At 30.2% G+C, this 57,671-nt stretch carries 52 protein-coding genes and 3 pseudogenes (1 of these 55 cut by a window edge); 51 read left to right on the forward strand and 4 right to left on the reverse strand.

What is annotated here, in order from left to right; translation table 11 throughout:
• Positions 1–459: 459 nt before the first annotated feature.
• From BQ7400_RS00260 to BQ7400_RS00435, 34 genes are all read left to right on the forward strand, one after another.
• Positions 460–1,455 (forward strand): ORF6N domain-containing protein, encoded by a 996-nt coding sequence (locus BQ7400_RS00260; RefSeq protein ID WP_072469066.1) that lies wholly within the window; start codon positions 460–462, stop codon positions 1,453–1,455.
• Between the two features lie 87 nt (positions 1,456–1,542).
• Positions 1,543–2,244: a replisome organizer gene (locus tag BQ7400_RS00265; protein WP_072469062.1), complete on the forward strand. Its 702-nt coding sequence runs from the start codon at positions 1,543–1,545 to the stop codon at positions 2,242–2,244.
• Between the two features lie 153 nt (positions 2,245–2,397).
• Positions 2,398–2,622 (forward strand): hypothetical protein, encoded by a 225-nt coding sequence (locus BQ7400_RS00270; RefSeq protein ID WP_072469067.1) that lies wholly within the window; start codon positions 2,398–2,400, stop codon positions 2,620–2,622.
• A 3-nt stretch (positions 2,623–2,625) separates the two neighbouring features.
• Positions 2,626–4,023 carry a recombinase family protein gene (locus BQ7400_RS00275; RefSeq protein WP_245759392.1) on the forward strand — a complete coding sequence of 466 codons (1,398 nt, stop codon included), beginning with the start codon at positions 2,626–2,628 and terminating at the stop codon, positions 4,021–4,023.
• Positions 3,996–4,397 (forward strand): DUF4368 domain-containing protein, encoded by a 402-nt coding sequence (locus tag BQ7400_RS10370; RefSeq protein WP_094230598.1) that lies wholly within the window; start codon positions 3,996–3,998, stop codon positions 4,395–4,397. The genes BQ7400_RS00275 and BQ7400_RS10370 overlap by 28 nt, the downstream gene beginning before the upstream one ends.
• Positions 4,398–4,403: 6 nt before the next feature.
• Positions 4,404–4,484 (forward strand): Maff2 family mobile element protein, encoded by an 81-nt coding sequence (locus BQ7400_RS00285; RefSeq protein WP_143434426.1) that lies wholly within the window; start codon positions 4,404–4,406, stop codon positions 4,482–4,484.
• 10 nt (positions 4,485–4,494) lie between these two features.
• On the forward strand, positions 4,495–5,358 hold the full coding sequence (locus BQ7400_RS00290) for a VirB6/TrbL-like conjugal transfer protein, CD1112 family (RefSeq protein ID WP_072469068.1): 864 nt from the start codon (positions 4,495–4,497) through the stop codon (positions 5,356–5,358).
• Between the two features lie 9 nt (positions 5,359–5,367).
• A complete protein-coding gene (locus BQ7400_RS00295; RefSeq protein ID WP_072469069.1) occupies positions 5,368–5,658 on the forward strand; it encodes a hypothetical protein in 291 nt (96 codons plus the stop codon).
• A gap of 1 nt (position 5,659) precedes the next feature.
• Positions 5,660–6,070 (forward strand): PrgI family protein, encoded by a 411-nt coding sequence (locus tag BQ7400_RS00300; RefSeq protein WP_072469070.1) that lies wholly within the window; start codon positions 5,660–5,662, stop codon positions 6,068–6,070.
• The gene (locus BQ7400_RS00305; RefSeq protein ID WP_083553223.1) at positions 5,961–8,384 is read left to right on the forward strand and encodes a VirB4-like conjugal transfer ATPase, CD1110 family; all 2,424 of its coding nucleotides are present in this window, start codon (positions 5,961–5,963) and stop codon (positions 8,382–8,384) included. Before BQ7400_RS00300 ends, BQ7400_RS00305 begins: the two co-directional genes overlap by 110 nt.
• Before the next feature lie 7 nt (positions 8,385–8,391).
• Positions 8,392–10,971, forward strand: coding sequence for a C40 family peptidase (locus tag BQ7400_RS00310; RefSeq protein ID WP_072469072.1), 2,580 nt, complete (start codon positions 8,392–8,394; stop codon positions 10,969–10,971).
• A gap of 14 nt (positions 10,972–10,985) precedes the next feature.
• A complete protein-coding gene (locus BQ7400_RS00315) occupies positions 10,986–11,225 on the forward strand; it encodes a hypothetical protein (protein ID WP_072469073.1) in 240 nt (79 codons plus the stop codon).
• Complete coding sequence (locus tag BQ7400_RS00320; protein WP_072469074.1) at positions 11,212–13,563, forward strand: leucine-rich repeat protein; 2,352 nt, start codon at positions 11,212–11,214, stop codon at positions 13,561–13,563. The genes BQ7400_RS00315 and BQ7400_RS00320 overlap by 14 nt, the downstream gene beginning before the upstream one ends.
• 14 nt (positions 13,564–13,577) lie before the next feature.
• The gene (locus BQ7400_RS00325) at positions 13,578–14,447 is read left to right on the forward strand and encodes a CD1107 family mobile element protein (protein ID WP_072469075.1); all 870 of its coding nucleotides are present in this window, start codon (positions 13,578–13,580) and stop codon (positions 14,445–14,447) included.
• A gap of 63 nt (positions 14,448–14,510) precedes the next feature.
• Positions 14,511–16,220 carry a DNA topoisomerase 3 gene (locus BQ7400_RS00330; RefSeq protein WP_072469076.1) on the forward strand — a complete coding sequence of 570 codons (1,710 nt, stop codon included), beginning with the start codon at positions 14,511–14,513 and terminating at the stop codon, positions 16,218–16,220.
• Positions 16,213–17,193: a DNA cytosine methyltransferase gene (locus BQ7400_RS00335; protein ID WP_072469077.1), complete on the forward strand. Its 981-nt coding sequence runs from the start codon at positions 16,213–16,215 to the stop codon at positions 17,191–17,193. The genes BQ7400_RS00330 and BQ7400_RS00335 overlap by 8 nt, the downstream gene beginning before the upstream one ends.
• A gap of 32 nt (positions 17,194–17,225) precedes the next feature.
• The gene (locus BQ7400_RS00340) at positions 17,226–18,260 is read left to right on the forward strand and encodes an ATP-binding protein (protein WP_072469078.1); all 1,035 of its coding nucleotides are present in this window, start codon (positions 17,226–17,228) and stop codon (positions 18,258–18,260) included.
• A gap of 4 nt (positions 18,261–18,264) precedes the next feature.
• Positions 18,265–20,508, forward strand: coding sequence for a S8 family peptidase (locus BQ7400_RS00345; protein ID WP_072469079.1), 2,244 nt, complete (start codon positions 18,265–18,267; stop codon positions 20,506–20,508).
• Positions 20,509–20,581: 73 nt separating this feature from the next.
• A complete protein-coding gene (locus BQ7400_RS00350; protein ID WP_072469080.1) occupies positions 20,582–28,225 on the forward strand; it encodes a helicase-related protein in 7,644 nt (2,547 codons plus the stop codon).
• A 43-nt stretch (positions 28,226–28,268) separates the two neighbouring features.
• Positions 28,269–28,925, forward strand: a complete 657-nt coding sequence (locus BQ7400_RS00355) for a DNA-binding protein (RefSeq protein ID WP_072469081.1) — start codon at positions 28,269–28,271, stop codon at positions 28,923–28,925.
• Positions 28,926–29,540: 615 nt separating this feature from the next.
• Positions 29,541–30,011 (forward strand): hypothetical protein, encoded by a 471-nt coding sequence (locus BQ7400_RS00365; RefSeq protein ID WP_072469082.1) that lies wholly within the window; start codon positions 29,541–29,543, stop codon positions 30,009–30,011.
• Positions 30,012–30,033: 22 nt separating this feature from the next.
• The gene (locus tag BQ7400_RS00370; protein WP_072469083.1) at positions 30,034–30,555 is read left to right on the forward strand and encodes a DUF2975 domain-containing protein; all 522 of its coding nucleotides are present in this window, start codon (positions 30,034–30,036) and stop codon (positions 30,553–30,555) included.
• Between the two features lie 2 nt (positions 30,556–30,557).
• Positions 30,558–30,782: a helix-turn-helix domain-containing protein gene (locus BQ7400_RS00375; protein ID WP_004827275.1), complete on the forward strand. Its 225-nt coding sequence runs from the start codon at positions 30,558–30,560 to the stop codon at positions 30,780–30,782.
• An 80-nt stretch (positions 30,783–30,862) separates the two neighbouring features.
• Positions 30,863–31,135 (forward strand): type II toxin-antitoxin system RelB/DinJ family antitoxin, encoded by a 273-nt coding sequence (locus BQ7400_RS00380; RefSeq protein WP_004812197.1) that lies wholly within the window; start codon positions 30,863–30,865, stop codon positions 31,133–31,135.
• Between the two features lie 916 nt (positions 31,136–32,051).
• Positions 32,052–32,735 (forward strand): response regulator transcription factor, encoded by a 684-nt coding sequence (locus tag BQ7400_RS00390; RefSeq protein ID WP_004816327.1) that lies wholly within the window; start codon positions 32,052–32,054, stop codon positions 32,733–32,735.
• Entirely contained in the window at positions 32,728–33,774 is a 1,047-nt protein-coding gene (locus BQ7400_RS00395; protein WP_072469623.1) for a sensor histidine kinase, read from the forward strand. Before BQ7400_RS00390 ends, BQ7400_RS00395 begins: the two co-directional genes overlap by 8 nt.
• Positions 33,775–33,993: 219 nt before the next feature.
• A complete protein-coding gene (locus BQ7400_RS00400) occupies positions 33,994–34,881 on the forward strand; it encodes an ABC transporter ATP-binding protein (RefSeq protein WP_012797171.1) in 888 nt (295 codons plus the stop codon).
• Between the two features lies 1 nt (position 34,882).
• On the forward strand, positions 34,883–36,157 hold the full coding sequence (locus BQ7400_RS00405; protein ID WP_072469084.1) for an ABC transporter permease: 1,275 nt from the start codon (positions 34,883–34,885) through the stop codon (positions 36,155–36,157).
• Positions 36,123–36,413 (forward strand): hypothetical protein, encoded by a 291-nt coding sequence (locus tag BQ7400_RS00410; protein WP_004818854.1) that lies wholly within the window; start codon positions 36,123–36,125, stop codon positions 36,411–36,413. The genes BQ7400_RS00405 and BQ7400_RS00410 overlap by 35 nt, the downstream gene beginning before the upstream one ends.
• Before the next feature lie 169 nt (positions 36,414–36,582).
• Complete coding sequence (locus BQ7400_RS00415; RefSeq protein ID WP_245759393.1) at positions 36,583–37,638, forward strand: ABC transporter permease; 1,056 nt, start codon at positions 36,583–36,585, stop codon at positions 37,636–37,638.
• A 93-nt stretch (positions 37,639–37,731) separates the two neighbouring features.
• Complete coding sequence (locus tag BQ7400_RS00420) at positions 37,732–38,886, forward strand: ISL3 family transposase (RefSeq protein WP_180371930.1); 1,155 nt, start codon at positions 37,732–37,734, stop codon at positions 38,884–38,886.
• Positions 38,887–39,200: 314 nt separating this feature from the next.
• Positions 39,201–39,611 (forward strand): ABC transporter transmembrane domain-containing protein, encoded by a 411-nt coding sequence (locus BQ7400_RS10735; protein WP_236587200.1) that lies wholly within the window; start codon positions 39,201–39,203, stop codon positions 39,609–39,611.
• 95 nt (positions 39,612–39,706) lie between these two features.
• Entirely contained in the window at positions 39,707–40,342 is a 636-nt protein-coding gene (locus BQ7400_RS10740) for an ATP-binding cassette domain-containing protein (protein ID WP_245759410.1), read from the forward strand.
• A gap of 27 nt (positions 40,343–40,369) precedes the next feature.
• Positions 40,370–40,891, forward strand: a complete 522-nt coding sequence (locus BQ7400_RS00435) for a VanZ family protein (RefSeq protein ID WP_004812176.1) — start codon at positions 40,370–40,372, stop codon at positions 40,889–40,891.
• A 146-nt stretch (positions 40,892–41,037) separates the two neighbouring features.
• Here the strand turns inward: BQ7400_RS00435 and BQ7400_RS00440 are convergent, their stop codons facing one another.
• Positions 41,038–42,369 carry a relaxase/mobilization nuclease domain-containing protein gene (locus BQ7400_RS00440; protein ID WP_072469087.1) on the reverse strand — a complete coding sequence of 444 codons (1,332 nt, stop codon included), beginning with the start codon at positions 42,367–42,369 and terminating at the stop codon, positions 41,038–41,040.
• Position 42,370: 1 nt separating this feature from the next.
• Positions 42,371–42,727 carry a plasmid mobilization protein gene (locus BQ7400_RS00445; protein ID WP_000370325.1) on the reverse strand — a complete coding sequence of 119 codons (357 nt, stop codon included), beginning with the start codon at positions 42,725–42,727 and terminating at the stop codon, positions 42,371–42,373.
• Positions 42,728–43,022: 295 nt separating this feature from the next.
• Between BQ7400_RS00445 and BQ7400_RS00450 the strand changes: the two genes are divergently transcribed.
• From BQ7400_RS00450 to BQ7400_RS00460, 3 genes are all read left to right on the forward strand, one after another.
• Positions 43,023–43,661, forward strand: coding sequence for a TetR/AcrR family transcriptional regulator (locus tag BQ7400_RS00450; RefSeq protein ID WP_019118521.1), 639 nt, complete (start codon positions 43,023–43,025; stop codon positions 43,659–43,661).
• An 88-nt stretch (positions 43,662–43,749) separates the two neighbouring features.
• Positions 43,750–45,450 carry an ABC transporter ATP-binding protein gene (locus tag BQ7400_RS00455; protein WP_072469088.1) on the forward strand — a complete coding sequence of 567 codons (1,701 nt, stop codon included), beginning with the start codon at positions 43,750–43,752 and terminating at the stop codon, positions 45,448–45,450.
• Between the two features lies 1 nt (position 45,451).
• Positions 45,452–46,729, forward strand: a complete 1,278-nt coding sequence (locus BQ7400_RS00460; protein ID WP_083553224.1) for an ATP-binding cassette domain-containing protein — start codon at positions 45,452–45,454, stop codon at positions 46,727–46,729.
• Here the strand turns inward: BQ7400_RS00460 and BQ7400_RS10535 are convergent.
• Positions 46,695–47,024, reverse strand: coding sequence for a transposase (locus tag BQ7400_RS10535; RefSeq protein ID WP_072469089.1), 330 nt, complete (start codon positions 47,022–47,024; stop codon positions 46,695–46,697). The genes BQ7400_RS00460 and BQ7400_RS10535 overlap by 35 nt on opposite strands.
• Positions 46,966–47,253 (reverse strand): transposase family protein, encoded by a 288-nt coding sequence (locus BQ7400_RS10900; RefSeq protein ID WP_072469090.1) that lies wholly within the window; start codon positions 47,251–47,253, stop codon positions 46,966–46,968. Before BQ7400_RS10900 ends, BQ7400_RS10535 begins: the two co-directional genes overlap by 59 nt.
• A gap of 124 nt (positions 47,254–47,377) precedes the next feature.
• Here BQ7400_RS10900 and BQ7400_RS00475 point away from each other — a divergent pair.
• The 14 genes and pseudogenes from BQ7400_RS00475 to arsB all read left to right on the forward strand — a co-directional run.
• Positions 47,378–47,920, forward strand: a pseudogene (locus BQ7400_RS00475) (ABC transporter ATP-binding protein); the annotation flags it as partial.
• A gap of 10 nt (positions 47,921–47,930) precedes the next feature.
• On the forward strand, positions 47,931–48,521 hold the full coding sequence (locus tag BQ7400_RS00480) for an MptD family putative ECF transporter S component (RefSeq protein WP_072469091.1): 591 nt from the start codon (positions 47,931–47,933) through the stop codon (positions 48,519–48,521).
• A complete protein-coding gene (locus tag BQ7400_RS00485; RefSeq protein WP_230582924.1) occupies positions 48,487–49,203 on the forward strand; it encodes an energy-coupling factor transporter transmembrane component T family protein in 717 nt (238 codons plus the stop codon). The genes BQ7400_RS00480 and BQ7400_RS00485 overlap by 35 nt, the downstream gene beginning before the upstream one ends.
• Positions 49,191–50,612 carry an ABC transporter ATP-binding protein gene (locus tag BQ7400_RS00490; protein ID WP_019118516.1) on the forward strand — a complete coding sequence of 474 codons (1,422 nt, stop codon included), beginning with the start codon at positions 49,191–49,193 and terminating at the stop codon, positions 50,610–50,612. Before BQ7400_RS00485 ends, BQ7400_RS00490 begins: the two co-directional genes overlap by 13 nt.
• Positions 50,613–50,832: 220 nt before the next feature.
• The gene (locus BQ7400_RS00495) at positions 50,833–51,243 is read left to right on the forward strand and encodes a sigma-70 RNA polymerase sigma factor region 4 domain-containing protein (protein WP_072469092.1); all 411 of its coding nucleotides are present in this window, start codon (positions 50,833–50,835) and stop codon (positions 51,241–51,243) included.
• A gap of 410 nt (positions 51,244–51,653) precedes the next feature.
• On the forward strand, positions 51,654–51,791 hold the full coding sequence (locus BQ7400_RS10540; RefSeq protein WP_180371932.1) for a hypothetical protein: 138 nt from the start codon (positions 51,654–51,656) through the stop codon (positions 51,789–51,791).
• A gap of 54 nt (positions 51,792–51,845) precedes the next feature.
• Positions 51,846–52,828: pseudogene (locus BQ7400_RS00500) on the forward strand (recombinase family protein).
• A pseudogene (locus BQ7400_RS00505) lies at positions 52,815–53,135 on the forward strand (23S rRNA (uracil(1939)-C(5))-methyltransferase RlmD); the annotation flags it as partial. The pseudogenes BQ7400_RS00500 and BQ7400_RS00505, both read left to right, overlap by 14 nt.
• Before the next feature lie 150 nt (positions 53,136–53,285).
• The gene (locus BQ7400_RS00510; protein ID WP_072469093.1) at positions 53,286–53,903 is read left to right on the forward strand and encodes a class I SAM-dependent methyltransferase; all 618 of its coding nucleotides are present in this window, start codon (positions 53,286–53,288) and stop codon (positions 53,901–53,903) included.
• 57 nt (positions 53,904–53,960) lie between these two features.
• The gene (locus BQ7400_RS00515; protein WP_072469094.1) at positions 53,961–54,467 is read left to right on the forward strand and encodes a hypothetical protein; all 507 of its coding nucleotides are present in this window, start codon (positions 53,961–53,963) and stop codon (positions 54,465–54,467) included.
• A 430-nt stretch (positions 54,468–54,897) separates the two neighbouring features.
• Positions 54,898–55,326, forward strand: a complete 429-nt coding sequence (locus BQ7400_RS00520; RefSeq protein WP_072469624.1) for a DUF5301 domain-containing protein — start codon at positions 54,898–54,900, stop codon at positions 55,324–55,326.
• 414 nt (positions 55,327–55,740) lie between these two features.
• Positions 55,741–56,112 (forward strand): SdpI family protein, encoded by a 372-nt coding sequence (locus tag BQ7400_RS00530; protein ID WP_072469095.1) that lies wholly within the window; start codon positions 55,741–55,743, stop codon positions 56,110–56,112.
• Between the two features lie 573 nt (positions 56,113–56,685).
• Complete coding sequence (locus BQ7400_RS00535; protein ID WP_072469096.1) at positions 56,686–56,997, forward strand: ArsR/SmtB family transcription factor; 312 nt, start codon at positions 56,686–56,688, stop codon at positions 56,995–56,997.
• 61 nt (positions 56,998–57,058) lie between these two features.
• Positions 57,059–57,671, forward strand: partial view of an ACR3 family arsenite efflux transporter gene (gene arsB / locus BQ7400_RS00540; RefSeq protein WP_072469097.1) — the 5' portion only. 461 nt of this gene lie beyond the right edge of the window; 613 of the gene's 1,074 nt are visible here — the first part of the coding sequence; it begins with the start codon at positions 57,059–57,061; its stop codon lies beyond the right edge, outside the window.

Below are 57,671 nucleotides of genomic sequence, written 5' to 3' on the forward strand. Positions count from 1 at the left end.
TAAAAAAGATATGACCAGAGAAATCTAAGGGAGTAACGAAAAGTTACACCCTTAAATAACCATAATAACTAGACTTCCGAAAAGCAGAAGTCCAGAATTTCGAAAATCGGAAATCAAGAATTTCGATTATCGAAAATCAAGAAAGGAGCAGATATGGCAACAAACAAAATATATTATTGGATAAAATTGAAAGAAGAATTTTTCACAGACAAAATAAACAGAGGACATTGTCCTTAATGAGTCCAACCCATGTCCGACAAGAGATAGAGATAGAGAAAGATATAGAGATAGATAAAGAGAGAGAGGGAGAGATAGAAAAGATTTAACATTTTTGGTATAATTATAGAAATTAGACTTTGAAAATATTATGGATAATTGGCTTAAGAGCTGTAAACTAAATGAAATAAAGAGAAAATGGCTACAAGTTGTAGCCCCAAAAATATATAGGAGGTGAATTTTGTGGCAGAACAAAACAAGGAAATTGTAGTTATAGATGAAACTACAATTAAAAGTAAGATTTACTATATAAGAAATCAAAAGGTTATGCTTGATTTTGAGCTTGCTGAAATCTATGGATATACAACGACAAGATTTAACGAGCAAGTAAAAAACAATTCGGAGAAATTTGATGATGATTTTATGTTTCAGTTGACGAAATCAGAGTTTGAAAACTTGATATCGAAAAAATCGACATCAAGTTGGGGCGGTCGTAGAAAACTACCTTATGCTTTTACAGAGCAGGGTATTTATATGCTTATGACTGTATTAAGAGGAGAACTTGCCGTTAGACAGAGCAAGGCTTTAATACGAATGTTTAAGCAGATGAAAGACTTCATCATTAAAAATCAAGATTTTATCAGCTCAAAGGAATTAGTTCAAATAGCAATTCAAACAAATCAAAACACAAATGATATTGCAAGGATAGATAGTAAGATTAACACATTGGCTACTAAAGAAGATTTAAAAAAGGTAATGGATAATTTTATAGACCCGGAAACATATAAACATTTCCTCTTGATGAATGGAGATAAGATAGAAGCTGATGTTGCCTATACAAAAATATATAAATCAGCAAAGAAAAGCATTTATGTAATAGATAACTATATAGGGCTTAAAACATTAGAACTTTTAAGAGCTGCAAGAGATAAGACTCAAATCGTAGTCTTTAGTGATAATGTCAAGAACAAGGATATGCTTACAAAAAATATCTTAGATGATTTTAGAAAAGACTATCCTAATATAGACCTGAAACTGAAGATAGCAGGTAAAAAATATCACGATAGATATATAGCAATAGACTTTGGAACAGAAAATGAAGCCTTTTATCTTTGCGGAGCTTCGTCAAAGGATGCGGGAAATAAAATATCAAGTATTACCAAGATAGAAGAATCTTCTAAAGATATGTACCATGATATGTTTAGTAAGATGTTAAATAATAAAGACTTAAAAATTTAATATATAATTATGTTAAATCATAGCAATACACAAGGCGGTAGAATTAAAAACTATCGTCTTTTTTTATTTGAAGAAAGGTAGGAGAGCATGGCAGATAAAAGAATGTTTTCACTAAAGATAGTGGATAGCGACTTATTTTTGGATATGCCACTAAGTAGTCAATGTCTGTATTTTCATTTATCAATGAGGGCAGATGATGATGGTTTTGTAAATAATCCTAAGAAAATCATCAAAATTATCGGGGCTAATGAAGATGACCTGAAAATACTTATTGCCAAAGGCTTTGTGATAGTCTTTGATCAGGGAATAATCGTCATTACTCATTGGAAGATAAATAACTATATTAGAAAAGACAGATATAAGCCAACAATGTATATAGAGCAGAAACAACAGCTTTATCAAACGGAAAATGGAGCATATATTTTAGAAGAAAAAGATGGTTGTCATCTGGTTAACCAAAGGTTGTCAAGTGGTCAACCCAGTATAGATAAGGGTAGATTAGATAAGGTTAGTATAGATAAGGGGAGAGAAGAACAGTCCACCCCCATCTTTTATGGAGAATTCAAAAATGTAAGGTTAAGCAAAGAAGAATATAAGAATCTTAAAGAAAAATTAAACTCACACACAGAAATAATGATAAATAAACTATCAAGATACATGGAAAGCAGTGGTAAGACCTATCAAAACCACTATGCGACAATCTTAAAATGGTATGAAGAAGATAAAGAAAAACTAACACAGAAAGGTTTAAATAAAAAAATGAACTATGATGTAGGAGAATCTTTATAGATAAAAAGAGGTGGAAAGCCATTATTAAAGACTTTAAGTCTAAAAAGGTATCAAAGTATGCCAGATATAATAAAAAGATAAATATGACACTTAAAAGGCGATTAGAAAATTAAAAATCTAATCGCCTTTTTTTATTGCATGAAAGGATAAGCTATGACAAAAAGACAAACAAAATACATTGTAAAAAGAAATTATGATAACAGAAGAACAGATACAGAAGCTTTTCTAAGACTAATAAAAAAATCAAGCAAATTAAGTAAGGACAATGAAATTGAGTATAACAAATATAATATTGATAGTAATAAAAAAGAGTGCTATAATAAAAATAGTTTTAGAGAAAGTTGTGTTATTTCTGAAAACTCAAACAAGGAGGAATAGGAAATGATACAAACAAATTCAAATCAATTTTCATTCAAAGCTGCAATTTATTGCAGACTATCTAAAGATGATGAGCAGAAAGGAGAGAGTGCCAGCATACAAAACCAAAAGGAACTTTTAGAAAACTATGTAAAATCAAGAGGTTGGAGTATTTACGATGTATATATAGATGATGGATATACTGGATTAAATACAAATAGACCATCATTTCAAAGACTAATTAGAGATATTGAAAATAAGAAAGTGGATATAGTCATCACTAAGGACTTATCAAGGCTTGGAAGAAACTATTTGCAGACTGGATACTATACAGAAAATTTCTTCCCAAAGAACAATGTCAGATATATAGCTTTAAATGATGGAGTAGATACCTTTCAAGAAAACAATGAAATAGTTCCTTTTAAAAATGTTTTAAACGAGTTTTATTCAAGAGATGTTTCCAAAAAGATGAAATCTGCCTATATGACAAGGGCAAGGCAAGGAAAATTTATTGGTTGTCTTGCTCCAATAGGATATAGGAAAGACAATGATGATCCACATAAATTAGTAATCGATGATGAAACTTCATGGATTGTTGAAAAAATTTTTGATCTTGCTTTTAGTGGTTATGGAGTACAAGCAATTAGGAGAAGACTTTTTGAAGAAAAAATACCTACACCTACCTGGTGGAATAGAAAAAAAGGACTTAGAAATAAAAAAACTAAGTTAGAAATGACCGTAGATGGTGGAGAGTATTGGTGGGACTGCACAACCCTAAAAGAAATTATTGAAAACCCAGTTTATATTGGTCATATTGCTAGTCAAAAAGTTAATTATAAATTCAAAGTAGGTTGGTTATCCGATAAACCTAAAGAGGAATGGATAATAGTAGAAAATACACACGAACCAATAATTTCTGAAGATATTTATAATATAGCAAATGAAAAATTAAAGAGCAGGAGAAGACCATTTAAAAATGGAGAAGAAAGCATATTTGCAGGCATTGTGAAATGTCCCGATTGTGGAAAATCTTTAAATCTTGGAAGAAACAAATCGAAAAAAAGAGAAAAGTTACTCACTTGTAACACTTATAGAAGATATGGAAAGTCATTATGTAGTCAACATAGAATTTATTACGATACTCTTTATGAGATAGTGCTTAAAGATATTAGGAAAAATGCAGAAATAGCATTAAAAGACGAAAAAGAAATTATAAAAGCACTTGAAAGATCACGAGAAATTGATAATGAAGAAGAACAAAAATTTATTATGGATAAGATTTACGAAGATCAGATAAGAGTAGAAGACTTAACTAAAAAGATTGAAAGACTATATGATGACTGGCTAGACAANGATCACGAGAAATTGATAATGAAGAAGAACAAAAATTTATTATGGATAAGATTTACGAAGATCAGATAAGAGTAGAAGACTTAACTAAAAAGATTGAAAGACTATATGATGACTGGCTAGACAATAAGATAAGTGAAAGTAACTTCCAAAAAATTCTTGAAAAATCACAAAACGAACAAGATTCTCTAAATCAAAGAATAGAAGATAATCAAAAATTAATTGTTAAAGAAAATCTTGAAGATATTAATGTCAAAAAATGGATTGAACTCATAAAAAAATATAGGGATATAAAGAAGCTGGACAAAGCAACCTTAAATGAACTCATCTCAAAAATCTATGTTCACGAAAAAGAAATAGTGAATGGAGAAATCACCCAAACAATTGATATTTACTACAATTTCATAGGAAATACAGACACACTACAAGTATTTTACAATCTCTAATTAGGCATAAAGCAGCTTATGGCTGGTGGGGGAATTGTACTAATCGGTATTAAATTAATTCCACTACTTGCAAATGCTTTAAAATAGGAGAAAGTCTATGTTTGGTATCTTTGACAAGCTAACTGAATTTTTTAAGGATATGCTACTCGGAGGTATCAAAGCAAATCTTGAGTCCATGTTCTTAGATATAAATGACAAGGTAGGAGTTATTGCAACTGATGTTGGGAAGACACCAATGGGTTGGAATGGAGAAGTGTATAACTTCATAAAAAACATTAATGATAATGTGATCGTTCCAATAGCAGGTCTTATCATAACAGCAGTTTTATGTATTGAACTCATAAATATGGTTATGCAAAAGAATAATATGCACGATACAGATACTTTTGAGTTTTTCAAATACATTATAAAGATGTTTATAGCAGTCTACCTTGCAAGCCATGCCTTTGAATTTTCAATGGCAGTCTTTGATGTGGCACAAAATCTTGTAAACAAAGCGGCAGGGGTAATCACTACTTCTGCCACTGTTTCAGGAGATCAGATAGTTGCAATGGTTGATACACTAAAAGAAAAAGATGTTGGTGCATTAATAATGATATTAGTTGAAACAAGCCTAGTGAGGATTGCAATTCAATGTATATCTTTAACTATTACCTTAATAGTATATGGGCGTATGTTTGAAATATATGTCTACTCATCAGTATCATCCATACCATTTGCGACTATGGGAAATAAAGAATGGGGTCAGATTGGAACAAATTATATCAAGGGACTTTTTGCCTTGGGATTACAAGGTTTGTTTTTGATGGTATGTTTAGGTATCTACACCGTTTTAATAAGGACGGTACAGATTACAGATATTCACAAAAGTTTGTTTAGTATATTAGGATATGCTCTACTACTTGGACTTATGATGTTTAAGAGTGGAACAGTTGCAAAAAGTATTATGAATACGCACTAGGAGGAATAAATGTTAAAAAAGAAAAATTGTGCTTTATTAGGACTTGGAATTTTATTGGGAGGAACTTATGAAATCTTAAAAGAGAAAAAAAGAAATGAAGAGATTAGAAAGTTAAAGAGGAGAATAAACAGACTCGGAAGATGTCATAATGAATTTGTTATGTATCAAGGAGAATACAATGACAGAAATGAAGAAAAACAAGAAGAATTAGAAGAAAGAATTAGCTACCTAGAAGAGGAAACAACATCTAATTATGACCATATACTTGAACTTTCCAAAGAAGAAGTAGAGGGAGATTAAAATGGCGTATGTACCAATACCAAAAGATTTGGACAAGATTAAAACAAAGGTTGCCTTTAACTTAACTAAAAGACAACTTATAGGTTTTTCTGTGGCAGGACTAATTGGCATACCAACTTATTTATTTATAAAGAAATATCTACCTAATGATGTTTCTATCATTGTAATGCTAATAGTAACCCTGCCAATCTTTTTTATAACCTTATATGAAAAAGACACCTTAACTTTTGAAAAGTATTTTAGATTTTTCTATCTTCATAAGTTTTATCAACCAACTAAGAGAATAAGAAAGGAGGCATACCTTGAAGCAAAGAAAAAAGCAAATCAGCGACTTAAATCTAAGGGAAAAACAATTAAAAAAAGATCGAAAGGAAGTAAGAAGGCTAAAAACAAAGAAAGATCCAACAAATAGTCTTCTAAGTGTAATTTTAAAGAAAGAGAAAAAGAGATTTACAGTTGAGGATACAATTCCCTATATAAGAATGTTACCAGAGGGCATTTGCCAGTTAGATGAAAAAAATTATTCAAAGACAATTTCATTTCAAGATATAAATTACCAGTTGGCATTGGAAGAAGATAGAGATTTAATCTTTAACCAATTTGCCAACTTTTTAAATTCTTTTGATCCAAGTGTACACATCGAACTTTCATATGTAAATCAATTAGGAAGAAATAAAGACCTACAAGATGCAATTAAAATTGCTGATAAGGGAGATTTCTATGACGATGTAAGAAAAGAGTTTAGGGAAATGTTAAAGCTTCAACTTGCAAAGGGCAATAACGGACTTAAAAAGATGAAGTATATAACCTTTACCACAGAAGCCGATAATCTAGAGCAAGCAAGAGCAAAGTTAAATAGACTTGAAGTAGATATTTTATCTAACTTTAAATCTATGGGAGTAAGAGCAGAAAGCCTTGATGGCGAAGAAAGACTAAGACTTGTTCATGATATGTTAAATCCAGACAAAAACTTTGATTTTTCATATAAAGATTTGAAGAAGAAAGAGTCTACAAAATCACATATAACTCCCAATATCTTTAATTTTGCACCAGCAAACAATTTTAAGTTTGGCAAATATATTGGAGCTGTAAGCCATTTTCAAATACTTGCAAGCGAATTATCAGACAGAATGTTATCTGAGTTTTTAGATATTGATGACAATATTTATGTAGCTTTTCATATAGATGTAGTTGAACAAGCAGAAGCTATTAAACTCATTAAGAGAAAGAACACAGACCTGGACAGAATGAAAATTGAAGAACAAAAGAAAGCAGTTCGTGCTGGATATGATATGGATATTATTCCATCAGATATAAATACTTTTGGAGCTGATGTTAAGTCCATGTTATCTGACTTACAAAATAGAGATGAAAGGCTCTTTGTAGTTGCCATAGTAATGATGAATTTTGCTAGGACTAATCAAAAATTAGAAAACACAATTGCTCAAATTTCATCAATTGCAAATAGACATAATTGTCAGGTAAAAAGATTATCTCATCAACAAGAACAAGGACTTGTTTCTGCCTTACCTTTAGGAGTTAATCAAGTCGAGATAAAAAGATTTTTAACTTCATCATCAACGGCAGTTTTTATGCCTTTTACAACAGAAGAGCTATTTATTGATTCGGCAAATTCTTTGTACTATGGCTTAAACGCCCTTAGCCAAAACTTGATTATGGCAGATAGGAAGAAACTCAAGAACCCTAACGGACTAATATTAGGAACACCAGGTTCTGGTAAATCTTTCTCGGCAAAGAGAGAGATGGCAAATGCAATTCTTGTCACAGATGATGATGTAATTATTTGTGATCCTGAGGGCGAGTATTCAAACCTTGTAAAACAATTTAATGGAGAAGTTATTAATGTTTCAGCAAAATCAAAGGACTACCTAAATCCATTAGATATTAATATGAACTATGGAGATGGGGACGCACCTTTAAAGGATAAGGCAAACTTCATAATGTCTATGCTTGAACTTGTGGTAGGAGGATCTGGTCTTACTGCTGCAGAAAAATCAGTTATAGATAGGTGCTTACCAAAGATATATCAAAAGTATTTTGAAGACCCCAAACCAGAAAATATGCCTATATTAGGAGATTTATATGATATGCTCCTATCTCAAGAAGAGGGAGTTGGTAGGAAGCTCGCAACAGAAATGGAAATTTATGTTAAGGGAAGTCTTAATGTCTTTAATAACAGGTCAAATGTTGACCTAAATAGACAACTGCTCTGTTTTGATATAAAAGAGCTAGGAACACAACTTAAAAAAATAGGTATGCTTGTAATTCAAGACCAGGTTTGGAACAAGGTTTCCCTAAATAGAGGAAGCAAGTCTACAAGATACTATATAGATGAGTTCCACCTTTTATTAAAAGACCCACAAACTGCTTCATATTCAGTAGAAATCTGGAAAAGATTTAGAAAATGGGGAGGTATTCCAACAGGTATAACTCAAAACGTAAAAGACCTTCTAACAAGTCAGGAAATTGAAAATATCTTTGATAATACAGATTTTGTTCTAATGTTAAATCAAGCATCTGGAGATAGGGATATTCTTGCTAAGAAATTAAAAATATCGCCTTATCAGTTAAACTATATTACTAATTCAAACGCAGGTGAGGGACTATTATTCTTCGGAAATACTATTGTTCCATTTATAGATAAATTCCCTAAAGACACCATGTTATATAAGCTAATGACAACAAAACCAGAAGAAGCTAAGTAGGTGTGATATGGATAAAAAACTAAAAAAAGATTTTCAAAAGAAAATTATACGAAATAGGGACGCTCCTGAAAAGAATATGGATAGTAAACTTGTTCATTCAGATGATTATACCAATAAGATTATTAAGACTAAGGATAGGTTCGGAGATAAAATTTCAGAAAAAGAATCTAAACTTATTCATGAGAATGTATTAGCTAAAGATCAAAAACAAGATAAACTAAAAGATTTTCAGAAGTCTAAAAACAAGGAAAGAATCAGAAAAGAAATTTTAGATAATAAATATAAGACTGGAGAAACAAAACAAGCTAATCTTGAAATAAGGACAGATAAAAGCTTTAAACTTGATGCAGAGTTAGATGTAGACTTCAAAAAGGTAAATTTTGGTAGTGAAAACAGTAGAAATATTAATTCTAATAAATTAACAACAGATGATATTTCAGCTAGGGCTCAGCCAATAAGCAATAAGAAGGCATCAAGTAAAAGACAAGTTCTTAAAAATTATGAGGATAAACTTATTCATAGTAAGGATAAATTTCAAGACAAAATCAACGAGAAAGAGTCTAAGCGAATCCAGACAAGTGAAGATAAACCTATCGAAGCAAAGAAAAGCAAGAGAGTATATAGAAAAGATAAGCTTGTTAAAGATGAAGTAAGCAAGAACGACAGTAATTCTAATATCAATAAAAAGCAAAAGCAGAAGCTTTATCAAGAAAAGAAGTTTAGAGATAAGGAAAAAATTTCTAAAGAGATAGATCAAGAAAATAAGCTAAGCGAAGTTGATACAGAAAAAACTTTTGATAATACTGAGTTTAAAGACAATAATCAAGAATTTATAAAAGATGAAAAAGAAACAAGTCTTAAAACTTCAGAACAAAAGAAAGTTAATAAAAAGAAGACTTACTATAAGAGAAAAAATTATGAAAGTGATAAATTCACTCGAAAGAAACTCGATGACTTAAAAAATGAATCTAAGAAAGGTACACCGAAAGATTCTAAGAAGTCACAAGATGTTAAAGACTTTATCTCAGATAAAAAGATTGGAGAACTTGAAAAGTCTAAAAGCAAGCTAAAGGATAATATCTTAAATAATAAAACTAAAGGAAGTCTATCTTCTGGGGTTTTATTATCTGGAGCTAAGTCTTCAGAGTTAGTGAGAGATTATTTAAGTTCTGGATCTGACAATACTGGTGTAGAATCTGGAGAAAAGGTCGCTAATGTAAGCTCTAAGCTTCAGCATGGAATAAGGAAGTATAAGCTAGACAAAAAGAAAAAGTCCTTAAAAAAGCTATCTAAACTTGATAAGAAAATAAGAAAGAGAAAAAGCAAGTTGGAGTTTAAAAGTGGATTAGAAGATTTAAAAAAGTCCGATGCTTATACAAAGAAAAATAGGTTTAAGAAGTTTTACCAGAGAAAGCAAATGAAAAGCATGATAGCTAAAAAGCACGAAACAAGACTTGTAGATAGGGTTAAAAAAGCTATTTTAAGTTTAGGTAAGGCTTCTAAAGAGCTAATCGTAAGAAAAAGTAAGATGGTTCTATTTGTGGTAATAGGACTAGGTCTTATGCTATCAATCATGATTGGTGGTGGAAGTGTTGGTATGAGTGGACTAAGCAACTCTGTAAACTCAGTAATGACAACAACATATCTATCACAAGATACAGTTCTAAGTGAAGTTAATCAAGAATTTTCATCAATGGAATATGACCTACAATCACAAATCGAAAGTGTAAAAACAAGTCATCCTGGATATGACGAATATATCATAAACAAAGAAGGAGAAATTGGTCATAATACCCATGAACTTTTATCCTATATAACTTCAAGATATGGAGAAGTAAAATCAGCGTCTGAAGTAAAAGGAATTTTAAAAGAGCTTTTCGATAAGATGTATAAGCTTGATTTTAAGGAAGAAATTGAAATTAGAACAAGAACAGTAGCAAGAACAAGATATGATAGTCGTGGTAATCCTTATACTAGCTATGAAAAAGAAGAGTACGAATATAAAAAGTTAATTGTAACTTTAAAGAAAAAAGAAATGGATGAAGTTGTTAGGGAAATATTTAAAGATTATCCAGACAATGTAGTTCATTATGAAGCTCTTCTTGAAGCTAAGGGGAATATGGGAGATGTTTTTGGATCAGGTAATGGCGACTTAGGAGAAATAGTAGACAATCCAAACTTTGGAAATCCTGGTCTTGCTTTTGATTCAGCCACTGCTAAAGCCTTATTTAATGAAGCAGAAAAACATATAGGCAAAAGATATGTGTTTGGAGCAAGTGGACCATCTAACTTTGACTGCTCAGGATTTGTATGTTGGTCATTTACAAAGTCTGGTGTAAAGAGTATGCCAAGAACAACTGCATGGAGAATATACAAAGACTATTGTAATCCAGTAAGTCCAAGTGAAGCTCAACCTGGAGATATTATATTTTTCCACTCAACATATAACAGTGGAACACCAATATCTCACGTAGGAATATACGCAGGTAACGGAATGATGATTCACGCAGGAGATCCAATTCAATACACATCAATAAATTCGAAATATTGGAAATCACACTTTTATGGTTTTGGAAGACCAAGATAGAAGGGAGATATTATGTGAACAGAAAACTTATAAGTATTAGAAACAAAAAGAAAAAAATAGAAGAGAAATTGAAAGATTTAAATGCAAAATACAAGGAAATTTGCGATGAAGAAATACAAGTTGAAAATGAAGAAATAATTGTAACTCTAAGGAGGAACAATATTAGCTTGGAAGAATTAATGGAGAAAATTAATGATAGAAAAAGAGAAGAAAAATTAAAAGAAAGGGAGAACATTCATAATGAAGAAATTTAATACGAACAAACTAAGAGCCTTTTTTATGGCTCTTTTATTAGTTTTAACATCAACTGTGCATACAAGTGCATTTGCAAAGTCTGATGTTACTTGGACGGAAGATGATTTTATGTATTCCTCTGAGGGAAATATAATTGCCTTTAGTGATAAGGGCTTAGAAAAGAAAGAAAAGACAAATATTCTAGTATTTCCTGAAGGAACGAAATCTATAAATGGAAATTATTCTTTAAGTCATTCAAACGATGAACTTAGATATAAAAGAGAATTTGGACGCGGTAAACATTGGGATAAAGTAATTATTCCTGATTCTGTTAAGCTTTTAGGCTATGCTGCCTTTTACGAAGCAAGTATAGACGAGGTAAAACTATCAAATAGTCTAACTTATCTTGGTGGTTTAGCATTTTTCAATTGTGGACTTAGAGAAGTGACTTTACCTGATACTTTGGTAAATATTGAACATAATGCTTTTGAAAGAAATAACCTCCAAGAAATAACTATACCGAAGTCTGTGAAGACAATTGAACAGTATGCTTTTTCAAGAAATAAATTGCACACTGTAAAAGTTTTAGGCAATCCAAATATTAACAGTAAGGGAGTATTCCATAATCAAGAAGTTGAGTATAGACCAAAACAAAATCCATTTTACGAAAATCATTTTGGTTTCAACGGAAATCAAGGATTCAAATCTATTCCTAATGGATTAAGGTTTGAAAATGGAGAGTTTGTCTTTGATAAGAATGTAGATAGTGTAGAACTTGAATTTGATTATAACAATGATATGTATCAAGGAAAGATGACTATATACAATCCAAATAAATATTCCATTGGTACTCAAACTGATTTGACAGGACAAGATATTGATGAAAAGGACAATAAGATTGATGATTTAACTAAAAACATTAAGGACTTAGAAAATCAGATCAAAGACTTAAATGATAAGAAACAAGAAGATCAATCAAAGATAGATGAGTTAAAGGAAAAGTTAGAATCTTGCAAAGATAATGGAGAGAAACTAAAACAAGAAAAAGCTAGGCTAGAAGAAGAAATTAGAGATAAAGACAATAAGATTGCTCAATTGAATAAAGAAATTGAGGATCTTAAAAACTCCAATAATGATGAACTAATAGCAGAAATTACTCAGCTTAAAGATGAATTAAAAAGATTACAAGATGAAAATGCAAAACTAAAAGAAGATTATTCATCTACAAAATGGGAGTTAGAAGCTGAGAAAGAAAAGACAGATAAAAACGAAAATAAAATCAAAGAAATGCAAGAAAAGCTTGAGTCTTTAGAAGGAGAACTTGCAAAAAAGACTAAAGAAATTGAGGATAAAGATAATAAAATTAAGGGCTTAGAAAAAGCTCTTGATGAAAAAGATAATAAGATAAAAGATTTAGAGTCTAAAAAGAAAGAAACAGAAAATTCTAAGTCAGAATGTTGCAAGAAAATTGAAGAGCTTCAAAAGGCTATTGATAGTTTAAAAGAATCTTCTGAAAATACAAAAAAAGAATTAGAAGAGAAAATTAAAGAGCTAGAAGAAAAACAAAAAGCTTCTGAAGAAGAAATTAAAAAGCTAAAAGAAGATTTAGATAAGAAAATTGAAGAAGCCAAGAAGTTAATCGAGGAAGCAAACAAAAAAGCTAAAGAAGAACTTGAAAAACAATCTAAAGATGAAAAAGACAAAAATCTAAACCAAGACTTATCTAAGAAATTAGATGAACTTCTAAAACTCCAAAAAGAAAACAAAGAGAAGAAAGAAGATAAGAAATCTCAAGATAAGAAGTGGGACGAACTTTTGAAAGCTGATGATAAGAACATCCTAAATCAATTTGATCTTAACAAGATGAAAAAGCAAGAGGAACAACAAGGTAAAAAACAAGTTAAAGATGAAAAAGAATTTGCAGTTTTCCAGGTAGACAAAAACTTTTATAACATTATTAACAAAGATGGTAAGACAACAGTATATATGGATGTAAAAACTTATGTGGATCAAGGAAGAACTATGATTCCAGTAAGATATATCGCTTATACTCTAGGTTTTAATGTTGAGTATGACAACTCTACTCGTGAAGCTATTTTCTCAAATAAAGAGAATAATATCCTAGCTAAAAAGACATTAAGACTAAATATTGATACTGGTGTTATGAAAGATTCAGATGGAAAGGTCTACAATTCAGATGTTAAGCCAGTGATTATAAATGGAAGAATTCATGCTTCAATTTCAAACATTGCCAAAGCTTTCGGAGCAAGTCATGGAGATATTAAAGATGGCAAAAACCAAACAATAGAATGGGACAATGCTAGAAAAGCAGTCTATGTATTTAAAAATGTAAAATAAGAAAGGATAGAAAAATGAATAAGAGCATTAAACGAGGAGTAGCCATAGGGTTACTCCTTTTTACATTTACAGTACCAGCAACTACATTTGCGATGACAAATGAAGGGCAAATAGAAAATCAAAGTGAATCAATCTATGAACCACAAAAGGAAGAATTTGAAAAAATGTTGAAAGATGATGTTTTTACACCATCAAAAGAAGAAATTCCTTATCAAGATGTTCCAAGAATACCAGGAAATACAAGTGAAGCAAATAAGCCTTCAAATAATCCTCCAAAGAAAACACCACTTGTAAAAGGTGGTAATACAAAGGCAGTAAATAATCTTGCGACACAAGAAAATAAGGCAAGAGGTTCAGTAATTGAAAATGTAGATAGGAATGGAAAAGATATTACACCAAGTGGAGATACAGAAAAAGATAAAGAAAATCCAGTAGATGTAAGACAATTTTTAACATTTCAAACTAAAAGTGGAAAAACTATGCACCTAATAGTGGATCACTCATCAAATCAAGATAACGTAAGGTTATTGACAGAAGTAGGAGAGCAAGACCTACTTAATATGATTGAATCAGAAGATAAAAATACTATAAAGGTTGAAGAACCTAAGAAAGAAGAAGTGAAAAAAGAAGAGCCCACTGTTGTTCCAGTAAAAGAAGAAAAGAAAAGTGGGATAGGTTCATTTCTAATTATTGCACTTGTAATTGGAGGAGTAGTAGGAGCAGGATACTATTTTAAGGTAGTTAAAGCAAAAGAAGACAAAATGTTGGAAGACTTTGAAGAAGATGATGAGGATTATATTAGTGAGTCAGAAGATGAATCTGAAAATGAAGAAAGTCATGAAGAATCTTTAGATGAAGACGATGAAGATGATGAACTATTATAATAATTTTTAAAAGCTGGAGCGAGAGAGAAATCTTTCGCTCTTTTTTTATTTATGGAGGTATTAATGAAGTTAGTAATAGCAGAAAAGCCAAGTGTAGCAGTTACAATTGCAAAAGTAATTGGAGCAATAACAAGAAAAAACGGATATTATGAGGGGAATGGATACATTGTTTCTTGGTGTGTAGGTCATTTAATTCAAATGGCAAGTCCAGATAAGATTGATGAAAAATGGAAGAAATGGACAATAGACACTCTTCCTATAATTCCAGAAGAATATATTTATGAAGTATCTAAAAGCACTAAGAAACAATATGGAGTTTTAAAGAAACTTTTAAACGATAAGAACATCGACACAGTAATAAATGCTTGTGATGCTGGTAGAGAAGGAGAACTTATTTTTAGGCTTGTATATAATCAAGCTAAATGTAAGAAGAAGATTCAAAGACTTTGGATATCTTCAATGGAAAACAAAGCTATTGAAGATGGCTTTAGAAATCTTAAAGACGGAGAAAACTTTGAAGATTTATATAGATCAGCAAGTGCAAGAGCCATTGCAGATTGGTTGGTAGGAATGAATCTAAGTAGGCTTTATTCTTGCATTTATAAGGAAACATATTCAGTTGGTAGAGTACAAACTCCAACTCTATATTTAATAGCTAAAAGAGATAGTGAAATAAACCTATTTAAGAAGCAAAAATATTATACAGTTGACTTATCTTATGAAGGATTGAAACTTGTATCTGATAGGATTGATAAAATTGAAGTTGCAGAACAACTGTTAAACCTATTAGAAGATGAAATAGTTATTACAGAGGTAGAAGACAAAGAAGTAAGCACAAAACCAGATAAGCCTTATGATCTCACTACCTTGCAAAGAGAAGCAAATAAATATTTTGGGTATTCAGCAAATGATACTTTAAATCTGGCACAAGCTTTGTATGAAAAAAAGCTAATCACATATCCAAGAACAGATAGTAGGTACTTAACCGATGATATGGTTAATACTATGAAAGAATTATTAGAAGGACTTGAAGAAGATTTTAAGATTAATGAATCAAACTTTAAGTCTATTTTTAATTCAGCTAAAGTTACAGACCACTATGCAATTATTCCTACTATATCAGGTATTGGGAAAGCTAGAGATTTATCTGATAAAGAAAGCAAAATCTATAATTTAATTAAGAATAAATTACTTGCTTCATGTTCGGATAACTTAAAGGAATCTAGCAAAAAAATCAGATATGAATATGATAAGTTTAACTTTAATGCAAGTGGCAAGACTATAATCGATGAAGGTTATACCAAGTATCTAAAGACTTATGGAAAACAAAGACAAGAAAATGAATTACCAGATGTAAAGACTGGAGATAAAATTAAGCTAACTTCTAAAAATATATCTGAGAAATTTACAAAAGCTCCAAGCCATTATAATGAAGATACACTTTTAAAGGCCATGGAGAATGCAGGAGTAGAAGATATAGAAGTTGAAAGAAAAGGCTTAGGAACGCCAGCAACAAGAGCAGGAATTATTGAAAATCTTATCCATAAGGATCTTATAAGAAGAGATAAGAAAAATTTACTTGTAACAGAAAAAGGCAATAGACTTGTATCGATTGTAGAGGATAAGTTCAAGTCGGCTAAAACAACATCTGAATGGGAAATGAAACTTTCAAAGATTAGCTCTGGCGAAGTAGATAAAGAAGACTTTTTAAGAGAAATAGAAGATAGTATAAGGGAGCTTGTAGATAGGTACAAGAATAATCTAAATGAATAAGGTAAAAATATTGGAGCTTTTCGGTGGCATAGGTGCTATTAGAAAGGCTTTTATTAATTTAAAGATACCTTATGAAGTTGTTGATTATGTAGAAATAGATAAGGCTTGTGTTAAATCATACAATGCACTTTATGGAGAAGATTATAAAGAAAAATCAGTAGTAAGATATAAAGCTTCTGATGAAAAGATAGACTTAATTATGCATGGAAGTCCTTGCCAAGACTTTTCAAGAATTGGAAAAAAGCAGGGAGGAGTGAAAAACTCAGGAACTAGATCAAGCTTACTATTTGAAACAATTAGAATAATAAAAGAAATGAAAGATAAACCTAAATGGATAATTTGGGAAAATGTAAAGGGAGTCCTTGATAGAAATATGAGGGACTCCTTTTTTATTTATCTAAAAGAATTAGAGAGCCTAGGATATGAAAGCAAGTATGAAATATTAAATGCAATGGACTTTGGGATACCTCAAAAAAGAGAGAGAATATTTGTTGTTTCATGTCTTGGAACAAATAACTTTTCTTTTAATAAATTGGAGAGGAAAGAAACAAGACCACTAAGTGAATTTTTAGAAAAGGATGTTAGTGAACTTTATACAATGACCCAACCTTATATGCTGAAATTTTTAAATAAAGGAATAGATAATAGTTTTAGAGGGCGACTAAAAGTGATTAAAGATTTTTCTTATACTATTTCTACAAAACAAATGAGAGTACCAAATTCTGGAATAATAGATATTGGAAATGGTAAATATAGGTATTTAACAGAAAGAGAATGTCTAAGACTTATGGGTTTCGATGATAGTGATATAGATAAACTAGAGAAAGTACATCCAAGAAGAAAAAATTGCACTTCAAGTAAACTATATAAGCAGGCCGGCAATTTTATTGTGGTTGACGTTTTAATGGAAATATTAGAACAATTGATTAAGTCCCAAATATTGACTTCTTGTCCCAAAGAAACTATAATATAAATGTAAGAATTAATTATGTGGGGGTATCGAAAATGAAAAAGGCAAATATTATAAATTTAATTAAATATTATGCCGAAAATAATGATTCAGGGTTTAGAAATGAAGCATATCAAATAGCAAATGAATTTGATAAGACAGGAGATTATCAGCTATCTGAATATATAATGGCTTTACTTTCAAACACTAATGCTTTTGTTCCTCAAATTAATGAAAATGAGTTAACATTTGTAAAGAAAATAGAGGTAGGTGGTTCCCCGTTACCTCTTCCTGAAGAAATTAAGTCGGACATAATAGGAATTATTAATGCAGCAGGTCACGGAATAGGAGTAAATAAATTTTTGTTTCAGGGTGCACCTGGCACAGGAAAGACAGAAACAGCCAAACATATAGCAAGAATTTTAGATAGAGAATTATTTGTTGTAGATTTCGCTTTTATAATTGACAGTAAATTAGGACAAACAGGGAAAAATATTGCTAAGTTATTTGATGAAATAAATAATTTGGTATCACCTGAGAAAGTTGTCATACTATTCGATGAGATTGATGCACTAGCTTTAGATAGGACAGATTCTAAAGATATTAGAGAAATGGGAAGAGCAACAACATCAGTGTTAAAGGGATTAGAAGGATTGAATAAAAATATTTTGCTGATAGCTACCACAAATTTGTATGATCATTTTGACAAAGCCTTGATAAGAAGATTTGATTCAGTAATTGATTTTAATAGATATTCACGAGAAGATTTATTAGAAATATCGGAAATTATTTTAAATTATTATTTATCTAAATTTAAAAATGCTGGAAAAAATATTAGATTATTTAAAAAAATAATATCTTCAATAGACGATATAACTTATCCAGGAGATTTGAAGAATTTAATAAAAACTTCTTTGGCTTTTAGTAATCCTAATGAAGAATATGATTATCTTAAAAGATTGTATATAACTATTTCTGAGAATAAAGATATGGATTTAAAAACCTTGAAAAAAAAAGGTTTTACAGTTAGAGAAATAGAAATATTAACAGGAATCTCAAAAAGTCAAGTATCAAGGGAACTAAAGGAGTAGATTAATGAATGAGATACTACAATTAAAAGGGAAATTAGGACAAATAAAGTCCGGAAATACACCTGGACCTTCAAATATTCCTAAAAATAAATATGTCTCTATAGATCATCTAGAAAAATTAAAAGATAATTTACAAAAGATAAAAAAATTTTGGGAAGAAGAGAAGTTGAATATAAAACCGTTAGTTAGTGCCTACTATATTAGTGTTGTTGCTAAAAGTAATAGGTTAAAAGGAATACTGGAAAGTAATTTAAAACAAAATAATAATGCAATTGTTGGAGCAAAATTTACAGAGGGTAATTATAAAAAGCATATAATAACATATTGCGTAAGTATTGAAATTATCGATTTATCTATAAAAAATATTGAAAATGTGATTAAAATCATATCTAATAATTTTGGAGATAAAATTTCTCATCATGATATTGAGAAAATTAATCATAAAGAATATGAAAAATTATTTATTAAAGGTGTGTCAAGAACAAGGTTTGTGAATATAGTTGTAGATGCTTACTACTTAGAATCATTTGGTATAGAACAAGACACAAGTCATTTGGTAGAGAATTCCATAATAACTATTTATGATACAGGGACAAAAACATCAGATATTATGAATCAATTAGGCATTAATTTTTTAGAAGTAAGGAGTATTGATGAAACAACTCTTTTACTCACGCCGGATCAGTATAGTTTGTTGAAGTCCAAGGCACCGTATCTAATTTCAATGGCAGTAAGCGACATATCAAAAATTGATAAAGGGGTTATTTTTGATAGAGATGTTATAGATGCCAATATACCTAGTCCAAACAATGAACCTATTATTGGAGTTATTGATACTATGTTTGATGATAGAGTTTATTTTTCTGAATGGGTAGAATTTGAGAATAAGGTAGATGATAATATAGAGTTAAAAAATGAGGATTATGAACATGGGACTATGGTAACTTCAATTATAGTGGATGGTCCAAGTTTAAATCCAGAATTGGATGATGGATGTGGTAGATTTAAAGTTAGACATTTTGGAGTTGCTAAAAGCGGGAAATTTAGCTCTTTTTCAGTATTGAGATCTATAAAAGAAATCGTTGAAACTAATAGGGATATTAAGGTATGGAATTTATCTCTAGGGTCATCAATGGAAATAAACTCTAACTTCATATCCCCCGAAGCAGCGATTTTAGATAGAATTCAATATGAAAATGACATTATATTTATTGTCGCAGGAACAAATAAGCCTAAAAATTCAAAAATAAAAAAAATAGGAGCTCCTGCTGATTCTATAAATTCAATAGTTGTAAATTCTGTAAGCTTTGATAAAGAACCTGCAGATTATTCTAGGGAAGGGCTAGTATTATCCTTTTTTAATAAACCAGATATAAGTTATTACGGAGGAGATGATACAAAGTATATAAAAACCTGTTCACCTCTAGGTGAAGCATTTGTATCAGGAACGTCTTTTGCAGCTCCATGGATAGCTAGAAAGATGTCATATCTTATAGATATATTAGGTTTGACTAGAGAGCTTGCGAAAGCTTTAATAATTGATTCTGCAACTGGATGGGCAGATAGACCCTATAATCCTCAATTAGTGGGATATGGCATTGTTCCTATTAAAATAGAAGATATAATTAGTACTCCAGAAGATGAGATAAAATTTATGATAAATGGCGTTTCAGAAGAATATGAAACATATAATTATAATATTCCAATTCCAGAAAAAGATGGGAAACAACCATTTGTATCGAAGGCAACATTATGCTATTTCCCAAGTTGCTCAAGAAACCAAGGAGTTGACTATACAAATACAGAAATGGATATTCATTTTGGAAGATTAAGTAAAACTAATAATGGAAAAGTAAAAATAAATTGTATAAATGACAATAAGCAATCAGATGAAGGAAAAGTTTTACTATATGAAGGAGAAGCACGAAAACTATACAGAAAATGGGACAATGTTAAGCATATAAGAGAGAATATAAAAACACCAAGAGGCAGGCAAAAGCTGCCCAAAAAGAAGAATGACAATGAATTATGGGGAATAAGCATAAAAACTAAAGAAAGGTTAAATGCTAGTAACGGAAATGATTTGAAATTCGGAGTTGTTATAACTTTAAAAGAGGTTAATGGAGTTAATAGAATTCAAGAATTTATACAACAATGTCAGTTCAGAGGTTGGTTAATAAATACTATAGATATTGAAAGCAGAATTGATATTTATAATACTGCAGAGGAAGAAATAGAGTTTGAATGAGAAAATATCTTTAGACGGTAGATAAATTAAAATCTATCGTCTTTTTTATTGTTAAAAAGAGAAGGAGGATGAAATGCAAGTAAATGATTTTAAGAATATACAAGAAGCAATAAAGTATGAAGTTTTACAAGATGAAAAAGAATATTTAAAGCTCTTAAAGGTTATAGGCAATAATCAGAAATATGATTTTTCAAGCCAACTAAGTATATATAATAAGGAACCTGAAGCTAGAGCTTGTGCGACATTTGATATGTGGAAGAAATATTTTGGTCGAGTTGTTATGAGGGGTCAAAAGGGTATTCCAATTTTAGTTGGAAGTGATGTAAACAAAAAAGTTTCATACATTTTTGATATTAGTCAGACTACATCAATGGATAGGAATATTAATGAGGTTGGCTTATGGCAGTTTGATCACGAAAACCATAACGAGGCTTTAAAGGAAATAATAAGAGATTTTTCATTTGAAGATAGTGATTCACTCAATGAAAATATATTTTCTTTAAGTCGAATTTATGGAGATGAATACATTAATTTGGCTCTTGCTGATTTGAGAATAGATATAGAGGATAGACTTAGTTTTGAAAAATTTATGAGAGACTCAATATCCTATGCGGTAGCTAATAGGTTTAATACATTCTATCCTATGGATATGGAAAATTTAAAAAATAATTTTTCTAGGATTAATACAATTTCTTTAGAACAGATAGGTCTTGTAATATCAAGGATTAGTGAAGATATTATAGATAGCACAATAGAAAAATCTAAGGAAATGGATCGTACTAGGCTGCTGACAGAAAGGGCCGGTGGCGACTATAATAGAGATATAGAAAATATAAATGAAGATAGAGGAGGTCAAAATGATTTATATAGACGAGATGATAGGTCAAGAAGTAGAGATGGACGAGTTTTCACAGATGGAAGCGACAGAGGAAATAGCGATGAAGATCGAAGAGAAAACCTTGGACATGATGGAGAAGGATCTGGAATTTATGGAGAGATATCCGAATCCGACATACGCAGTTCTAAGACTGTCTTACCTAGTAGGGAGCGAGGACATGGAGAACTGGAAGAAACTTCAGGAAATGTACGAGGAGAAAACACTTTTGAACCATCTGAAAGAAATTCAGAATCAGGCAGTGGACTTTATCAAGAGAGAGAAAGTCAAGATGATGAAAGCACAAGGATTGACAGAGAAGATGATGAGGGAGAATCCAGAAGAATACCAAGGACAGATGAACAACTTGATAACAACAGTGAAGAGAATAGCAATCAAGGAATACGTGGAAGTGTAGAAAAGGAAATAAGCCAAGAAAAGGAAGCTGATGAAGCTTCTTTTTTTGATGGCAAAAATACTGAAAAAAGAAAAGATTACTGGATTGTAGAATTTAATGAAAACCACGAATTAGTTCCCGATTTTAGTGGGCAGATAGTAACTAAAGATTTAATTAATGTCCTAAGACAAAAGGATATTGATGTTAAAGACCATAATCAAACTCTTGGAGAAAATGAATTTGGAGAAATGACTGATGATTATATCGGATATTTCAAATTCTATTTTGACCACTATTTAGACGGCGAAGTTGTCGAACACTATAGGATTGACCTTGGTGATGGTGAAGAAGTAAATGAGCGTGAATTTTCATATTTAGAAGAACAAGTTGCAATAAGCGAGGAAAAATCTTTACAAGAAGAAGTTAAGGAAAAGATAGAGCCTAAATTTAAGATAGGTGATCAGGTTAGATATAAAGATAAGGACTTTACCATTACAGACTTTGATGAACTAAGTGGAGGACTTAAAACTGTCACTATCAGAGATAATATGGAATATATGGGAGGTATGATTAGGGGTTCGGAAGTAATTCCATATAGAAACGATTCATACCTTGAAGAAATCTTTGAAAATCTAAGTCAAACATCAGAAAAACTAGCAGTAAAAGTTGGTAAGGAATTTATTTTAGAAGATGAGAATACCTTTGATGGAATTAACTTAATTGAAACTGGAACTAAGGTAGAAGTTAATGGAGAAGAATTTCCCTTATATAAGGGTGAAACATTTGAAGAAAGTAGCAAGATTGATGACCTTTTAGATAGTGGAAATTATGAGATATACAAATTATCTGAGCATGAAAATCAAATTGAAAGACAAGTAGAGCAAGAAAGCTTTATAGATAACCACAATTTTGAAATTGACCAAATGATGGATAGGTATAATGTCCCAAGACAAGCAGCCGAAAATTTATTGAGGGGAAAAGAAGATTTGAAGAATCTAGGCTATGAACCTAATAAGGAAAGACTAAGTTTTGCTAGAAATTATGATTTAAAAAATCATATCTACTCAGAATACCTAACACCATCAGAAAGGCTAGATAAAAATATAAAAGCTATTAAGATGCTCAAAAGACTTGAAAATGAAAATAGGAGTCCAAGAGAGTATGAACAAGCCTATCTTGCTGACTATCTAGGTTGGGGTGGTCTTGCCGATGTCTTTGATGAAGAAAAAGGAGGGCAATGGCTTGAAGCAAGAAATATTTTAAAAGAAAATTTAACAAATGATGAGTATTTGAATGCTAAAGAGTCTACCTTAACATCCTTTTATACACCTAGAGAGGTAATGGATGGAATATATAAGACTCTAACAGATATGGGTTTTAAGACTGGGAATATCCTTGAACCATCTGCAGGGGTCGGTAATTTTATTGGTAATATGCCAAGTGAAATACAAGGCTCTAAAGTATATGGAGTAGAAAAAGATAGTCTAAGCGGAAGAATAGCAAGAGAGCTTTATCCTGAAGCTAATATTCAAATTAAAGGTTTTGAAGAAACAAACTTCTCAAATAACTTTTTTGATTTAGTTATAGGAAATGTACCCTTTGGAGATTTTAAAGTTAACGATCGTGAATATAACAGAAATAATTTTCTGATTCACGATTATTTTTTTGCAAAGTCAATAGATAAGGTTAGGAATGGAGGAATTATTGCCTTCATAACATCATCTGGAACTATGGATAAAAAAGATGAATCTGTTAGAAAATATATTAATGCAAGATGTGAGTTTTTAGGAGCTATGAGGCTACCTAATACAACATTTAAAGGACTTGCTGGTACAGAAGTTACTTCAGATATTATTTTCTTAAAGAAGAGAGATTCAGTTATAGAAAGAGATGACGATTGGATTCATCTAGCAATTGATAAAAAGGGTTTAACCTATAATAAATACTTTGTAGATAATCCTCAAATGGTACTAGGGGATATGAAAGAAGTATCTGGAAGATTTGGCAATACTATTACTTGTGATGAAAGAGAAGACGTAAATTTAAAAGATTTAATGGATCTTGCAAGTAAGGAAATATCTTCAAATTCAAAATATGAAGAGGTCGAACTATTGGAAGATGAAGAATTAAGTCTTCCAGCAACAGATGATGTTAAGAATTTTTCCTATACCATTATTGATGAAGAGGTCTACCTAAGAGAAAACTCAGTCTTAATTAAGCAGAATATATCAGATAAAAATAAAGAAAAAATAAAAGATTATCTTGATGTAATGAATGCTTTAAAAGATGTAATAGAAAAGCAAAAGGAAGATTTTTCAGACGAAGAAATAAAAGAATCACAAGCAAAGTTAAATGAAGTCTATGATAACTTTTCAAAGAAACATGGCTTTATTAACTCCTTATCAAACACTAGAGCCTTAAAGGAAGACTCAAACTTTCCTTTGGTATCATCAATAGAAATACTTGATGATGAGGATAATTTCAAAGCTAAGAGTGATATATTCTCAAAAAGAACAATCACAAAGGCAAAAGTAGTAGACCATGTAGACACTTCCCTTGAAGCTTTAGTCTTATCAGTTTCACAAAAAGGATATGTAGATTTTGAATATATGGAATCTATCACAAGTAAAGATAGGAACACCTTAATTGGTGAGCTTGAGGGCGAGATATTTTTAGATATTAAGGATACAGACCTAATAAATAACAGAATGCCCTTTGAGAACTTTGACAATGACGATTCATTTCATTTTTCATATGTATCGGCTGATGAATATTTAAGTGGTAATATCAGAGAAAAGATTGGCTACCTCAATTCATATATCGGAGAAATTGAAAATGTAATAGATTTAGCACCTTCTGAAAAGAAAGATACACTATTAAACGAGTTAGGCAAACTCAAATATCAAAGAGAAAAATTACAAGAAGTTATGCCTGAAGAACTTACTGCTTCTGATATAAATGTAAGGTTAGGAGCAACCTGGATACCTCAAAAAGATATAGAAGACTTTACTTTTAACCTTTTAAAAACACCAGGTTATGATAGGTGGAATATAAATGTTAGGTTCTCGCCACACTCAAGTGAATGGAATATTGAGGGTAAAAGTGTTGACTCGACTAATGACCTTGCTAACATGACTTATGGTACAAGTAGAGTAAATGCCTATAAGCTAATTGAAAATGCTCTTAATCTAAAAGATACAAAAGTATTTGACCAAATAATAAATGATGATGGGTCTAAGACTTCTGTATTAAACAAAAAAGAAACTATGCTAGCAAGTCAAAAGCAAGAGCTGATTAAAGAAGAATTTAAGAATTGGATATTTGAAGATCCTGATAGAAGATATAGGCTAGAAAAGATTTATAATGAAAAATTCAATTCAATTAGAAATAGAGAATTTGATGGTTCTAACTTAACTTTTGATGGAATGAATACTGAAATTAGACTTCGAGAACATCAAAAAAATGCAATAGCTAGGACTCTTTATGGTGGAAATACACTACTTGCCCATGTAGTAGGAGCAGGAAAAACTTTTGAAATGGTAGCTTCTGCTATGGAATCTAAAAAGTTAGGACTTGCAAGTAAGTCATTATTTGTAGTTCCTAACCATCTAACCACTCAAATTGGTAGAGAGTTTATGCAGTTATATCCGTCAGCAAATATTATGGTGGCAGATAAAAAAGACTTTCAACCAAAAAATAGGAAAAGATTTATTGGTAGGATTGCAACAGGAGAATATGACGCAGTTATCATAGGACACTCTCAATTTGAAAAAATACCGATGTCTAAGGAATACCAGGTAAGGCATATACAAGACCAAATAGATGATATAGTTTCCTTTATCGATGAGAACAAAAGAAATAGAGGAGAAAATTTCACAGTAAAACAACTAGAAAAGACAAAGAAAAAACTCATGGTAAGACTGGAAAAACTAAATGATGACTTTAAAAAGGATGATGTAATAACTTTTGAAGAGCTGGGAGTAGATAAGTTATTTATAGACGAAGCTCATAATTACAAAAACTTATTCTTGCATACAAAGATGAGAAATGTTGCGGGTATCGGTCAGAGTGAAGCCTTTAAGTCTTCAGATATGTATATGAAATGTAGGTATATGGACGAAATGACAGATGGCAAGGGAGTTGTTTTTGCTACTGGTACACCAATATCAAATTCAATGACAGAGCTTTATACCATGCAAAGATACCTTCAGTATGACGATTTAAAGGCAAGAGGATTAGAACATTTTGACGCTTGGGCTTCTACTTTTGGAGAAACAGAAAATACCTTTGAATTATCTCCAGAAGGCACTGGTTATAGGCAAAAGACAAGATTTTCAAAGTTTTATAACTTGCCAGAGTTGATGTCTATGTTTAAAGAAGTAGCAGATATAAAGACTTCAGATATGTTAAATTTGCCAGTACCAGAAGCAAACTTCGAAGTTATTAAAACAAAACCTACTGAGGAACAAAAAGAAATATTAGAAGCTATTTCAGAAAGAGCTGACGCAGTTAGAAATAACCAAGTAGAGCCAACAGAAGATAATATGCTAAAGATTACAAATGATGGTAAAAAACTTGCCCTTGACCAGAGATTAATAAATCCACTACTTCCAGATGATCCTAATTCAAAGGTTAATGTATGCGTTAAAAATATCTTTTCTATCTGGGATAAGACAAAAGAAAAATCATCGACTCAATTAGTGTTTTCAGATATGTCTACACCAAAAGGAGATGGAGAATTTAATATCTATGATGATATTAGAAATAAGCTAGTGAATATGGGAATACCTAAAGAAGAAATAGCCTTTATCCACGAAGCAGATACAGACAAACAAAAAGATGAATTGTTCTCTAAAGTAAGAAGAGGAGAAGTAAGAGTCTTATTAGGATCGACTCAAAAAATGGGAGCAGGTACAAATGTACAAAATAAACTAATAGCCTTACACGATTTAGACGTCCCATGGAGACCGTCTGACCTAGAGCAAAGAAGTGGTAGAATTGTTCGTCAAGGTAATGAAAATGATAAGGTAAATATCTTTAGATATGTCACAGAAAATACCTTTGATGCTTATTTGTGGCAGACGATAGAGAATAAGCAAAAATTCATTTCTCAAATTATGACTTCAAAAACTCCAGTAAGAGTTGCAGAAGATGTTGATGAAGCAAGCCTATCTTATTCAGAAATTAAGGCTTTAGCTACTGGCAATCCTCTGATTAAAGAAAAGATGGACTTAGATAACGAAGTTACAAAACTAAAAATGCTTGAAGCAAACTACAAGTCTAATAAATACAAGCTCGAAGATAAGGTAAATAAAATTTATCCCCAAAGTATTTTAAAAACTGAAATGGAAATACAAGCAGTTAAAGAAGATATTGCAAGTGTTGAGAAATTAGGAGAAGGAGATAACAAATTTACTTCAATTAGTCTTGGAGAAAATATAATTTTAGATAAGAAAGAAGCTGGAGAGAAGCTATTAGAAGAAATAAAAAAGGTAAAGATAAATGATAGCAAGGTTATTGGTAAATATAGAAATTTAGATTTACAAGTTTCATATAACTTTATGACTAATACTCACGCCTTTAAACTTCTAGGAAAAGCAGAATACTTTGGAGAGTTTTCAAACTCTACTGATGGTAATATAACAAGGCTTGATAATGCAATTGAAAAAATGCCTGCAAGACTTGAAAGGTTGAATCAAAACCTTGAAAACTATAAAGAATCTTTAGAAAATGCCAAAGTAGAATTAACTAAACCATTTGAAAAAGCAGATGAGTTAAGGGATAAGACACTAAGACTAGCTGAGATTAATAAACTTTTAGATATGGGAGAAGTAGAAGAATTAGAAAACCAATCACCATTATTAGAAGATTTAAAGAGGGCGATAGTTGATTATTCTAACTATGAGTTTTCAGAATCTAATAGCTATGAAGATTTTGACAAACTATACCCTGATTTAAGCCATATAGGACTTGCCTATACAGAAACACCAGATGGTAAGCACTCTATTCAATATGAGGTAAATTTGGAAGAAAAAACATGGACTCAGTATGTAGATAATGTAGCTATTAGAACAGAATCTTTTGTAGAAGAAGATATATCTAGCTCACAAGCTCTTAAAGATATGACTGAAGCCATAAAGATGTCAAGTTTTGATGATCTGGTATCAGTAGATGAAGAAGATTTAAAACAAGCACTAGGACTAGAAATAGATGATGATGGAAACTTCTATGATCCACTGGCAAAAGATCTTGATAATGATGGAATACCAGATAGGTATGACAATGATTTTAAAGATAGTGATTACTTTGAATCAACCTATGATGTAGAGGATAATCTTCACGCAAGGGAAGAGAAGCCATCGATATTGGGACAAATATCGAAATTCAAATCAGAAGAAGAAAAAGATAAAAATCAAGAAAAAAGTGAAAAAGGACAAGAAAGATAGAGGAGGGCGAAAGGCTCTCCTTATTTAGTACAAGGAGGAAAATATGGAATACAAAGATATTAGAGAAAACTTAGAAGAAATGATGAATGATAACTACAAGGACTTTATAAAAGCACTTGTGAGCATAGAAAAAGGTGTTACTGATGAAAAGGCACTTGAAGAAGTCTATGTTTTATTTATGATCAAAGACACAACAGGTCTATTAAATGATGACTTTGACTATATGATTGATGATATGAAAGAACAAGGTAAGATTGTTGAAAATACCAATGAACTTGAAGAAAAAGACGACCTCATAAATCTCGTTGGTAATATAGTTGGAAAAGTAGAAAATCTTGAAAGAGAAAATGCTAATGGAGAAAAGTTTAAAGTAAGTAATTTTACTCTTGTTTCAAAAGATGATAATGGTAATAAAGTTTATACCAATTGTTCAGCCTATGGAGATAAGACAAAAGATTTAGAGAACCTAAAACAAGGAGATTTCGTTAAAATCTTTGGACAAGTAAAAACAAGCATTGATAACAACGGAAAGGAACATAAAAATGTTCGTATTTTCTCTTCTAAGCTCTTAAAAGCAAAAGAGCAAGTAAAGAGTCAATACAAGGATAGAAAGTCAATATTAGGGCAAATAAAAAGCTTTAAGACAGATGACAAAGCTAAGTCAAATAAGAAAGACCATAGCAAAGGTACAGAGAGATAAATATCGGCAGTCTTCGGACTGCCTTTATTTTTTTGTCATATGTAAATAGATTGTATAATGGTGCTATATGTGGAGATTGTAGTATTGATGTATAGATAATAAGATAACAGATTATAAAAGTGGGATTGCACTCAGTAAAATTGAAACAGTCTTAACTGAGAAAAATATTGGATATGACGGAGACTTATAAATCGCTCTTATTCCAGAACTTTTAGAACTAATGTTTTGACGGAAAAATCGGATTCTACAAAGTTCTAAATGAGTCTTAAAATTCTGCCTCAAATAATTGAATTATGGGGACTAAACATAAAGTCAGAAGAATTCCCTAAAAAAGCAAGACTAACAGAAAGACCAACTACTACACCATTGCTTCTATTAAGGACAGTGGAGCTTGGTCTTTCTATATCTGACTGATCCCTACTAACAATTGGACTTGTAAATGATATGTTCACAGAAAAGAATAATGATGAATACAAATATAAGGAATTGGCTACACAAGAAGACTTTGATAAGTTTTAAGTCATTACGAATGATATTGACAAACTATAATTATTGTTTTATAATAATAATCAAAGATAATTATCGTTTTACAATAATGCAATGGGGAGGATTATCATGAGAAAAAGATTTTTAATAATGGCTATTTTTATTGTTTTTTCTATAGTTTTAACTTCTTGTAGTCCAAATACTACAACAGAACAAACAAGTAATAAAAAAGAAGAAAAGATTGAAATATTTGATTCTAACAATAAAAAAATTGTTGAAACAGAAGAACAAGAAGTTTTAGACTACTTTGGCAATTTAACAGGAATGAGCGTAGCAAATATTAATGATAAAAACTTCGACGATTATTTTAAAGAAATACCAGATGATGCAATAGAGTCTTACCACTTCTTATTAACCAGCAAGAGAGAGGATAAAAAAGCTACAAAGATAGATTTCTATATTTATGAAAATTATCCATATATTACAATGGAGGGAATGCCCTTGCTGCCTTCTTCATTAACCTGGGAACTTTCTAAAGAAGATTTAAATTATTTGAAGGATAGAGTACAAGAATGGAAAGATGTAGATGATAATAGATAAACGAAAGTGTTGAGGAGAAGTTATGAAGAGTTTTATTTTTAAAATAGCGATTATATTATCTAAGGGTTTAAGATATATTTCATATTTAGGAGCAGGTTTTACCTTACTTGGAAGTGTATTAACTCTGATTTTTAAAGATGATGTAATACAAGTAGTTGAATCTCATCAATTTAATCTACAAGAGGTTTCACTTCCTTTTATTATTTATTCATGCCTGAGTGCTCTTATGATATTCGTTGTAGTTGGTTTCTCATTGGATAAATTCGAGAAGATTTTAGTGAATTTAGAGAATAAAGATTATTTTTCAGACTTAAATTCAAAATATTCGAGAGATATATTAATAGCACTTATAGTTCTGACGATTTGTCAAATTATTTCTAAGCTAGTTTTCAATTATCTTAAAGTGGACAATATTAGCAGTGTTTTTAATTTAACTATTAAGGATTATTTAACGAATATAATTTTGATGGTTATAGTATTTTCATCAATGATTATATTTGATACAGGAAAATCCTTAAAAGAAGATTCGGAAAGTATAATTTGAAAATGAAAGACCAAATAATTATAAATCTAGATCAAGTGTTAAAAAAGAAAAATATGACATCGAAAGAGCTTGCAGCAAGGATAGGGATAACCGAAGCAAATTTATCAATATTAAAAACTGGAAAAGCCAAAGGTATAAGGTTTAACACTTTAGCGAGCATCTGTAAGGAGCTTGATTGTCAACCAGGTGATTTACTTGAGTATGATAATGAAGAATATCAACAGTAAAATTAATGTATAAAGTATAATGACAGTGTATTGACTACGCACAAATTTAGTTATATAATAAGGTCAAAGGAGATGGGGAAATGGCTACAACAAATTTGAATATACGAACAGATAAAGAAATAAAAGAAGCTGCCGAAAAAATCTACTCCAGTCTAGGCTTAAATATGACTACTGCCATTAACATGTTTTTAAGGGCGAGTATTAGAGAAAGTGGCATTCCTTTTGATTTAAAACTTAATGTTCCAAGTGATGAAACTATAAAAGCGATTGAAGAAGGAAGAATGATAGCTAAAGATACGAATGTGAAATCCTATGACAATATGGATGACTTGAGGAAAGCCCTTGAAGTATAAGATAAGTTTACAAGTAAATTTAAAAAAGACCTAAAGCAAGCTAAAAAGCATAGGAAAAGATAATAAGGAATACACAAGTCTATAAGTATACTCTGCCAAATTATTAAAAGCTAAAGAGCATACTAAAGCAAAAATATCAACAATAGAGAAATTTAAGACTAAAGGGGATATGAAAGTGGATGAAAAGAAGAAAAATGATAAAAGCATAGAAAGGTAAAAGATTATAGGGGGCAGGTTTTTGTCTGTTTACTGTATTGTATGATGGGGCAAGTTCCAATACTGGGGTGAAAGTCCCTAAACAGCGTATTTGTCGACGAATTCCATAGCAATCCTGAAATTTCACATGGAGATATGTGGAAGAGAGGAACGACCTGACTTGATGAACATGAATATGATATTAAGGTTGGTTAGATATGTAGATTACAGTATACTAACAGTAGCAAACAGTGTAGTGGCAAACAGAGTAATGGTTTTAGTAACCAAATGTATAGAAAAGAAGTTAGGATTAAAATAAATGCAACAAAATTCAAAGTTATTAAACCAACCAAGCTAAAATGTTTTGGATTTGAAGTCTGAAAAAGAAAAGACGATTAGAAGGCTAGAACAGACGAAAACTTTTTAAAAGATATAGTATATGTGATGACAGCAAAGACAATCTATTATCAATATAGTAGATATAGATATTGAAATGAGATAAAGAATAATGGTGTACTTATTTATAAGTAGACATTTATAAACAACGAAAGAAATGTATATTAAATCAAAAATTATAGATTTAAGAAATTTAGAAAGATAGATTTAATTCATTAAAAGGATGTTGTATTGTTCTTCTTGATTCTTTTACTTAAAAAATTTCTTTATTTTTTTAAAGTTGTTTTGACAAAAGTGATAGATTTAAAATGGAGGAAATTTAGTTATGAATTACTCAGTATTAGTAGTAGAAGATGATGAAAGTATTTTAGATTTAATAGAGATATATCTAGAAAATGAAAATTATATTATAAAAAAGGCAACATGTTCAGAGGAAGCAATTAGATATATTAAGGAAGAAGAATTTGATTTAGCGATTTTAGATATTATGTTACCTGATAAAGATGGATATTATTTATGCAAAAAGATTAGAGAGTCTTTTAATTATCCAATTATTATGCTTACATCAAAAGATGATGAGTCAAGTAAAATTAAGGGCTTAACCTTTGGAGCGGATGATTATGTAACTAAACCATTTTTACCTGGAGAGTTAGTTGCTAGAGTAAAGGCTCAATTAAGAAGATACAATAATTATAATTTAAAAACTAAAGAAGGTACAGGAAATATTTTAACTTATCAAAATGTGGATTTAAATATCAAATCAAGAGAAGTTTTAGTTGATGGACAGGAAATTGATTTAACTCCTATTGAATTTATTATTTTAAAATCATTACTAGAGAAAAAATCTGAAGTACTAGGATCCGAAGATTTATTCTATAAAATATATCCGGATGAATATTATATAAAAAACAATACGGTTTCAGTTCATATTAGGCATATTAGAGAAAAATTAGGAGAAAAAAATAATATAATAACAACTGTATGGGGAGTTGGGTATAAAATTGGATAAAGATCAATATTTTAAAGATATACTAAAAAAAATAGTAATAAAAATTATGGTATTTTTATTTATTCTAATGAGTTGTATGCTTGCAATAGATAGCAATATTTTTAGATTTAATAATGAAATACACGAATTTTTTGTTAATAGATTGGATCTGATTTTTTTTGTTATTTTATTATTGGGGTTATTAATTATTATAATAAAAGAATTTTCAAAATTAGAGAAAGATTATATTGACTTATGCAAAAAAATAGACGATTTGGATGAGAATATTGTTAGTTTCCCGACTCCTTATAAAACTTTAGAAGATTCCATAAATAGATTAAAATTTAAACAAAAAGAGATAGAATATACGCTTAAAAAAAGAGAAAATGAAGATAATGATTTAATCACCTACTTAGCACATGACTTAAGAACTCCTTTGACATCTATCATTGGATATTTATCAATGCTCGATGAAATGAAAGACTTGCCTAATAAGCAAAGAGAGAAATATATTAGACAATTATTAGAAACAGCATTAGGATTAGAAGATCTTATAAACCAATTTTTTGAAATTGCTAGATTAAATAATGGTGAATTTAGTATTCATAAAGAAAAAATTGATTTAGAATATTTTTTAATACAATTAAGAGATGAGCTTTATCCTATGATGAAAGAGAATAATCATAAGATAAATATCTCAAGTGAAGGCTCAATATTTGTAAATGTCGATCCAAATAAAATGAAAAGAGCCTTAGAGAATATTTTAAAAAATGCAATCTTATATTCTTATGCAAATACAGAGATAAAAGTTAAAATATATCAAACGTATAAGTGTGTAATATTAAAAATTATTAACAAGACCGATACACTAGAAGAAGCGCAGATAAGAAATATGTTTAACAAATTTACTAGATTAAATCTAGCAAGAAATTCAAAAAAAGTGGGATCTGGCTTAGGTTTACCTATCGCAAAAGAAATTATTGAATTACATGAGGGTAAGATAGAGGTAGAAAGTTCTAATAATGAAGTTATTGTCATTGTAAGATTAAAAAATAAATGAGGATTACACCTTAATTATGTATAAAACTACATAATTAAGGTGTTTTTTTATTTTTTAAAAATTAATGAAATCTTAAGAATTAATCAATAGAATATTAAAACACTTTTTTATTGTATCAATTAAAATAAAATCATAGAGGAGTAAAATTTTTATCACTAACATGAAGATGTATTTTTTACTTTTTAATAAGGAAGCATAAAAGATAAGGGAGGTAGTTTAGTGGAATTAGAGATTAAAAACGTAAGTAAGAAATTTAAAGATAAATTAGCGGTTGATAATGCATCAGCTACGTTATGTCCAGGTGTTTGGGGACTCTTAGGTGCAAATGGTGCTGGGAAAACAACTTTAATAAAAATGATCACTGGAATTAGTACACCGAGTCAAGGCGAAATTTTATATAATGGGGAAAGAATCAACAAATTAGGAGAAGAATATAGGAATTTGTTAGGGTTTTTACCTCAAGAATTTATTTGTGCTCCAGAGTTTACTGTAAATTCATTTTTACAATATGTAGCTGCTTTAAAAGGTATAGACAAGAGCAAAACAGAAGAAATGATTGATAAACTCCTAGAAGTATTAAACTTATCTGATGTCAAGTACAAAAAAGTAGTAAAGCTTTCAGGAGGAATGAGAAGGAGAGTAGGAATATGTCAAGCTATTTTAAATGATCCTAAAATATTAATTTTAGATGAACCAACAGCAGGACTTGATCCTGGTGAGAGAATAAAATTAAGAAATTTTATCACGGAAATATCAAAAAATAAAATAGTTTTGCTTTCGACTCATATAGTCTCTGATATTGAATATATATCAACATCAAATTTAATTATGAAAGATGGTAAATTTGTATATTCTGGAACAACTGATGAACTGATATCTAAAATTAAGAATAAGGTATACGAAGCATCTATATCAAATAGAGAATACGCAGAAAAAGAAACACAATTGAATGTTGTTAATGTAAAACAACAAGATGATGGAAACGTACTCATTAGATACATATCAGATAAAGATGATGTTTTAAATAATTCTAAATTAACAAAAGCTCATCTAGAAGACTTCTATTTATGGGTCTTTCCAGAAGATAGAAGTTTTAAGGTGAATTAAAATGAAAATTTACTTAAATGAGATAAAGAGGATTTTATCAATAAGATCAAATCAAATTATAATATTGTTTTCATTACTACTTGCTATATTGCTTTCCATAGCTCCAATTAATTTTACAAAAATTACCTATGGAGAAGGAGATCAAGTAAAAAATTTAAAAGGAAAAGAAGCAATAGAATATATTAAAAAAGCTAAAGAGCCTTATTCAGGAAAGATAACAGAAGATTTAATTTATAATGGCACAAAAAAATATAGAGAAATACTAAGAGAATATAATGTTACTGATAGGTCTGAATTAAAACCTGAAATTAATACAAAGAAGCTTATGCCTATAGAACATATAAGTAAGAAAGTAAATGAAGTATTCACTGATTCTCAAAGTAATAACCTTCCTCCAGTTTTAAGCATAGATATCAATGATACCAAATATTTTTACAATAAAGTATTTGATTATCTAAATAAAGTAATTGAAAATGAATATCCTAATAAAGCTCAGAATCAAATTATAGAAAAATCTGAAAAAGCACTGAGTAAAATAAAGACTCCATATGAATATTATGGATATTATAGTACAGATGCAAATGATTATAGAGGATTTTATAATACGATAATTATAATTTTAATGGTTGTAGTAGCAGCTCCAATATTCTCGTCAGATAGTGAGAATGATTTAGATTATATATTTAAAACAACTAAATATGGCAGAAGAAAGTTTGCCATCTATAAAATCCTGGCAGTACTTACGATTTCAACAGTAATTTTACTTTTAGGAAACTTCATACAAGGCTCTATATTAGACTATGCTTTTGGAACAGAGTATAAAAAGACTTCTGTTCAGATGATGTTTAGTGCTTTAAGTTTGCATAATTGGAACTTTGGACAGTTTAATAAATATATGCTTATTTGTAATAGTATCATATTGATTTCAACCATTCTTGCTACACTAATTATTTCTGTATTAAGTAAAAGAAAAGTTGAATCCATAATGAAATCAATTTTATTAGCAGTATTTCCAACAATAATTTCTCCTATTGGTATGATTAGTGCTATAAACTATATTTTTCCATCTTCAGGAGTAGGACTACTCAATTCATTACAAAATCAAATAGCTGATTTTAATTTTGTAAATGTTTTTGGAAATTGGATGAGTTCATCAAGTCTTATAATGATATCAGCTGTAATATATATTATTATTTTACCAAGTTTAGTAGTAATGATGTATTCAAAAATTGGAGGTAATTATGGACTTAATAACCCTAGAAGCAGAAAAATATAATAATAAAGAAAACATTACCTTAAACATGGTAATCGAAGGACCTGATTATGAGGATAAGTATGATAAGATACAAGTTTATTTAAATGAATGCGATTGGTTGCCTAAGAATATAAACATATTAACATCTTCCATAGATTATGGACCACATGAAAGCATATATACAAGACCACAATCTTATGAAGAAAGAATGATTTTAAAAGATTATTATGATCCAATTTTATCGTGGGATGAAAAAAATAAAATAAGGAGAATATAGAACTGGTAACAGAGTTCGCGCTTTAAAAACTCTTAGAGCATCATATTAATGATGAATCATAGAGGCTCACACTATATAGAAATTTTAGTCTATATTTTGTGGGCTTCTATATTAATTATAAATAATAAGACTAGTTTGCTTTGTCAAAGCTGTAGGGGAGGTATAGATTATGAACATATATTTACAGGAACTAAAAAGATTTTTATCTAAAAAATCAGTAAGAGTTTTTTTGGTCGTGGGTTTATTTTTTACTTTTTTGATATCATTTATTACTTATAGAAGTGTACAATATGATGATATAAGTTCTGGTGATACAATTACCTATTTTGGAAAAGAGGCTATAGATCATTTTAATGAGGATAATAAAGCCTCTGAAGGTTATTTGACAGAAGAAAAAATAACTAAAGTAGTAAAATCTTATAAAGAAATATTAAATAATGAAAATGTAAACAGTAGAGAAAACTTATCAGAGGATGCTAAAAAAAATATATCGAAATTTGATCCTATATTAAGAGTAATAACATACCCATATACAATTACAACATCTGGAAGTTTACTTGATGTAAACGAACTTGATACAGAAAAAGATTTAAATTTTTATCAAAGTTGTTATGATGCATTGGAAAGGGACATAAAACAGAAATATGACAATGACAAGATAACAGAATTTGCTCTAGAAAAATATAAAGAGGTAAATAAACCATTTTATTATGGAGGATATTTTAGTGAAGATATACTATTTTTCGTAAATATTTTTATAACGGTATTATCACTAATTTGTATATTGATTTCATCACAATGCATTGTTGAAGATAAAGAAAATTACCTAGATTCAATTTTTAGAACAACTAGAAATGGAAGAAATAAATATATTTGCAGCAAGATACTTGCCTTAGCAAGTATTATATCGCTTTATTTGATATTAAATATATCTATTTATTATGGAACTATTAAATATCTTTATACTAATGGTTTAGATTCATCTTTTCAAATGTTACTATTTAATCAACTGTCAATATCTAATTTAACTATAGGTAAAGTTATATTAAGTGTATTTTTGTTAAGTATATTATTTACTATTGCAAGTTCAATGATGTCAATATTTGTCGCTATAAATTCAAAAGTTTCTATGGTTTCATCAGCCATATCGAGTGTTTTATTTTTTATTGGTTCTATAATAAATGTTGGGGTCCCCCTAGACTCCAACATTTATTTTTTGCTATAAAAAATGCACTTATCTCTTTTTTCCTTTACAATAAAGTTACCACAACAAAATGAAAGGGTGAGATAAGTGCAAAACTATACTAACACAAATCTATTGAATTTAAAAGGTGTCTCTATTGACGAGGTGGTCTCTTTTGATGATCACATTGATGTAAAACTCCATTCTTTATACAAGGAGGGACTTTGTCCTGTTTGTGGTCATAAGACCTCTCGCATCCATGATTATCGTCTGCAAAGGATCCAACACACGCCTATTGGCTTGCGGAAGGTCTTTCTTTTTCTTCGGAAGAAGCGCTTTGTTTGTCCTCATTGTCAGAAGCGCTTTTATGAGTCTTTGGATTTCTTAGCTCCTTATTCTAGACGGACTAAGGATCTCCACTTCTTTATCCAAGACCAATTAAAACAGGTCCGGTCTTTATCTTCTATTGCCAAGGACTTGGGTTTATCTTCCTCTTGTCTCACAAGCTATCTAAAGTTGGCTCCAAGGAGGCGGCCAAATCTTCCTCGGGTCTTAAGTATGGATGAGTTTAAGGGAAATGCTGGTGGGGATAAATACCAATGTATTTTAGTGGATCCAATCCATCACCAGGTACTGGATATTTTACCCTCTCGACGAAAGAAGGCTTTAATGGACTACTTTTCTTCTTTTCCCAAGGAAGAACGAAGAAGGGTGAAGTATGTGGTTATGGATATGAGTCATCTTTTCTACGCCGTCTTAAAGGAATTCTTCCCTCAGGCAACCTTCATTGCGGATAAGTTTCATTTTGCCAGACAAGTCTTTTGGGCCTTAGAGAATGTCCGCAAGACACGACAAAAGACAAGGGATGCAAAGTATCGTCTCTACTTTAAACGGTCCAAGTCCATCCTACGGAAAAAAGGCAGTCGGCTAAGCCCCGAAGAAAAAGAAAAGCTGGAACTAATGCTTTGGCAAGACAAGGAAATCAAAGAAGCTTATTTCTTAAAAGAACGCTTTTATGACGTCTTAGATGCCTCCAGCAAAGAAGAAGCAAGACAGGCCTTAGACAAGTGGATCTGGACAGCCAAAGAAAGTGAATTAAAGGAATTTAAAGCCAGTATTCGGGCCTATGAAAACTGGAAAGAAGAAATCCTAAACGCCTTTTCCACAGGCATCACCAATGGACAAACAGAAGGCTTTAACAACAAAATCAAAGTGATTAAACGGGTTTCCTATGGGTATCGGAATTTTGAGAACTTTAAGAGTCGCATTTTAATGGTCTTTCGGGCATAAAGAAGGGGCGAGAATGAATCTCACCCCAACATTTGACAAAGAGCCTTTTTATTCCATCATTATTGTATGGAAAAAAATTGTTTAAATCAATATTTTATTTTTTGCCGTCTTTGGGATTAGGTACTGCAGAAAATAGCTTAATTGAACAGTATCAAAAATTTGAATTTGTTAAGTTGCCAGGTAAAATTTTATGGATTCCAAAGTTTCTAGTAATAATGGCTTTAATTAATATTGCTCTGTATTTATTGCTAAGTATAAAATCATATAACAAAATAGAGCAATAAATATTTTAATGGGAAGTAGAGGATAAATATATGGGTAAGGATAAAATAAATCATCTTGAATGTATAAAAATAGCATTCAAGATGATTTATGAAGTAGATAAAAATTCTTTTGCGATTACTATAATATTGTCAATTGTAAGTGGTGTTTTTCCGTTTTTAGTTCTTAAATTAGGACAAACAATAATTAATATAATTCAAATTCATTCCACTAGATTTGATAATATTATAATACTTATACTTATATATTTATCTTTACAATTTATATCTGTAATAGTAGATAATATTAAAAACTACTATTTACAAAGGTTAAGTAATGAAGTTACTTATTCTTCTATGAGGAAAGTAATGGGAAAATGTGCTGATTTGCCTTTAAAAAAACTTGAAGATAATAAAACTTACGATATTTTGAACAGAATAGAGCAAGATGCTACATTAATGTAATATCGTTATCTAATATAAGCTTTTCTTATGATGATAATAGTTTAGCTCTGCAAGACATTTCTTTAAAGATAAAAAAAGGAGAATCCATTGCAATAATTGGGGAAAATGGTTCAGGAAAAAGTACACTTCTAAAAATTTTAGCTGGATTATATAGTCCAGATTCAGGTGTGTTTTTAATTAATGGGATGAAATTTGATGATATTGAAATAGAATCTTATAGAATACAGATTAGTTCATTATTTCAAGATTATTTGAAATATGAGGGGACAATAAAAGAGAATATTATATTAGGGCAAATTGATAGAAATGAAGACGACTTTTCGATTCTAACAGCATTAAATAGTGCTGATGCAAAATTTTTAAAAAATGATGGTAAATATAATATTAATAAAGTAGTAGGTAATTGGTTTGAAAATGGGCAGGAACTTTCAGGCGGACAATGGCAAAAAATTGCAATAGCACGAACTATGTATAGAAAATCAAGTCTATTGTTATTTGATGAGCCAAGCTCGTCATTAGACATAATTTCTGAAAAAATCATATTTGATAATATTTTAAATAATTTGAATGATAAGATTATTATATATATCACCCATAGGATAAGATGTGCGATGAATTCTGATAGAATTATTGTGATGGATAATGGAAAAATAGTAGGTGATGGGAGTCACGATGATTTAATTGAAAACTGTAATAGATATAAGTTAATGTATAATAAGGAATTTAAGTGACTTTAATAGATTGAAGGGGAATTAATTATGAAATTGAAAAATCAATATATTTCAGTTGGGATGAAAGTGCTAACTGTATACTATATAATTTGGTTAATCTTTATTGTAGTATTTAAAATGACATTTTCAATCAATAATTTATTGATTGAGCGACAAATAAATTTACTACCATTTTATTATGACAATACAGTTAATATTAAAGTTATTTTTGATGAGATGGTATCAAATATACTCATTTTTTTACCTTTGGGAATTATGATTAGATCTATTTTATTTCGTAAAAACAATTTAAAAAGTATTCTTTTTGTATTTTTCTTTAGTTTAGCTATAGAGTTTTTACAGTACGCATTGTCAATTGGAGTATTTGATATAACTGATATAATTAATAATACATTAGGTGGTGTATTGGGCGTGGGAATATATAATTTAGCTTTAAAAAAATTTAAATCTAAGTTTAAAGTAGATAAATTTATTTTTTGGATAGCTTTTATTAGTGCTATTTTTATAAGTTTAGTATTAATTGTTTTTTTAAAATATAATGGTATTTAAAAAATTTAGTCAAGTCCATAATATTGTACTAGTTTAATTTACACAATATTATGGACTTGACTCTTAAATTCTTATACTTAACAATAAATATTATAATACCCTTTAATGCAAATACACAGAGTTATCGTTTACTCTTTCATAGCTTTTTATCTCTCCACTTCCTTCCCATAATAATTTTCATAGTTTTTCCTATACTGAACAAGGTCATAAAATTGTTCTTTATTCAAAGAATACTCTTGCATAAGGGTGTTCTTTTTTTCTTGCAATTTATCGAGCTTTGATAGTATTTCTTTTGTATTTGGTAGTTTTTTATAGCTTTCTAAGATTCCTTTAGCGGCTATTTTGTAGACGGAAAGTTCACTATAATATTCTTCTGCAAATTGCTTATCCTCAGGATTTTTCTTGTGGTATTTGTAGATTTCACGATACTTATTTATAGTATTTATATTTTCCATATCTTGAGATAAACTCTTCATCTCAGTTTCAATTTTCTTTATTTTATCTAACAAGTCTTGTCTATCATCAGCAGATTTTTTGATTAGATCATCGAGTTGAGTGATTGAATTAATTCCTTGTTCTCTAAGTTTAATTATTGAATCAGCCATTGTTTTGATATTATGTTTTCTTGCCCAAACTTCGTAACCTTTAGATGATTGAGCTTTTTTATTAGTAGATATATCAATGACATTTCCTACTCTTTTTTTAATAGGATTAGCTTTGTTTTTTATAGCTAAATCTATTCTTTCTTTAATTTTTTCCTCAGTATAATCTTCTCCGATAGTCTTTGCTCTTGTAAATCTTTGCTTATCTTTATGACGAAAAGCAATATGTTTACCAAACTTAATTTCATAATCAAGAGACTTCATATTTTCTAAAAACTCTTCCAAAGATTTAGATTTATTAATCATTCTATCTATATCAAATTGTAGTTTAGATTTCCAAGAATTTCCTTTCTTGTTTTGGTCATATTCGTACCAAGATTTACCAGCAGTTTTATATTTTCTTTTGTAAGCTTCATAGTATTCATCAATGACTGAAAGCTTATTTTCTTTACATAACTCGTCACTTTGATACCTAATTTTGTGGTAAGATTTTTTGTTAGATTGGTAGCATTTACCAGTCTTGTAATTAACATTATTGAAAATAACATGGTTATGGATATGCCCTCTATCTATATGAGTTGCAAGCACAAATTCATAATCTTCTTTTAAAATTTTCTTACATAATTCCATTCCTATCTCGTGAGCTTTTATAGGATCAACCTCCCCTGGTAGAAAAGATTGGATTAAATGTCTAGCCAAAACTGTACCCTTAGTATCATTATCTTCTCGTGTTTTCATAAATTGAATGTGGGCAGTAGATGGATGACATTTGAATGAAGTTACTAAGATTTTTTCATCAGTTTTTTCACTCTTAGTTATATAATCTATTGCCAAATTTAGAGTTGATTTTATAGGATGTATTTTTGTAATTGCCATACTAATCACCAGAACTTTCTTTTGATTTATTAAGAAGTAGGGAATGAATCTGCCATATTTCTCTTGATAATTTTTCTATCTGTTTATTCATCGATTCAATTTCATTCTTGTAAATTACACCAGTTGTATTAGTAGCTTTTGCAATCTGGTTTATGTTATTTGTTGCATTCGAAAGTAGCCATTGTAGGTTTCTAAATGGTTCTAAATCTACTACATAAATCTCTTTTTCTAATACGCATTTTCTAAGAAAGTGGGACATAGTTTTACAATTAGCAAGTTTCATTTTCTTTTCAAAGATTTCTTTCTCTTCATCTGTTAAATATATTTTTAGTTGATTATTTCTTTTTCTATTATCCATAGTATATCTCCTTATCATAAATTATTGGGGTCTTAGGGTTCTCCCTAACAAGGTAAAATTGATAAAAAAAGAAGCAGTCCATAAAGGTTCTGCTTCATCAATTTTTCGTAAGTGGGTACTCACTTACTGTGCTTGCTATTAAAGTTATAAGCGTTAAGCGTATATTTAATTATTAATAATTATATCATACTTAAGTATGATTTTCTACTGTTCGTATTGACAAAAAGAAGATGAGTATATATAATGATAACTAAGTTATCATGGTTAGGTTTTGTAGTAGGAAGAAGGTGAATGAGTGTTGAGTTTAAGTGGGTATGATGCTACTCATAGCAAAATTTTAGAAAGTGGTATAAAAAACTTTTTAAAAGATGGTTATGAGAAATCTAACTTAAGAAAGATTTGCAAAGAAGCTGGGGTAACTACAGGAGCTTTTTACCGTCATTTTGATGATAAGGAAAATTTGTTTACAAATTTGGTAGAACCTTTTGCAAGTCAGATTCTTGATATTTATAAAAATTATGAAGACAAAAGTCTTAAAACTTATGAATCTGATGAAGAGTTAAGTAAAAATAAGTTATTAGAAATACTGAAAATGAAAGAAGAAGCATCTGTAAAGTCCGTATCTTTCTTTTATGATAATAAAGATATTTTTGAGCTTTTGATTTTTTCTTCATATGGTACAAAATACGAGAACTTTATTGATGAAATTATAGGATTTGAAGATGAAAATCATAAAAAAATTTTAAATCTAATTTATAAGAATGGATATAGGAGCGTTATTACTGATGAGGGACTACATCTTATAAACCATGCTTACATTTATGCACTATCAGAATTAGTAGTACATTCTAATAGTAAGGAAGAAGCAGTTCATAATGCAAAGATTATAGCGGGATTTTTTAATGATGGTTGGAAAAAGATTAGGGGATTATAATCCTTAATTTTTTTAAAAATATGATAACTAAGTTATCTTTTTATGGAGGTGGAAATTTTGAAAAAAAGAAAATCAATTAAAAAAACTAATGAAATTGGCGAACAATCATAGGTCAAGTTTAAATCTGTCAGTGCTACTCGCAAGTCTTGGAGTTATTTTTGGAATACTTCCCTTTATAAGTGGAGGAAAAATTGCTGAAGGACTTATATCAAATGATACTGATAAAAATTACTATATCTTATGGTGTTTAACTGGACTACTAGGTTATGCTTTAAAAACTTTATTATATGCATGGTCTCTATCTATTTCCCACAAGGCTACTTTTTCTATACTTGCTGATATTAGGATAAAAATGATAGAGAAACTTCCTAAACTTTCTCTTGGAACAATAAGCGAAACTCCAAGTGGAGCTTTTAAGCAAAAAATAGTTGATCAGGTAGAAAGTATGGAGAGTCCACTTGCTCACATGTTCCCTGAAATGACAGCAAATTTACTAGGTCCTGTTTTTGTATTTTTATATCTTTTGTTTGTAGACTGGAGAATGGGACTCTTATCCCTCGTATCATTTCCAATAGGTATGTTTTTTATGGCAAGTGTTTTTAAATCTTATGGAGATAATTTTGCTGGTGCGATGAAAATCGGAGGAGAAATGAATTCTTCTCTTGTAGAATACGTAAATGGGTTAGAAGTGATAAGGTCATATAATCAGACGGATAAAACTTATAAAAAAATCACCGACAAAGTTTATGCTAATGCTAAATATTATTATGACTGGATGACAAAAACTCAATTTGGAATGTCAATGTCAAAAGCAATCACCCCAACTACTCTTCTAGCTATACTTCCATTGGGATATATCTTTTATAAGAATGGATCTTTATCCTTAACAGGATATCTACTTTCCATAATTTTATCCTTTTCCTTACAAGGATTACTAAATACTATGATGAGATTTACAACTATAGGAGCTCAAGTAGGCACTTTAGTAGAAAATGTGGAGTCTGTTCTTAATGCGACTGAGCAAATTCACAGTGAAGAAAAAATTGTTATTAAAAATCATGATATAGAGCTTAATAATGTGAGTTTCGAGTACGAAGATGGTCAAGAAATTTTATCAGATATTTCCTTACAAATAAAAGAAGGAACTAAAAATGCTTTTGTAGGTTTGTCAGGTGGTGGAAAATCTACTATTGCAAAATTAATTGCAGGATTTTGGGATGTAAAGAAGGGTGTGATTAAGATGGGCGATATTCCTTATGAAAACATTCCTTTAGAAGAACTTTATGATCAGGTTTCTTTTGTGTCCCAAGACAACTTTTTATTTGATGATACTATAAGGGAAAATATAAGAATGGGTGACCCTAAGGCGAGCGATAAAGAAGTTGAGGAGATATCAAAAAAAGCTGGCTGTCATGAATTTATATCTCATTTGGAAAATGCATATGAAACTAGGGTTGGAAAACAGGGAGAAAGTCTTTCTGGAGGCGAAAGGCAGCGAATCGTTATAGCTAGAGCAATGCTAAAAAACGCCCCTATAGTTATATTTGATGAAGCAACGGCCTATATGGATCCAGAAAATGAATATTTAATTCAAAATTCTTTAAATGAATTAATTAAAAATAAAACTGTAATCGTGATTGCACACAGATTATATACAATAAAAGATTCGGATAAGATTTTTGTAGTAAATAATGGAAAAATTGAAGACTCTGGTAAGCATGAAGATCTTCTAAATTCTTCAGAGACTTATAAGAAGCTTTGGAAAACAAGTATAGGAAAGGAGGATTAATATGTTAGAAACCTTAAGTAAAATTTGGAGGTTTTCAGCTAAGGAGAAGTCAAACTTAAATAAATCTTTAGTTATATCAGTAATTCATGCATTCTTTTATGTTTTGCAAATGGGAGCCGTTTATTTTATTTTGTTAAGTATTGTAAATAATGGAGAAAAATTAAGAACATCCTTAATGTCTTTTGCTATTATTCTTGCATCTATATTTGGACGAATGATAACAAATTATTACGCACAGTTAAGACAAACTCATGCAGGTTATTTTATGGTTGCAAATGCAAGAATTAAAATGACAGATAAGTTGAAAAAAATTCCAATGGGTTTACTAAATAATTCAAAAATGGAAAATATTTCAGGGATATTAACAACAGGGCTAAGCGAAACAGAAAACACTGTTCCTTCAATTCTCATAACCATGCTTACTGGATTTTTAACAGCCTTTGTTTTTACTATCATGGTTTTTATTTTTGATATTAGAATTGGGATTGTAGTTGCAATAGCAACATTAATATACCTTTATGTTAGTGATAGAATGCAAAAAGTTTCAGCTAAAGTTGCTCCCAAAAGAGCCAATGCCCAAATTAATTTATCTGATAGAGTTTTAGAACATATACAAGCCATGCCTGTTATTAAATCATTTAATTTAACGGGTAAGGGAGATAAAAACACAAGAGATGCTATTTTTGAGAGTAAAAAAACTAATTTAGAAGTAGAGAGAAGATTTACTCCTTTTACAATTTTTTCTTCTCTAATTTTAAATGTTGCATCATTTATATTGATGTATTTGGCTATTAGATTTTATTTTGATCAAACTATGAATTTAACAAACTCTTTGATGACATTGATTATGTCTTATATGATATTTTCTCAGATTCAGGAGGCAGGATCTTCAATGTCAGAGCTAAGAATAGTAGCAAGTTCTATTGATAAAGTTGATGATATTATGTCGCTTAGTGAGATGAAATCGAAGTCTGGTCTAAAGTTAACAAGTAAAAGAAATATTGAATTTAATAATGTTTCTTTTTCCTATGGAAATAAAAAAATAATCGATAAGGTATCTTTTAAAATTCCTGAAAAAACTACTGTGGCATTTATAGGACCATCAGGAGCTGGGAAAACAACCCTATCAAAGCTCATTGCTAGATTTTGGGATGTAGATAGTGGAGATATTACAATAGGTGGAGTAAATATAAAAGATAGGCTCTTTGTCAAATGTTGGGGTGAGATTCATTCTCGCCCCTTTCTTATGCTCGAAAGACCATTAAAATGCGACTCTTAAAGTTCTCAAAATTCCGATACCCATAGGAAACCCGTTTAATCACTTTGATTTTGTTGTTAAAGCCTTCTGTTTGTCCATTGGTGATGCCTGTGGAAAAGGCGTTTAGGATTTCTTCTTTCCAGTTTTCATAGGCCCGAATACTGGCTTTAAATTCCTTTAATCCACTTTCTTTAGCAACCCACAGCCACTTGTCTAAGGCCTGTCTTGCTTCTTCTTTGCTGGAGGCATCTAAGACGTCATAAAAGCGTTCTTTTAAGAGATAAGCTTCTTTGATTTCCTTGTCTTGCCAAAGCATTAGNCTTCTTCCGAAGAAAAAGAAAGACCTTCCGCAAGCCAATGGGCGTATGTTGGATCCTTTGCAGACGATAATCATGGATGCGAGAGGTCTTATGCCCACAAACAGGACAAAGTCCCTCCTTGTATAAAGAATGGAGTTTTACATCAATGTGATCATCAAAAGAGACCACCTCGTCAATAGAGACACCTTTTAAATTCAATAGATTTGTGTTAGTATAGTTTTGCACTTATCTCACCCTTTCATTTTGTTGTGGTAACTTTATTGTAAAGGAAAAAAGAGATAAGTGCATTTTTTATGGCAAAAAATAAATGTTGGAGTCTAGGGGGACCCCAACATTTATTATAGAACCAAAAGATATTAGTTTAGAAGAATTGATGGATAATATCTCCATAGTCTTTCAATCAGTATATCTATTTAATGATACTATTGAAAACAATATAAAATTTGGAAATCCTAATGCAAGTCATGAGGAAGTCATAAATGCTGCAAAAAAAGCTGCGTGTCATGATTTTATTATGGCTTTGCCAAAGGGATATGACACAGTAATAGGAGAAGGGGGTGCTAATCTTTCGGGAGGTGAGAAACAAAGAATATCAATAGCAAGAGCAATTATTAAAGATGCACCAATTATAATTTTAGATGAGGCAACTGCAAATGTTGATCCAGAAAATGAGGACAAATTACAAATTGCGATTAACTCATTAATGAAAGAGAAGACGGTGATTATGATAGCCCATAAATTAAATACCATAAAAAACGCTGATCAAATCATCGTCTTAGAAAAGGGTCAAATTGTTCAAAAAGGTGAACATGATGAATTAATTAAAGAAGAAGGTATATATTCTGATTTCATTAAAATCAGAGAAAAAGCTGAAAATTGGAAAATTAAATAAGGAGGAGAAGATGAATTTAAAAAATATTGTAAAAATTGCTGTTTTTTCAGTTATAGGATTTGTGTTAACAATGGGACTTGGTTATGCTACAGGAGCTTTAGGTTTAATGCCTAGTTTATATTTGTCTTGTGCCTTTGCTACGATTGTAGTAGCACCAGTATTTGTAATTTTGGCAAGGAGTGTAAAGGTGAGGGGGACCGCATTTTTATATTTCTTTTTGATAGGACTATTCTACACTCTTATGGGGATGTGGCCTATTATAATTATAAATACCATTGCTGGAATATTAGCTGAACTTGTAGTGGGAAGTAGTGAAAATTATGATAGAGGCAATAGTAAGGTTGGTCTTGCTTTTGGAGCGGGTATGTTTGTATATTCACTTCATCCTATGATAATTGTGTTTTTCTTTTCAAAATCTAAGGCGATGCTTGAAATGATGGGAGCGGACTACTTTGACTTTTTAAGAAACTTTTACACACCTGCAAATATTGGAATTTGTTTTGTTATTTCCATAATTGCATCAATCATTGGTGCAAAATTTGGATCATATATCTATAATAAGTTTTTTGCTGGTAGGAATAAAAAAAGTGTTCTTGGTTAAAAGTAAAAAAGAGAAAAAGGAAGTAATTAGCCCAATTACTATAATTGGGCTAATTATAATCTTTTCTATAATACTCACAATAGGAGATGAAGCTTTTTATATTACATGTCTACTATTAAGCTTATTATCATTATCCATTTATTCACTAAAGTTAAGTTTTAAATTTACTTTATTTTTGATTGTAATTTTTATTTTAATAAGGATTTTAGAAAATTATTTGGGTGGTGTCTTTATTGGCTCGATATATCTCATGCTTAGAATTATATTTCTTTACGCTCCTATATTTATTATGGCAAGAGTCATGAGTCTATATTCGGCATCTTTTATTGTAGCTTCTTTTACTAATAGAGGAATGCCTACAAGCTTTGGACTTCCTATTGCTTTATTCTTTAGGTTTATACCTGAAATAAAAATAAGACTCCAAGAAATAAAAGATGGACAAAAGATAAGAGGATTTAAGACTAGTATATTTCACCCAATAAAGACTTTTGAGCTTTATTTTGTGCCTTTACTTTATAAATGTCTTGAAATAAGCGATGTATTAACCTGTTCAATTATTTTAAAGGGGATTGAAATAGATTGTAAAAAAACATCCATATATAATTTGCAATTTTCAAAATTTGATTATTTTATGTGGATTAGCACAGTTTTTATGCTAGGAGCAAGTTTATGGAAAATGTGATTAGTGTTAATATTAAATCTTTTTCTTATGGAGAAAATGAGAATTTAAAAAATATTAAATTTAATATCAAAGATGGAGAGTTTATTGTATTAACAGGCAATTCTGGTTGTGGGAAGAGCACACTAATAAGAATAATTACGGGTCTTTTTCCAAGCTTTTATGAAGGAAAATTAGATGGAGAGGTTGAAATTTTAGGAAGAGATATAAATGAATATAAAAAAGGAGAACTTTCAAAAATTTTATCCATTGTTTTTCAAAATCCCAAAGATCAGTTTTTTTGTACAAATGTTTATGATGAAATTGCCTTAGGGGCAGAAAACTTGGGAATTAAAAGAGATTTGATTATAGAAAAGATAGAGTCTATAAGTAAATTGCTTAAAATAGAAAAACTGCTTGATAAATCTATTTTTTCACTATCAGGAGGAGAAAGACAGAGAGTAGCTATTGCTTCAGCTCTTATTCAAGATAGTAAAATTTTATTTTTTGATGAACCATCCTCTTCTCTAGATTATGATTCTATTGAAAGCTTTAAAGAGATTTTAAAAGAATTAAAATCTATGGGTAAAACCATAATATTAGCCGAGCATAGACTTTATTATCTAAAAAACTTATTTGATAGAATTGTGTTTATGAAAGGTGCAACAATCAATGAAATTTTTACAAGAGAAAATTTTAATAATAATCTAGCCAAAGAATTAGGACTTAGGACTTTAGAAGAAAGAAACTTAAAAACTGAAAGAAATTTTTTTGAAAAAGATTCTGTAGAATTTTTTAATAATATATATGTAAGTGTTGGTAAGAAAAGCATTTTAGAAAACATTTCTTTTGATTTAAAGAAGGGAGAAGTTTTAGGAATACTTGGGAAAAATGGATCGGGTAAGACATCTCTATCAAGAATAATAACTGGACTTGTTGGAAAAAATCAAGATACAAGTATAGGTGTACGAGAAAAAGAAAGACTAAAAAATTCTTACCTAGTTCAGCAGGATGTAGATTCACAAATATTTTTAGATACAGTTGAAAATGAACTCCTGTCTATATCATCTGATAAAGAAGAAATTAAAAAACTTTTAAAGGAAATAAATCTCTGGGATAAAAGAACATCACATCCTCAAAAATTATCAGGAGGTCAGAAACAAAGGCTAGCTGTAATTACTGCTTTTCTATCAAATAGACGAGTAATCATATTAGATGAACCAACATCAGGACTTGATTATAAGAATATGGAAATCATGGCTAAGCTTATAAATGAGTATTCTAAAAAGATTTCAATAGTTATTATAACTCATGATTTGGAATTTCTTTTTAAGTGTTGTAATTCTGCTTTAACTCTAGATAAAAATAATTATGATAGGTTTGTCTTATTTAATAATGAAGAAAAAATATTTGAATTTATTGAGCAAATGTAATATTTCAACTTATCATATATTAAAACAAGGAGAAAATAGACTTAAACATCGAAAGACGATATTTATATAATATATCTGTTAAAAATAATATAGCAAATCCAAAAAGAATCTATATTAAAAATAGTTTCGTTCATTTTAGAGGACTAACCATGCCCAAGAGCAGGAGTCCTCCTTTTTTTGTCTAAAAACAAAAAGACAAAAAAGAATGGAGGAAGCATATATGTCAAAAGAATATTACCTTTATGTCGGTGGGCAAAAAATTAAAGTAAGCGAGCAGATATACAAAGTCTACTGGCAAGAAAGAGAACACGAAAAATATTTAGAGCAGGTGGACAAGAAAAACCACTTGCTCTTTTTTTCGTCCCTAAATCATGATGGGAATTTTGAAGACAATCTAGAAGATAAAAATGTTGATGTAGAAAAAGTTGTAGCTACACAAATTATGATTGAAGCACTAAGTAATGCTATGTCAAAGTTAAATAAGGATGAACGGGAAATCATTGAAAGATTATATTTCAATGATGAAACACTTCGTGCAGTAGCAAAGACTCAAAATATATCACATCCTGCTTTAATAAAAAGGCGAGATAAGATTTTAGAAAAACTAAAGAAATTTATAGAAGAAATATAATTTCTGGTTACCAAAGAGGGCAAATTTTCCTTTATAAAGTGAGGGGAGTTTTGTCCTCTTTCTATTTTAAAAGAAATTTAAACAATACTTGAACCATAACAATTGAATAGACCAAGACAAGACGTTAATCATTTTTGGAGCGTGATAATCTATCCGCCAAGATCTTTCTGCTGAATAATTTGGCAAAACAAGTACTGCTAAGCTAAAAGCAAGGGAAGAAGAAAGGGAGCGATAAGTAAGAGTTTGAATATAGGGAGGGATACTCTATTCGCTATGAAGAAAATGAGGATAATGATACATCTAAGGTTGAAGCCGGCTCATCCTGAACAGAGGCGGAGGTGAGATTCCTATGTTGCTAATCCAAGGCACTTGTCAATGTCAAAAAACTTAAATTTACATAGGAGGTTATTATGATAGAAATAAAGATTTATAGCATGAGAGTTGCTATGTTATGTAGACTTTATGATCTTAAATTAATTAATGATAAGGAATATACAAAAATTAAGAACAGATTAGAAAATGATTATAAGAAGATGGATAGAAAGTAGTTAATCTTGTGATATAATAACACTGTAGAAAGATACAAATGGGAAGGAGGTAAAATGAATACTAAAGTAAAATTAATAAAAGCTTCAAATACAGGAGCTAGAAATAGAAATGCACTACATTTAGATTTAAAACGAGTTGCAGCATATTGTCGAGTTAGCACTGATAGTAAAGACCAACTTGAATCATATAAATCGCAAGTTGATTATTACACAAATCTAATAAAAAATAATAAGAACTGGACTTTAGCTGGTATATATGCAGATGAAGCAACAACAGGAACAACTGCTACTAAAAGAGCAGATCTCATGAGACTAATTAGCGATTGCCAAAATGGAGATATAGACATGATAATTACTAAATCTATATCAAGATTTGCTAGAAATACATTAGATACCTTAAAGTATGTAAGACTATTAAAGGAAAACAATGTTGGTGTAGTATTTGAAGAAGAAAATATAAATAGAAAAAGGGGAGCTTATTGGTTTTCAAGGTTGCCTTGGCTACGGCTATGACCCTACAACTAAAAGTATCTCTATAAATGAAGAAGAAGCTAAAATTGTTAGATATATCTTTAAAAGATAGTATGCTGGAATGTGGATTTTGTGGAGAAATACTTTCAAGAAGAACTTGGCACACAAGTTCAATTTATAAAAAAATTAACTGGCAGTGTGTAAGATCAACAAAAAAGGTAAAAAATATTGCCCTCATTCAAAAGGAACACAAGAAGTAGCAATAGAAAAAGCTTTTGTTGAAAGCTATAGGCAATTATGCCATGCAGATTCAACAGTAATAGATGACTTTTTAAAAATTGTTGAAGAAGAAATAAATGATAATACTTTAGTCAAAGATTTGAAAAAGTTAGAAAACCAATGACTTAACATCCTATTTCAAAACAGGAATTAAAGATAGTCAAGACTCTAATAATTTCAAAGATAAAAGAAAAAACTCCAAAGACAATGACATTAATAAATTGTGGTCTTACAAGAATGACGAGGATAAAAATTTATATTCCCAAGCAAAAGACAACGCATGTTGAGACGGTAGCACTTTTATCCAAACTCGATGTCGATAAGCACATAAGTGTTGAAATTGAGCTGGATGAGATGGATTTGACAAGTGCGGAGAGCAAAGCAACATATGCTCAAATCAAAGAATATGTTTGGAATAAATTTCAATTAAAAGTTTCAACATTATATATTGCACAGATAAAAAGGAAATGTGGAATAGAATTACGAGAACATTACAACAAGTCTAAAAAGGAGAAACAAATTATTCCACAGTGTACACCTGAAAAAGAAGAAGCTATCATGGATGCCTTGAGACACTTCAAAATGATTGAATAGAAAAGAATGACAGCCTATGACTTTCTGCATTTATGACATTCCTACTTGGTATAGGAACAGCTATTATTCCTTTCTTGCAAGGTATCAATGAGAAAATAGGCTCAATATAAAGATTGATAGGATTATTTTTATATTTAAAGGAGCGTTGAAATGATTGATAAAAGTAACAAAAAATTTTGGGATAAATTCGCCAAGTTGTATGCTCCTTTGATGGAAAAAGATACATCATTTTATAATGAAATTTGTCGAGAAATTTGTCCATATTTGAATGATAAAATGGAAGTTATTGAACTTGCCTGCGGCTCAGGACAACTGTCATTTAATCTTTCAAAACATACTAAAAGCTGGCTTGCAACAGATTTTTCTGAGAAGATGATTTTAGAGGCAAAAAAACGTGGAGGAAATGAAAAACTAACTTTTGCAATGGCTGATGCTACCATGCTATTATTTGATAATGAAAAATTTGATTGTGTTGTAATTGCTAATGCACTTCATATTATGCCTAAACCGGATGAGGCGATGAAAGAAATATATAGGGTGTTAAAACCTAATGGGACTTTGTTCGCCCCCACTTTTCTATGGAAGGAGGGAAAACAAAGAAAACTTATAAAAAGGTTGATGTCTATTTTAGGATTTAAGATGTATCAAGAATGGGATAAAAAGGGATTTGAAGATTTTATTGAGGAATATGGGTTTTCAGTAGTTGAAATGAAATTGGTATATGGAGGTCTTGCACCAGTTGGTGTAATGATTGCATATAAAAAGTAATATTAAATTATTATTTACAAAGTAATTTGAATTTAAAAGCAAAAGGGAGATGATTTTATGGATTTAATACAGGCAATTCTTGTCGGAATTGCTATAGCAGCTATTTTTAACGGTTCAGTGGCTTCTTTGGTACTTATTAATCCAAGATTCTTTTTGGATTCTTATCCAAAGGCTATCCAAAAAATAGCTCCGAAACAAATGACAAAGCAAGAGAAAAAGATAAACATGACACTTACTATCATTATTGTGGGAGTTTGTTTTATTTATTCAACAATAAGCATTTTACATTCAGGAGTCGTTGGCTTTTGGAATATATTTTGGATGGGATACATTCAGTGGAGTATATTAAATATAGGAGATTTTTTGTTATTGGATTGTCTCTTATTTCAAGGAAAATATAAAGAAAAGATAGTTATTCCGGGAACAGAGGGACACAAAGATTATGAGTTTAATAATTGGATGAAACATTTGGCAATTCGAGAACATTTTTTATTAGTTCCATTTTTTCTTGTACCAATTATAGCTACAATTCAAGCTTTGTTTGTTGGCTTTTTAGGAAGATAAATTTAGAGTTGCATAAACAATTTAATAATTTGCTAAGAGATACCATAAGAACAGTAAATCAAATCGGTTTACTGTTTTTTCTTTGCTCAAGAATGATATAATAAATTATAAGATGTTTATTGATTGACATATTCCCACATACGAGGTTTTTGAGAAAATTACAATTTTATTCATACTGACCACTCAAGCCATGTTGAGACGGTGGCATTATTGTCCAAACTTGATGTTGATAAGTATATAAATGTTGAAACAAAGCTAGATGAGTTTGACTAAACAAGTACCGAAAGAGAAGCTTCTTATGTACAAATCAAGGAGTAGGTTTTAGAAAAATTTGATTTTAAAGCTTTCAAATCTTTATATTGTGCAGATTAAAAAGTGTGGAATTGTACTGATGGAGCACTATAATAAATCGAAAATGGAGATGAAAACCATGAAAAAATATCTTGGAATAGCATTCGTTTTAATAACTCTTTTGTCATTAACTGCATGTGCTAGTAATAAAAATGCTAGTAATAAAAAAATAAACCTACCAAAAGCCGAAGAAATAAAAGAAATTGAAATTATGAAAAACACTTCAGAAGATAGTTTGAAAATTGAGAATCAAGATGAAATATCCGGCACAATTGAAGAGATTAAGGAAAATACCAATGATACTGGTAGAGAAAGTGTTAACGATCAACCCACAAATATAAAGGATTATATTATCGTTAAATTTCATCATAAAAATGCAGAAGAAAGTCCAAGCCTTGTGTATTTATATAAAGACAAAAATAGTCGTTATGTTGAGCAGCCATATGCAGGTATTTGGAAATTAAGAGAAGAAACATTTGATAGAATCACTAGTAATTTGATAAAATAATGATGTTCAACCATCTAAGTTTATCAAGCTTGGCAAGTTATAAGTTTCTATTAGATAAAACCTATAAGACTTGTACGAACACAGCAGAGTAGGTAAAAAGCTTTTTCTCTATCTTGAATTGTCAAGTGCAACAAAAATGACTTAGGGAGGAGGTATACTTAAGGGCTCTTTTAAAAATTATGCTAGTGACGCTCAGTGTTGCATTTACTACATTTGGATATAAGATTTATTTTCAAAAGAAGTACAACCTAATCAACGGTTTTGAAGAAGTTATAAAGCAGGAAGGAAAACAAAACAATATGCCAAGAAAGTGGGATTGGTAGAATTTATCATTGGAATTAACCTAACTTTATTTGGAATCTGTATTACTATTATCAAATAACAAAATTTGAAGTTGGAGGAGAATTGTAAAATATGGGATTTTGGATGTTTATGTTTATAGCTACCTTGTTGATACCTGCAGCACTATTATTAATGTGGTATCTATGCCCAAAACTTAAAACAATTAATAATGTAAGTGGATATAGATCAAAACGGTCTATGAAAAATCAAGATACATGGGATTTCGCTCAAAAATATTCCTCAAAAATTTCCTTGTATATGTTTTTCCCTTCGTTGATATTAGCCATTGCCATTATGCCTACAGTGAGTAGTAAACCAATTGATAGGATAGGCTGGATAGGACTTGGTATTACCATGATTCAAATGATGAGTTTTATTGTAATTGTGATTTCTACTGAGAAAGCTTTAAAGAAGCGTTTTGATGAAAGTGGAAACAAATTGTAATACAAAACCCAGCTTGTAGTGCCTTAGGCTTTATCAGCAAACAACATTCCCTTTGCTATTTTTCGCTCTGCAACGAGCGTTAAGACCTATTTCTTGATATAGGGTTATCAGCAAGATAGTCTTGATGTCAAAGAAATAAGATAATAGCTTATAAGACTGTTGAAACAGGTGGCTTTTAGGATCTCTAGAAGAAATCTTAAAGGCCTAATTTTTTTGCTTTAAATGCTACTTGGAGGAAATAGTCCATTTGTAAATTATTGCAGAGTCTGTATTCCCTGTGAATACTTTAGGTGGAGTGAACAGGTAGATAGTATCAGGCTAATGATCAGTATATTATGAAAATCATAAACAAAAATCAGCTAGGAGAAATCTTTATAATGATAATCTTAGAAAGAGTAGAGAATATAGCTCAATAATAAAGCCAGGGATAATGCACAGCGATAAGACAAGTTTATAGGTATAAATGAGTTGAGATGGTGAAAAGGAAACTATTTTAAGATATAAAGGGAAAACACATTGACAACCTTCTATATGATTTGTATAATTTTATATGAAAAGATGAGGGAGGTTTCCATGAAGAATAAATATCTAGAGATATCAAAAAAATTAAAAGTTTTGAGTGATCCAAAGCGATTAGAAATTATAGATATGTTATCTTGTGATGAGCTTTGTGCTTGTGAGATATTAGAGCAATTCGATATAACACAACCAACACTATCTAATGATATGAAAAGATTAGAGGATGCTAATCTAGTTATTAGTCGAAGAGAAGGAAAAAATATATATTACATTGCCAATAAGAAGATTCTGAAGGAGATGAAATCCGACTTAAAGGAAATATTTGATGGCGGAGAGGAATGTATTTGTCACACTAGGAATAAGTAAATTTTTTGGGCTATACATAGAAACATTTAAATATATCTATACTAAAGGAGGTAGAAGAACTATGGGAAAAAATAAGGATAAAGGAATTAATGTATTTCAAAAATACCTAACTTTATGGGTATTATTTTGCATGATTGTGGGGGTACTTATAGGAAAATATATACCTATAATCCCATCTGCTTTAGGTAAAATGCAAATTGCAGGTATATCTGTACCGATAGCAATCTTAATTTGGGTTATGATTTATCCTATGATGATGAAAGTAGATTTTCAAAGTATTAAAAGAGTTAGAGGAAATCCAAAGGGCCTATTTGTAACATGGGCTGTTAATTGGCTCATAAAACCATTTACAATGTTTGGAATAGCTTATTTGTTTTTCTTTATTATATTTAAAAATATCATTCCTAATGATTTGGCCAATGATTATTTAGCGGGGGCTGTTTTGCTGGGAGCTGCGCCATGTACTGCTATGGTTTTTGTCTGGTCGACTCTTACAAAGGGTGACCCTGCTTATACTGTGGTTCAAGTAGCCACAAATGATTTAATCATTTTATTTGCTTTTGTACCTATAGTGAAGTTTTTATTAGGTGTATCTAATGTTGTAGTACCCTATAGCACCTTATTTACTAGTGTGTTTTTATTTGTTACTATTCCATTATTAGGAGGTGTCATCA

Origin of the sequence: Urinicoccus massiliensis, from assembly GCF_900120405.1 — a bacterium.
GTDB classification, from domain to species: domain Bacteria; phylum Bacillota; class Clostridia; order Tissierellales; family Peptoniphilaceae; genus Urinicoccus; species Urinicoccus massiliensis.

Excerpts from the sequence above, each read along its gene's own strand:
- BQ7400_RS10540 (WP_180371932.1), top strand. The coding sequence starts at position 51,654 with ATGATAGAAATAAAGATTTATAGCATGAGAGTTGCTATGTTATGTAGA.
- BQ7400_RS00320 (WP_072469074.1), top strand. The coding sequence starts at position 11,212 with ATGAAGAAATTTAATACGAACAAACTAAGAGCCTTTTTTATGGCTCTT.
- BQ7400_RS00410 (WP_004818854.1), top strand. The coding sequence starts at position 36,123 with ATGGACTTAATAACCCTAGAAGCAGAAAAATATAATAATAAAGAAAAC.
- BQ7400_RS00350 (WP_072469080.1), top strand. The coding sequence starts at position 20,582 with ATGCAAGTAAATGATTTTAAGAATATACAAGAAGCAATAAAGTATGAA.
- BQ7400_RS00370 (WP_072469083.1), top strand. The coding sequence starts at position 30,034 with ATGAAGAGTTTTATTTTTAAAATAGCGATTATATTATCTAAGGGTTTA.
- BQ7400_RS00300 (WP_072469070.1), top strand. The coding sequence starts at position 5,660 with ATGGCGTATGTACCAATACCAAAAGATTTGGACAAGATTAAAACAAAG.
- BQ7400_RS10735 (WP_236587200.1), top strand. The coding sequence starts at position 39,201 with ATGGGTAAGGATAAAATAAATCATCTTGAATGTATAAAAATAGCATTC.
- BQ7400_RS00390 (WP_004816327.1), top strand. The coding sequence starts at position 32,052 with ATGAATTACTCAGTATTAGTAGTAGAAGATGATGAAAGTATTTTAGAT.
- BQ7400_RS00495 (WP_072469092.1), top strand. The coding sequence starts at position 50,833 with ATGTCAAAAGAATATTACCTTTATGTCGGTGGGCAAAAAATTAAAGTA.
- BQ7400_RS00295 (WP_072469069.1), top strand. The coding sequence starts at position 5,368 with ATGTTAAAAAAGAAAAATTGTGCTTTATTAGGACTTGGAATTTTATTG.
- BQ7400_RS00325 (WP_072469075.1), top strand. The coding sequence starts at position 13,578 with ATGAATAAGAGCATTAAACGAGGAGTAGCCATAGGGTTACTCCTTTTT.
- BQ7400_RS10535 (WP_072469089.1), bottom strand. The coding sequence starts at position 47,024 with ATGCTTTGGCAAGACAAGGAAATCAAAGAAGCTTATCTCTTAAAAGAA.
- BQ7400_RS00460 (WP_083553224.1), top strand. The coding sequence starts at position 45,452 with ATGTTAGAAACCTTAAGTAAAATTTGGAGGTTTTCAGCTAAGGAGAAG.
- BQ7400_RS00365 (WP_072469082.1), top strand. The coding sequence starts at position 29,541 with ATGAGAAAAAGATTTTTAATAATGGCTATTTTTATTGTTTTTTCTATA.
- BQ7400_RS00510 (WP_072469093.1), top strand. The coding sequence starts at position 53,286 with ATGATTGATAAAAGTAACAAAAAATTTTGGGATAAATTCGCCAAGTTG.
- BQ7400_RS00340 (WP_072469078.1), top strand. The coding sequence starts at position 17,226 with ATGAAAAAGGCAAATATTATAAATTTAATTAAATATTATGCCGAAAAT.
- BQ7400_RS00265 (WP_072469062.1), top strand. The coding sequence starts at position 1,543 with ATGGCAGATAAAAGAATGTTTTCACTAAAGATAGTGGATAGCGACTTA.
- BQ7400_RS10370 (WP_094230598.1), top strand. The coding sequence starts at position 3,996 with ATGGATAAGATTTACGAAGATCAGATAAGAGTAGAAGACTTAACTAAA.
- BQ7400_RS00405 (WP_072469084.1), top strand. The coding sequence starts at position 34,883 with ATGAAAATTTACTTAAATGAGATAAAGAGGATTTTATCAATAAGATCA.
- BQ7400_RS00455 (WP_072469088.1), top strand. The coding sequence starts at position 43,750 with ATGAAATTGGCGAACAATCATAGGTCAAGTTTAAATCTGTCAGTGCTA.
- BQ7400_RS00330 (WP_072469076.1), top strand. The coding sequence starts at position 14,511 with ATGAAGTTAGTAATAGCAGAAAAGCCAAGTGTAGCAGTTACAATTGCA.
- BQ7400_RS00535 (WP_072469096.1), top strand. The coding sequence starts at position 56,686 with ATGAAGAATAAATATCTAGAGATATCAAAAAAATTAAAAGTTTTGAGT.
- BQ7400_RS00355 (WP_072469081.1), top strand. The coding sequence starts at position 28,269 with ATGGAATACAAAGATATTAGAGAAAACTTAGAAGAAATGATGAATGAT.
- BQ7400_RS00520 (WP_072469624.1), top strand. The coding sequence starts at position 54,898 with ATGAAAAAATATCTTGGAATAGCATTCGTTTTAATAACTCTTTTGTCA.
- BQ7400_RS00335 (WP_072469077.1), top strand. The coding sequence starts at position 16,213 with ATGAATAAGGTAAAAATATTGGAGCTTTTCGGTGGCATAGGTGCTATT.
- BQ7400_RS00435 (WP_004812176.1), top strand. The coding sequence starts at position 40,370 with ATGAAATTGAAAAATCAATATATTTCAGTTGGGATGAAAGTGCTAACT.
- BQ7400_RS00270 (WP_072469067.1), top strand. The coding sequence starts at position 2,398 with ATGACAAAAAGACAAACAAAATACATTGTAAAAAGAAATTATGATAAC.
- BQ7400_RS00445 (WP_000370325.1), bottom strand. The coding sequence starts at position 42,727 with ATGGATAATAGAAAAAGAAATAATCAACTAAAAATATATTTAACAGAT.
- BQ7400_RS00530 (WP_072469095.1), top strand. The coding sequence starts at position 55,741 with ATGGGATTTTGGATGTTTATGTTTATAGCTACCTTGTTGATACCTGCA.
- BQ7400_RS00345 (WP_072469079.1), top strand. The coding sequence starts at position 18,265 with ATGAATGAGATACTACAATTAAAAGGGAAATTAGGACAAATAAAGTCC.
- BQ7400_RS00515 (WP_072469094.1), top strand. The coding sequence starts at position 53,961 with ATGGATTTAATACAGGCAATTCTTGTCGGAATTGCTATAGCAGCTATT.
- BQ7400_RS00290 (WP_072469068.1), top strand. The coding sequence starts at position 4,495 with ATGTTTGGTATCTTTGACAAGCTAACTGAATTTTTTAAGGATATGCTA.
- BQ7400_RS00415 (WP_245759393.1), top strand. The coding sequence starts at position 36,583 with ATGAACATATATTTACAGGAACTAAAAAGATTTTTATCTAAAAAATCA.
- BQ7400_RS00490 (WP_019118516.1), top strand. The coding sequence starts at position 49,191 with ATGGAAAATGTGATTAGTGTTAATATTAAATCTTTTTCTTATGGAGAA.
- BQ7400_RS00380 (WP_004812197.1), top strand. The coding sequence starts at position 30,863 with ATGGCTACAACAAATTTGAATATACGAACAGATAAAGAAATAAAAGAA.
- BQ7400_RS00440 (WP_072469087.1), bottom strand. The coding sequence starts at position 42,369 with ATGGCAATTACAAAAATACATCCTATAAAATCAACTCTAAATTTGGCA.
- BQ7400_RS00480 (WP_072469091.1), top strand. The coding sequence starts at position 47,931 with ATGAATTTAAAAAATATTGTAAAAATTGCTGTTTTTTCAGTTATAGGA.
- BQ7400_RS00375 (WP_004827275.1), top strand. The coding sequence starts at position 30,558 with ATGAAAGACCAAATAATTATAAATCTAGATCAAGTGTTAAAAAAGAAA.
- BQ7400_RS00310 (WP_072469072.1), top strand. The coding sequence starts at position 8,392 with ATGGATAAAAAACTAAAAAAAGATTTTCAAAAGAAAATTATACGAAAT.